At 45.4% G+C, this 57,671-nt stretch carries 58 protein-coding genes (1 of these 58 running past the window's edge); 12 read left to right on the top strand and 46 right to left on the bottom strand.

Translation table 11 applies throughout. The features are described from left to right. From rpsS to fkpA, 17 genes are all read right to left on the bottom strand, one after another. Window positions 1-162, bottom strand: partial view of a 30S ribosomal protein S19 gene (rpsS, locus tag A3712_RS07265; protein ID WP_004736729.1) — the 5' portion only. 117 nt of this gene lie to the left of the window's left edge; the window shows 162 of its 279 coding nt (coding positions 1-162); the start codon lies at window positions 160-162; the stop codon falls past the left edge of the window. Window positions 163-181: 19 nt separating this feature from the next. Next, window positions 182-1,006: a 50S ribosomal protein L2 gene (gene rplB, locus A3712_RS07260; protein WP_004738800.1), complete on the bottom strand. Its 825-nt coding sequence runs from the start codon at window positions 1,004-1,006 to the stop codon at window positions 182-184. Window positions 1,007-1,021: 15 nt separating this feature from the next. Continuing rightward, a complete protein-coding gene (rplW, locus tag A3712_RS07255) occupies window positions 1,022-1,324 on the bottom strand; it encodes a 50S ribosomal protein L23 (protein WP_004738802.1) in 303 nt (100 codons plus the stop codon). After that, window positions 1,321-1,923, bottom strand: a complete 603-nt coding sequence (gene rplD / locus A3712_RS07250) for a 50S ribosomal protein L4 (RefSeq protein WP_004738803.1) — start codon at window positions 1,921-1,923, stop codon at window positions 1,321-1,323. The genes rplW and rplD overlap by 4 nt, the downstream gene beginning before the upstream one ends. A gap of 16 nt (window positions 1,924-1,939) precedes the next feature. Next, window positions 1,940-2,569 carry a 50S ribosomal protein L3 gene (gene rplC / locus A3712_RS07245; RefSeq protein WP_063522890.1) on the bottom strand — a complete coding sequence of 210 codons (630 nt, stop codon included), beginning with the start codon at window positions 2,567-2,569 and terminating at the stop codon, window positions 1,940-1,942. A gap of 14 nt (window positions 2,570-2,583) precedes the next feature. Then, window positions 2,584-2,895: a 30S ribosomal protein S10 gene (rpsJ, locus tag A3712_RS07240; RefSeq protein ID WP_004736761.1), complete on the bottom strand. Its 312-nt coding sequence runs from the start codon at window positions 2,893-2,895 to the stop codon at window positions 2,584-2,586. A gap of 424 nt (window positions 2,896-3,319) precedes the next feature. Further along, window positions 3,320-3,802 carry a bacterioferritin gene (gene bfr, locus A3712_RS07235; RefSeq protein WP_063522889.1) on the bottom strand — a complete coding sequence of 161 codons (483 nt, stop codon included), beginning with the start codon at window positions 3,800-3,802 and terminating at the stop codon, window positions 3,320-3,322. 81 nt (window positions 3,803-3,883) lie between these two features. Beyond that, window positions 3,884-4,072 carry a (2Fe-2S)-binding protein gene (locus tag A3712_RS07230; RefSeq protein ID WP_063522893.1) on the bottom strand — a complete coding sequence of 63 codons (189 nt, stop codon included), beginning with the start codon at window positions 4,070-4,072 and terminating at the stop codon, window positions 3,884-3,886. Window positions 4,073-4,386: 314 nt separating this feature from the next. Continuing rightward, window positions 4,387-5,571: an elongation factor Tu gene (gene tuf, locus A3712_RS07225; protein ID WP_063522888.1), complete on the bottom strand. Its 1,185-nt coding sequence runs from the start codon at window positions 5,569-5,571 to the stop codon at window positions 4,387-4,389. A 147-nt stretch (window positions 5,572-5,718) separates the two neighbouring features. Continuing rightward, window positions 5,719-7,815 (bottom strand): elongation factor G, encoded by a 2,097-nt coding sequence (gene fusA, locus A3712_RS07220; protein WP_063522887.1) that lies wholly within the window; start codon window positions 7,813-7,815, stop codon window positions 5,719-5,721. A gap of 142 nt (window positions 7,816-7,957) precedes the next feature. Next, a complete protein-coding gene (rpsG, locus tag A3712_RS07215; RefSeq protein ID WP_004737195.1) occupies window positions 7,958-8,428 on the bottom strand; it encodes a 30S ribosomal protein S7 in 471 nt (156 codons plus the stop codon). A gap of 108 nt (window positions 8,429-8,536) precedes the next feature. Continuing rightward, a complete protein-coding gene (gene rpsL, locus A3712_RS07210) occupies window positions 8,537-8,911 on the bottom strand; it encodes a 30S ribosomal protein S12 (RefSeq protein WP_004737194.1) in 375 nt (124 codons plus the stop codon). Window positions 8,912-9,093: 182 nt separating this feature from the next. Beyond that, complete coding sequence (tusB, locus tag A3712_RS07205; protein WP_063522886.1) at window positions 9,094-9,369, bottom strand: sulfurtransferase complex subunit TusB; 276 nt, start codon at window positions 9,367-9,369, stop codon at window positions 9,094-9,096. 8 nt (window positions 9,370-9,377) lie between these two features. Further along, window positions 9,378-9,734 (bottom strand): sulfurtransferase complex subunit TusC, encoded by a 357-nt coding sequence (gene tusC, locus A3712_RS07200; RefSeq protein ID WP_063522885.1) that lies wholly within the window; start codon window positions 9,732-9,734, stop codon window positions 9,378-9,380. Continuing rightward, window positions 9,731-10,120: a sulfurtransferase complex subunit TusD gene (gene tusD / locus A3712_RS07195; protein ID WP_063522884.1), complete on the bottom strand. Its 390-nt coding sequence runs from the start codon at window positions 10,118-10,120 to the stop codon at window positions 9,731-9,733. The genes tusC and tusD overlap by 4 nt, the downstream gene beginning before the upstream one ends. Continuing rightward, window positions 10,114-10,839, bottom strand: coding sequence for a helix-turn-helix transcriptional regulator (locus tag A3712_RS07190; RefSeq protein ID WP_004737190.1), 726 nt, complete (start codon window positions 10,837-10,839; stop codon window positions 10,114-10,116). The genes tusD and A3712_RS07190 overlap by 7 nt, the downstream gene beginning before the upstream one ends. 205 nt (window positions 10,840-11,044) lie before the next feature. Continuing rightward, window positions 11,045-11,821 carry an FKBP-type peptidyl-prolyl cis-trans isomerase gene (gene fkpA / locus A3712_RS07185; RefSeq protein WP_063522883.1) on the bottom strand — a complete coding sequence of 259 codons (777 nt, stop codon included), beginning with the start codon at window positions 11,819-11,821 and terminating at the stop codon, window positions 11,045-11,047. 131 nt (window positions 11,822-11,952) lie between these two features. Here fkpA and A3712_RS07180 point away from each other — a divergent pair, with 131 nt between their 5' ends. Then, window positions 11,953-12,930, top strand: coding sequence for a WD40 repeat domain-containing protein (locus A3712_RS07180; protein ID WP_063522882.1), 978 nt, complete (start codon window positions 11,953-11,955; stop codon window positions 12,928-12,930). Between the two features lie 5 nt (window positions 12,931-12,935). After that, entirely contained in the window at window positions 12,936-13,163 is a 228-nt protein-coding gene (locus A3712_RS07175) for a SlyX family protein (protein WP_004737187.1), read from the top strand. A 103-nt stretch (window positions 13,164-13,266) separates the two neighbouring features. Here A3712_RS07175 and A3712_RS07170 read toward each other — a convergent pair whose 3' ends face one another. From A3712_RS07170 to kefG, 5 genes are all read right to left on the bottom strand, one after another. Continuing rightward, the gene (locus A3712_RS07170; protein ID WP_063522881.1) at window positions 13,267-14,232 is read right to left on the bottom strand and encodes an isoaspartyl peptidase/L-asparaginase family protein; all 966 of its coding nucleotides are present in this window, start codon (window positions 14,230-14,232) and stop codon (window positions 13,267-13,269) included. 187 nt (window positions 14,233-14,419) lie between these two features. Beyond that, the gene (slyD, locus tag A3712_RS07165; RefSeq protein ID WP_063522880.1) at window positions 14,420-14,968 is read right to left on the bottom strand and encodes a peptidylprolyl isomerase; all 549 of its coding nucleotides are present in this window, start codon (window positions 14,966-14,968) and stop codon (window positions 14,420-14,422) included. Between the two features lie 94 nt (window positions 14,969-15,062). Further along, a complete protein-coding gene (locus tag A3712_RS07160; protein ID WP_004737184.1) occupies window positions 15,063-15,263 on the bottom strand; it encodes a YheV family putative zinc ribbon protein in 201 nt (66 codons plus the stop codon). 148 nt (window positions 15,264-15,411) lie between these two features. Then, window positions 15,412-17,208, bottom strand: a complete 1,797-nt coding sequence (gene kefB, locus A3712_RS07155) for a glutathione-regulated potassium-efflux system protein KefB (protein WP_063522879.1) — start codon at window positions 17,206-17,208, stop codon at window positions 15,412-15,414. Then, window positions 17,195-17,779: a glutathione-regulated potassium-efflux system ancillary protein KefG gene (gene kefG, locus A3712_RS07150; RefSeq protein WP_063522892.1), complete on the bottom strand. Its 585-nt coding sequence runs from the start codon at window positions 17,777-17,779 to the stop codon at window positions 17,195-17,197. The genes kefB and kefG overlap by 14 nt, the downstream gene beginning before the upstream one ends. Before the next feature lie 171 nt (window positions 17,780-17,950). Between kefG and A3712_RS07145 the strand changes: the two genes are divergently transcribed. The 6 genes from A3712_RS07145 (at window position 17,951) to crp (ending at window position 23,753) form a co-directional block, all read left to right on the top strand. Further along, window positions 17,951-19,873 carry an ABC transporter ATP-binding protein gene (locus A3712_RS07145; RefSeq protein WP_063522878.1) on the top strand — a complete coding sequence of 641 codons (1,923 nt, stop codon included), beginning with the start codon at window positions 17,951-17,953 and terminating at the stop codon, window positions 19,871-19,873. Beyond that, window positions 19,870-20,340, top strand: coding sequence for a TIGR02444 family protein (locus tag A3712_RS07140; RefSeq protein ID WP_063522877.1), 471 nt, complete (start codon window positions 19,870-19,872; stop codon window positions 20,338-20,340). The genes A3712_RS07145 and A3712_RS07140 overlap by 4 nt, the downstream gene beginning before the upstream one ends. Window positions 20,341-20,610: 270 nt before the next feature. After that, window positions 20,611-21,591: a hydrolase gene (locus A3712_RS07135; protein WP_063522876.1), complete on the top strand. Its 981-nt coding sequence runs from the start codon at window positions 20,611-20,613 to the stop codon at window positions 21,589-21,591. A 129-nt stretch (window positions 21,592-21,720) separates the two neighbouring features. After that, window positions 21,721-21,933 carry a YheU family protein gene (locus tag A3712_RS07130; protein WP_004737179.1) on the top strand — a complete coding sequence of 71 codons (213 nt, stop codon included), beginning with the start codon at window positions 21,721-21,723 and terminating at the stop codon, window positions 21,931-21,933. A gap of 77 nt (window positions 21,934-22,010) precedes the next feature. Next, window positions 22,011-22,880: a phosphoribulokinase gene (locus A3712_RS07125; protein WP_063522875.1), complete on the top strand. Its 870-nt coding sequence runs from the start codon at window positions 22,011-22,013 to the stop codon at window positions 22,878-22,880. A gap of 240 nt (window positions 22,881-23,120) precedes the next feature. Continuing rightward, the gene (gene crp / locus A3712_RS07120; protein WP_004410522.1) at window positions 23,121-23,753 is read left to right on the top strand and encodes a cAMP-activated global transcriptional regulator CRP; all 633 of its coding nucleotides are present in this window, start codon (window positions 23,121-23,123) and stop codon (window positions 23,751-23,753) included. 175 nt (window positions 23,754-23,928) lie between these two features. Here the strand turns inward: crp and A3712_RS07115 are convergent, their stop codons facing one another. From A3712_RS07115 to pilM, 18 genes are all read right to left on the bottom strand, one after another. Next, window positions 23,929-24,720, bottom strand: a complete 792-nt coding sequence (locus A3712_RS07115) for a DUF1338 domain-containing protein (RefSeq protein ID WP_063522874.1) — start codon at window positions 24,718-24,720, stop codon at window positions 23,929-23,931. 215 nt (window positions 24,721-24,935) lie between these two features. Next, window positions 24,936-26,393, bottom strand: a complete 1,458-nt coding sequence (gene astD / locus A3712_RS07110) for a succinylglutamate-semialdehyde dehydrogenase (protein WP_063522873.1) — start codon at window positions 26,391-26,393, stop codon at window positions 24,936-24,938. A 39-nt stretch (window positions 26,394-26,432) separates the two neighbouring features. Next, window positions 26,433-27,452 carry an arginine N-succinyltransferase gene (gene astA, locus A3712_RS07105; RefSeq protein WP_063522872.1) on the bottom strand — a complete coding sequence of 340 codons (1,020 nt, stop codon included), beginning with the start codon at window positions 27,450-27,452 and terminating at the stop codon, window positions 26,433-26,435. A 107-nt stretch (window positions 27,453-27,559) separates the two neighbouring features. After that, on the bottom strand, window positions 27,560-28,771 hold the full coding sequence (locus A3712_RS07100; RefSeq protein ID WP_063522871.1) for an aspartate aminotransferase family protein: 1,212 nt from the start codon (window positions 28,769-28,771) through the stop codon (window positions 27,560-27,562). 464 nt (window positions 28,772-29,235) lie between these two features. Further along, on the bottom strand, window positions 29,236-29,814 hold the full coding sequence (locus A3712_RS07095) for an aminodeoxychorismate/anthranilate synthase component II (RefSeq protein WP_063522870.1): 579 nt from the start codon (window positions 29,812-29,814) through the stop codon (window positions 29,236-29,238). A 209-nt stretch (window positions 29,815-30,023) separates the two neighbouring features. After that, window positions 30,024-32,618 (bottom strand): ExeM/NucH family extracellular endonuclease, encoded by a 2,595-nt coding sequence (locus A3712_RS07090; RefSeq protein WP_063522869.1) that lies wholly within the window; start codon window positions 32,616-32,618, stop codon window positions 30,024-30,026. 384 nt (window positions 32,619-33,002) lie between these two features. Continuing rightward, window positions 33,003-34,019 carry a tryptophan--tRNA ligase gene (gene trpS, locus A3712_RS07085; protein WP_063522868.1) on the bottom strand — a complete coding sequence of 339 codons (1,017 nt, stop codon included), beginning with the start codon at window positions 34,017-34,019 and terminating at the stop codon, window positions 33,003-33,005. Window positions 34,020-34,170: 151 nt separating this feature from the next. Then, window positions 34,171-34,857 (bottom strand): phosphoglycolate phosphatase, encoded by a 687-nt coding sequence (locus A3712_RS07080; RefSeq protein ID WP_063522867.1) that lies wholly within the window; start codon window positions 34,855-34,857, stop codon window positions 34,171-34,173. A 121-nt stretch (window positions 34,858-34,978) separates the two neighbouring features. After that, entirely contained in the window at window positions 34,979-35,653 is a 675-nt protein-coding gene (gene rpe / locus A3712_RS07075) for a ribulose-phosphate 3-epimerase (protein ID WP_008222304.1), read from the bottom strand. Window positions 35,654-35,838: 185 nt separating this feature from the next. Continuing rightward, complete coding sequence (locus A3712_RS07070; protein ID WP_063522866.1) at window positions 35,839-36,684, bottom strand: Dam family site-specific DNA-(adenine-N6)-methyltransferase; 846 nt, start codon at window positions 36,682-36,684, stop codon at window positions 35,839-35,841. A gap of 69 nt (window positions 36,685-36,753) precedes the next feature. Then, the gene (locus A3712_RS07065; protein WP_063522865.1) at window positions 36,754-38,262 is read right to left on the bottom strand and encodes an SPOR domain-containing protein; all 1,509 of its coding nucleotides are present in this window, start codon (window positions 38,260-38,262) and stop codon (window positions 36,754-36,756) included. Window positions 38,263-38,341: 79 nt separating this feature from the next. After that, window positions 38,342-39,430 (bottom strand): 3-dehydroquinate synthase, encoded by a 1,089-nt coding sequence (gene aroB / locus A3712_RS07060; protein WP_063522864.1) that lies wholly within the window; start codon window positions 39,428-39,430, stop codon window positions 38,342-38,344. 25 nt (window positions 39,431-39,455) lie between these two features. After that, window positions 39,456-39,974 carry a shikimate kinase AroK gene (gene aroK / locus A3712_RS07055; protein WP_063522863.1) on the bottom strand — a complete coding sequence of 173 codons (519 nt, stop codon included), beginning with the start codon at window positions 39,972-39,974 and terminating at the stop codon, window positions 39,456-39,458. A 176-nt stretch (window positions 39,975-40,150) separates the two neighbouring features. Continuing rightward, window positions 40,151-41,866 carry a type IV pilus secretin PilQ gene (locus A3712_RS07050; protein ID WP_063522862.1) on the bottom strand — a complete coding sequence of 572 codons (1,716 nt, stop codon included), beginning with the start codon at window positions 41,864-41,866 and terminating at the stop codon, window positions 40,151-40,153. A 35-nt stretch (window positions 41,867-41,901) separates the two neighbouring features. Continuing rightward, a complete protein-coding gene (locus tag A3712_RS07045; RefSeq protein WP_063522861.1) occupies window positions 41,902-42,420 on the bottom strand; it encodes a pilus assembly protein PilP in 519 nt (172 codons plus the stop codon). After that, on the bottom strand, window positions 42,407-43,018 hold the full coding sequence (locus A3712_RS07040) for a type 4a pilus biogenesis protein PilO (protein ID WP_063522860.1): 612 nt from the start codon (window positions 43,016-43,018) through the stop codon (window positions 42,407-42,409). Before A3712_RS07040 ends, A3712_RS07045 begins: the two co-directional genes overlap by 14 nt. Further along, window positions 43,011-43,610: a PilN domain-containing protein gene (locus tag A3712_RS07035; protein ID WP_063522859.1), complete on the bottom strand. Its 600-nt coding sequence runs from the start codon at window positions 43,608-43,610 to the stop codon at window positions 43,011-43,013. Before A3712_RS07035 ends, A3712_RS07040 begins: the two co-directional genes overlap by 8 nt. After that, on the bottom strand, window positions 43,594-44,619 hold the full coding sequence (gene pilM, locus A3712_RS07030; RefSeq protein WP_063522858.1) for a type IV pilus assembly protein PilM: 1,026 nt from the start codon (window positions 44,617-44,619) through the stop codon (window positions 43,594-43,596). The genes A3712_RS07035 and pilM overlap by 17 nt, the downstream gene beginning before the upstream one ends. A gap of 150 nt (window positions 44,620-44,769) precedes the next feature. Here pilM and A3712_RS07025 point away from each other — a divergent pair, with 150 nt between their 5' ends. Next, the gene (locus A3712_RS07025; protein ID WP_063522857.1) at window positions 44,770-47,331 is read left to right on the top strand and encodes a penicillin-binding protein 1A; all 2,562 of its coding nucleotides are present in this window, start codon (window positions 44,770-44,772) and stop codon (window positions 47,329-47,331) included. A gap of 92 nt (window positions 47,332-47,423) precedes the next feature. On the opposite strand, the gene oxyR is transcribed toward A3712_RS07025, so the two are convergent. Beyond that, window positions 47,424-48,317 (bottom strand): DNA-binding transcriptional regulator OxyR, encoded by an 894-nt coding sequence (gene oxyR / locus A3712_RS07020; RefSeq protein ID WP_063522856.1) that lies wholly within the window; start codon window positions 48,315-48,317, stop codon window positions 47,424-47,426. A gap of 220 nt (window positions 48,318-48,537) precedes the next feature. On the opposite strand from oxyR, the gene A3712_RS07015 reads away from it, so the two are divergent. Continuing rightward, on the top strand, window positions 48,538-49,266 hold the full coding sequence (locus tag A3712_RS07015; RefSeq protein ID WP_063522855.1) for a glutathione peroxidase: 729 nt from the start codon (window positions 48,538-48,540) through the stop codon (window positions 49,264-49,266). A gap of 209 nt (window positions 49,267-49,475) precedes the next feature. Next, on the top strand, window positions 49,476-50,942 hold the full coding sequence (locus A3712_RS07010) for a dihydrolipoyl dehydrogenase (RefSeq protein WP_063522854.1): 1,467 nt from the start codon (window positions 49,476-49,478) through the stop codon (window positions 50,940-50,942). A gap of 255 nt (window positions 50,943-51,197) precedes the next feature. On the opposite strand, the gene A3712_RS07005 is transcribed toward A3712_RS07010, so the two are convergent. Beyond that, the gene (locus A3712_RS07005; protein ID WP_063522853.1) at window positions 51,198-51,545 is read right to left on the bottom strand and encodes a RidA family protein; all 348 of its coding nucleotides are present in this window, start codon (window positions 51,543-51,545) and stop codon (window positions 51,198-51,200) included. An 87-nt stretch (window positions 51,546-51,632) separates the two neighbouring features. On the opposite strand from A3712_RS07005, the gene A3712_RS26595 reads away from it, so the two are divergent. Continuing rightward, the gene (locus A3712_RS26595; protein ID WP_082856192.1) at window positions 51,633-51,881 is read left to right on the top strand and encodes a DUF3624 domain-containing protein; all 249 of its coding nucleotides are present in this window, start codon (window positions 51,633-51,635) and stop codon (window positions 51,879-51,881) included. Between the two features lie 218 nt (window positions 51,882-52,099). Here A3712_RS26595 and argH read toward each other — a convergent pair whose 3' ends face one another. The 4 genes from argH to argC form a co-directional block, all read right to left on the bottom strand. Beyond that, window positions 52,100-53,974 carry an argininosuccinate lyase gene (gene argH / locus A3712_RS06995; RefSeq protein ID WP_063522851.1) on the bottom strand — a complete coding sequence of 625 codons (1,875 nt, stop codon included), beginning with the start codon at window positions 53,972-53,974 and terminating at the stop codon, window positions 52,100-52,102. 348 nt (window positions 53,975-54,322) lie between these two features. Then, window positions 54,323-55,534, bottom strand: a complete 1,212-nt coding sequence (locus A3712_RS06990) for an argininosuccinate synthase (protein ID WP_063522850.1) — start codon at window positions 55,532-55,534, stop codon at window positions 54,323-54,325. Window positions 55,535-55,647: 113 nt separating this feature from the next. Further along, window positions 55,648-56,436 (bottom strand): acetylglutamate kinase, encoded by a 789-nt coding sequence (argB, locus tag A3712_RS06985; RefSeq protein ID WP_063522849.1) that lies wholly within the window; start codon window positions 56,434-56,436, stop codon window positions 55,648-55,650. A gap of 12 nt (window positions 56,437-56,448) precedes the next feature. After that, window positions 56,449-57,453 (bottom strand): N-acetyl-gamma-glutamyl-phosphate reductase, encoded by a 1,005-nt coding sequence (gene argC, locus A3712_RS06980; RefSeq protein WP_063522848.1) that lies wholly within the window; start codon window positions 57,451-57,453, stop codon window positions 56,449-56,451. Window positions 57,454-57,671: the final 218 nt, after the last annotated feature.

The following is a 57,671-nucleotide window of genomic DNA, read 5'->3' as shown; positions in this document are numbered from 1 at the left end:
ACCATTATGGACAGCGATGGTCAAACCAATCATTGTTGGGATGATCATTGAGCGACGGGACCAAGTCTTAATAGGCTTTTTGTCTCCGCTTTCCACCGCTTTCTCTACCTTCTTCAGCAAGTGTAGGTCAATAAAAGGACCTTTCTTGAGAGAACGTGGCATGGCGATTCCTCTTTATAAATTATTTAGTGCGACGACGTACGATGTACTTGTCAGTGCGCTTGTTCTTACGAGTCTTGAAGCCCTTAGTAGGAACGCCCCAAGGAGAAACTGGGTGACGACCACCAGATGTGCGGCCTTCACCACCACCGTGTGGGTGATCCACCGGGTTCATTACTACACCACGTACGGTTGGACGTACGCCGCGCCAGCGTGAAGCACCAGCTTTACCAAGTTCACGTAGCATATGCTCAGAGTTACCAACTTCACCGATCGTTGCACGACCTTCAGAAAGTACTTTGCGCATTTCACCAGAACGTAGACGGATAGTGATGTATGCACCGTCGCGAGCAACGATTTGAGCATAAGCACCAGCCGAACGAGCTAGTTGAGCACCCTTACCAGGCTTAAGTTCAACACAGTGTACAGTAGAACCTACTGGGATGTTGCGCATCGGCAGAGTGTTACCTGCTTTGATTGGCGCATCAACACCAGATTGGATCTGGTCACCGGCTTGAATGCCTTTTGGTGCAATGATGTAACGACGCTCACCGTCTGCGTACAGAACTAGAGCGATGTTAGCGCTACGGTTTGGATCGTATTCTAGACGCTCAACTTTCGCTGGGATGCCATCTTTAGTACGTTTGAAGTCAATTACACGGTAGTGGTGCTTGTGACCACCGCCGATGTGACGTACTGTGATACGACCGTTGTTGTTACGACCACCGTTCTTAGAGTTTTTCTCTAGAAGAGGTGCGTATGGCTTACCCTTGTGTAGGTCAGCGTTAACAACTTTAACGACGTGACGACGACCAGGGGAAGTCGGCTTACATTTAACAATAGCCATTTTTAACTACTCCTGTTATTCCGCGCCGCCAACGAAGTCAAGATCTTGACCTTCTTTCAAAGTAACGTAGGCTTTCTTAACGTCTGAACGACGGCCTTCACGCATACCTTGACGTTTGGTCTTACCCTTTTGAACAAGAGTATTTACAGACTTAACTTCAACTTCAAATAGCTTTTCTACAGCTGCTTTGATCTCTTTCTTAGTTGCATCTTTAGCTACTTTGAAAACGATAGTGTTCGCTTTCTCAGCTGCCATAGTTGCTTTTTCAGAGATGTGCGGAGCACGTAGAACTTTTAAGATACGCTCTTCAGTGATCATGCTAGCATCTCCTCAACTTGCTTAACTGCGTCAGCAGTCATTAGAACCTTGTCGAATGCAATTAGAGATACTGGATCAACACCAGCAACGTCACGTGCATCAACTTTGTATAGGTTACGAGCAGCTAAGAATAGATTTTCATCTACTTCGCCAGTAACAATCAGAACGTCGCTTAGCTCAAGCTCTTTAAGCTTAGCTACAAGTTCTTTTGTTTTTGGTGCTTCTACTGAGAAGTTATCAACAACGATTAGACGCTCTTGACGAACAAGCTCAGAAAGAATGCTCTTCATAGCACCGCGGTACATTTTCTTGTTTACTTTTTGGCTGTGATCTTGTGGTTTCGCAGCAAAAGTAACACCACCTGTACGCCAGATTGGGCTACGAATTGTACCAGCACGTGCGCGGCCAGTACCTTTTTGACGCCATGGCTTAGCGCCACCGCCAGATACTTCAGAACGAGTCTTTTGAGCACGAGTACCTTGACGAGCACCTGCTGCATATGCAACAACTACTTGGTGTACAAGAGCTTCGTTGAAGTCACGTCCGAAAGTAGTCTCGGAAACAGTTAGTGCATCAGCACCTTTAACCATCAATTCCATTACTTACTCCTAGACGTTATGCTTTAACAGCAGGTTTTACGATCACGTTGCCGCCTGTTGAGCCTGGTACTGCACCTTTAATAAGAAGCAGATTGCGCTCAGCGTCAACACGTACGATCTCTAGGTTTTGAGTCGTTACACGCTCAGCACCCATGTGACCTGCCATTTTCTTGCCTTTAAACACGCGACCTGGAGTTTGACATTGGCCAATTGAACCCGGTGCACGGTGAGACAAAGAGTTACCGTGAGTCATATCTTGAGTAGAGAAGTTCCAACGCTTAACAGCGCCTTGGAAGCCTTTACCTTTAGATGTACCAGTAACGTCTACTTTTTTAATTTCGTTGAAAAGTTCTACGTTTAGCTCAGCGCCAACTTCAAACTCTTCGCCGTTTTCTAAACGGAATTCCCAAAGACCGCGACCTGCTTCTACACCCGCTTTCGCGAAGTGACCAGCTTCAGGTTTAGTTACACGGTTAGCTTTCTTAGTACCAGTAGTTACTTGGATTGCAGCGTAGCCGTCGTTCTCTAGAGTTTTAACTTGAGAAATACGGTTCGCTTCAACCTCAACAACAGTTACTGGGATAGAAACGCCTTCTTCAGTAAATACGCGGGTCATACCCACTTTACGTCCGACTAGACCAATCATTATTCTTATCTCCCTTAACCTAGGCTGATTTGAACATCAACGCCAGCTGCAAGATCAAGACGCATTAGAGCATCAACAGTTTTGTCTGTTGGCTCAACGATGTCGATCAAACGCTTGTGAGTACGGATTTCGTACTGGTCACGTGCATCTTTGTTGACGTGTGGAGAGGTAAGAACAGTGAAACGCTCTTTACGAGTAGGTAGTGGAATAGGACCACGAACCTGTGCGCCAGTACGTTTTGCTGTTTCAACGATTTCCGCAGTTGAAGCATCGATTAGCTTGTAATCAAACGCTTTAAGGCGGATACGAATACGTTGGTTCTGCATGAGACAGAGCTCCAATTATTAAAAATTACACAAACAATATCGCCACTCAAACTCGATAAAACGAGAGAATGCCGATTGATTTATGTGAAACCGTAGCATCCAAAATTAGGACGCATTGTCAGTTAACTTTTGAAGTAAAGACAAGCCTTACTATTTTTATTAACCGCGAACATAAGCTGAGTATACATTACTAGGTAAGACCTACTCCTCAGTGCTCATTGGTTCACAACCAGCTTAAGCCAGTGCGAGGCATTATACAGATCACACTTTAACTTGCAAGCTGTGTTTGAAAAATAATCGCAGAATCTATTGAGAGGAGTAATTTGAGGTTTTTTAGTTCTTGGTAGTGCCCTATCGCCTGGAAAAGAAATGCAAGGTAGCCACTAAGATGCGCCTGAGAAGCTACCCCTGTTATCGATATATTTTAGCCTTCGTCTTCGTCGACATATTGAGCTTGTAGGTAATTCTGAATACCCGTCATTTTGATGAGGCCAAGTTGGGTTTCTAACCAATCAACATGTTCTTCTTCATCTTCCAAAATCTCAAGAAACAGATCTCGTGACACATAATCATGGATATCTTCTGCATAAGCAATGGCGTTTTTCAGATCATGAATGGCTTCCATCTCTAACGATAAGTCACACTCCAGCATTTCCTGAGTATCTTCGCCGATTTTAAGTTTGCCTAAATCTTGTAGATTGGGTAGCCCTTCGAGAAACAAGATTCGTTCAATCAGATGGTCGGCATGTTTCATTTCGTCGATGGATTCATGATACTCCTTGTCGGCTAGATGCTGTAAGCCCCAGTTTTTATACATGCGCGCATGCAGAAAGTACTGATTTGTTGCGACAAGTTCATTACCAAGAATTTTATTGAGATGTTGAATGATGATTGGATCGCCTTTCATGACATAGCCCTACACTTTGGCTCTTCTAACTGTAGAACCAAATTAAGAAGTGTCAAAAAAGCTACTGCTCTTTGAGCAGAATTAGCTTGCCTGCTTGAACAGGTCTTTGGCGGTGTCGTTAATGACTTCTTTTGCCGAACGTACACACTTTCCGCATTGACTGCCAAGTGCTGTACAATTTTTAATTCCTTTTATGTCAGTGATACCCTCTTCTAATACCAACTTGCGGATTTTCTTGTCCGAGACCCCATGGCATAAACAAACGTACATAGTAAAACCCACCCCCTTGACTTGAGTTAAATACAAAAAGGAATCATTCTTATTACCAATCAGAATGACCATATGTTTATATCGATTGGTTATAGTGTTTTGTCGAAAAGAGAGGTTAACGGGCTTTGAAGGGAAGAGAGTTTAGGTACGTGACTTAAGCACCTAAGTAAATAACTGTATTTAAATCGGAATATAGACTGCAGATATTACGTGCTGGGGATTTCCCTTATAATCAAAATAAAAAAGGGAAGCCGAAGCTCCCCTTTTTTGATGCGTGCTCTTCTAATGAAGAGAGTGCAAAAATCTAAATGCTATTAAGCGAAGATTTTAGCTACAACACCAGCACCTACAGTACGGCCACCTTCACGGATAGCGAAACGTAGGCCTTCGTCCATTGCGATTGGAGCGATTAGCTCAACAGTCATTTGAACGTTGTCACCTGGCATTACCATTTCTACGCCTTCTGGTAGAGTGATGTCGCCTGTTACGTCAGTTGTACGGAAGTAGAACTGTGGACGGTAACCTTTGAAGAAAGGAGTGTGACGGCCGCCTTCGTCTTTAGAAAGTACGTATACTTCAGACTCGAACTTAGTGTGTGGGTTGATAGAACCTTTAGCAGATAATACTTGGCCACGTTCAACTTCGTCACGCTTAGTACCACGTAGAAGTGCACCAACGTTCTCACCTGCACGACCTTCGTCAAGCAGCTTACGGAACATTTCAACACCAGTACAAGTAGTAAGAGTAGTCTCTTTGATACCAACGATTTCTACTTCGTCACCTACACGTAGGATACCACGCTCGATACGACCAGTTACAACAGTACCACGACCTTGGATCGAGAACACGTCTTCGATTGGTAGTAGGAACGGTTGGTCAACTGCACGCTCTGGCTCAGGGATGTAAGAATCTAGTGCTTCTGCAAGCTCAACGATCTTGTCTTCCCACTGCTTCTCGCCGTTTAGTGCGCCAAGTGCAGAACCTTGGATAACTGGTAGGTCATCACCTGGGAAGTCGTACTCAGAAAGAAGTTCACGAACTTCCATTTCTACTAGCTCAAGTAGCTCTTCGTCATCAACCATGTCACATTTGTTCATGAATACGATGATGTAAGGGATACCAACTTGACGACCAAGTAGGATGTGCTCACGAGTTTGAGGCATTGGGCCGTCAGTCGCAGCAACAACTAGGATACCACCGTCCATTTGCGCAGCACCAGTGATCATGTTTTTAACATAATCCGCGTGTCCTGGACAGTCTACGTGTGCGTAGTGACGAGTTGGAGTGTCGTACTCAACGTGAGAAGTTGCGATTGTGATACCGCGCTCACGCTCTTCTGGAGCGTTATCGATAGATGCGAAGTCTTTCGCTTCACCACCGTACACTTTAGAAAGTGTAGTACAGATAGCAGCAGTTAGAGTTGTTTTACCGTGGTCAACGTGGCCGATAGTACCAACGTTTACGTGCGGTTTCGTACGTTCAAATTTTTCTTTAGACACGATCGTGTTCCTTCCTAGTTATGATTCGCCACGACCATTATTGGTCGAGACGCGCCAGAAATTGCTATTTTATGCGCCAACTCTCGTTAGCGCAATATTTGGACGCATTAGATCTTTCAAAAAAATGAAAAAATGCAGCCCTATTGTTTAACCACGCTCTGCAATGATTGCTTTTGCAACATTGTTAGGCACTTCAGCGTACTCACTAAACTCCATAGAGTAAGAAGCACGACCTTGTGTCGCAGAACGTAAATCAGTTGAGTAACCGAACATGACAGACAACGGAACTTGTGCACGAATTATCTTCAGGCCAGCTGTACCCTCGTCCATACCTTCGATGATGCCGCGACGACGGTTAATATCGCCAACAACGTCACCCATCCAGTCTTCTGGAGTAGTTACTTCAACTTTCATCATAGGCTCAAGCAGAACTGGTTGCGCTTCAAGTGCACCTGTTCTGAAAGCCATAGAGGCAGCGATTGTAAACGCCATCTCACTTGAATCTGTTTCATGGTAAGAACCGTCGTATAGTGTAGCTTTGATATCCAGAACTGGATAGCCAGCAAGCACACCATTGTTCATCTGCTCTTCAACACCTTTAGCTACTGAAGTGATAAACTCTTTAGGTACCGTACCATCGGCAATTTCATCCACGAAGACAAAGCCTTCACCAAGCTCTGATGGTTCCAGTTTCAGCCAAACATGACCGTATTGACCTTTACCACCGTGTTCACGGATAAATTTACCTTCCGCTTTCGCTGTACCACGAATTGTTTCACGGTAAGCCACTTGCGGGTTACCAACGTTGCAGTTCACGCTAAATTCACGCTTCATACGGTCAACGATGATATCTAAGTGTAGTTCACCCATACCAGAAATCAGAGTCTGGCCTGTTTCGTCATCCATATCGACGCGGAACGATGGGTCTTCTGCTGCCAGCTTAGCTAGAGCGATTGTCATTTTGTCTTGATCGGCTTGTGAGCTTGGCTCTACAACGATCTGAATAACTGGGTCTGGGAATTCCATGCGCTCTAGAACGATCTTATGGTTCTGGTCACACAGAGTTTCACCAGTGGTCACATCTTTTAGACCGATAATAGCGGCGATGTCACCAGCTCGTACTTCTTTTACTTCTTCACGCTTGTTTGAGTGCATTTGTACAATGCGACCTAAACGTTCACGTTGTTTCTTCACAGAGTTGTAAGCTGTTTTACCGCTTTCAACAACACCAGAGTAAACACGAATGAAAGTTAGAGTACCAACGAATGGGTCTGTTGCGATCTTGAATGCTAGCGCTGAGAACGGTTCTTTGTCGTCCGCGTGACGCTCTGCTTCATTCTCATCTTCATCGATACCTTTAATTGCAGGTACATCAACTGGAGAAGGAAGGAAATCAACCACTGCATCTAGAACAGCTTGTACACCTTTGTTTTTAAATGCACTACCACAAGTTGCTAGTACGATTTCATTGTTAAGGGTACGAGTACGAAGACCTTGTTTGATTTCAGCTTCTGTCAGTTCACCTTCTTCAAGGTACTTATCCATTAGCTCTTCAGAGGCTTCTGCCGCTGCTTCAACAAGTTCTGTACGATATTCTTCAGCCATTTCTTGCATGTCTGCTGGAATGTCTTCGTACGTAAAAGTCATGCCCTGGTCAGCTTCGTTCCAGTTGATTGCCTTCATCTTGATAAGATCGACAACACCTTGGAAATTTTCTTCAGCGCCAATGTTCAGTTGAATCGGAACAGGAGTCGCACCAAGGCGGTCCTTGATCTGCTCGATAACGCGTAAGAAGTCTGCGCCAGTACGGTCCATTTTGTTAACGAAAACCATACGAGGAACTTGGTACTTATCAGCTTGACGCCAAACTGTCTCTGATTGAGGCTCAACACCAGAGGAACCACAGAACACAACAACCGCACCATCAAGTACACGTAGAGAACGTTCTACTTCGATAGTGAAGTCAACGTGTCCAGGAGTGTCGATGATGTTGATACGGTGATCTGGGAATTGCGCTTCCATACCACGCCAGAACGTAGTGGTTGCTGCTGAAGTGATCGTAATACCGCGCTCTTGCTCTTGCTCCATCCAGTCCATGGTTGCTGCACCATCGTGAACTTCGCCGATTTTGTGAGAAAGACCGGTATAGAACAGAATACGTTCACTTGTGGTTGTTTTACCTGCATCTACGTGAGCAACGATACCAATGTTACGGTACTGCTCAATAGGAGTTTTACGAGCCACGGTTGAATCCTCTTATTAGAGACTTAGGGACTATTGCTATACCTAGGATAAAAATTACCAGCCCTAGAAATAGCAATAGTTCCTAGCATAAGCATAGGAACTAAAGAAGTGCTGCAAGGAACCTTGCAGCACTAAAAAGGTATTACCAACGGTAATGTGCGAACGCTTTGTTTGCGTCAGCCATGCGGTGAACGTCTTCACGTTTCTTAACCGCAGTACCTTTGTTCTCAGACGCGTCTAGCATTTCAGCTGCTAGGCGTTGAGCCATAGATTTTTCACCACGCTTACGCGCAGCTTCAACTACCCAACGCATAGCAAGTGCGTTACGGCGAACCGGACGAACTTCTACAGGTACTTGGTAAGTTGAACCACCTACACGGCGAGATTTAACTTCTACCGCTGGGCGAACATTTTCAAGAGCTTCTTCAAATACAGCTAAGTGGTCTTTACCAGACTTCTCAGCCATTGCATCTAGTGCAGTGTAAACAATTTTTTCTGCAGTAGATTTCTTTCCGTCAACCATTAGGATGTTAACGAATTTTGCCAGCAGTTCAGATTTGAACTTTGGATCTGGAAGGATCTTACGCTGACCTATTACGCGACGACGTGGCATGGATATTCTCCGTTGTCTTCTTCAGGTTTTTTCCAAAACTTTTCAGAATAATAAATAAAATAGTGTTTGGCCTTACTTAACGATTTCTTTTTAAAAAAAGAGAATCAATTAAGACTTAGGACGTTTCACACCGTACTTAGAACGACCTTGTTTACGGTCATTAACGCCAGCACAGTCAAGTGCGCCGCGAACAGTGTGGTAACGTACACCCGGAAGGTCTTTTACACGACCGCCACGGATTAGTACAACACTGTGCTCTTGTAGGTTGTGGCCTTCACCGCCGATGTACGAAGTTACTTCGAAACCGTTGGTTAGACGTACACGACATACTTTACGTAGTGCCGAGTTAGGTTTTTTAGGTGTAGTAGTGTAAACACGAGTACATACACCACGTTTTTGTGGGCACGCTTCTAGTGCAGGCACGTTGCTTTTAACAACTTGCTTTACACGTGGTTTGCGAACCAACTGGTTAATAGTTGCCATTAACTAGCTCCTGAAATTTACTTGAAAGTAAGCTTTGTGAAAAATCTACCCCTAACTACATGTCGCAATTAGGGACGCAAAATTCTATTCAGCAGTGGGATGTGTGTCAAGAAATATACAGATCTTTTTTAGCCGTCTAGAGCTCAGGATGGTCTAGCTTTAACCAAACGGATAGAACATAACTACCAAGTGACTGATTTATCGTTTAAAACCGTCAATTCAACAAAGCCATCAAAGCCTATTTGTGGGATGGCTTCAGAGGCCAACTGTTGTAGGCCGCGACTCTCTAGATCGGGTTTTAATACCGACATGTGCTCGACTGCACTGATTTGAGTGAATAACTCATGATTTGGAAGGCAAACATACACTGCATCTTCAACTAACAAGAACCGATCTTGTGGTTGAGAGTAGACGAGTGCAAGCTTGAGTTTATCCGCTGTTTTAACAATATGAAGCATCGCGATTCCTAGAAAGTCAGTATCTGTTGGCACTGAGCTAACGTCTGCGCTAACTCATCAGCTTCAGCAACGGTGACATCAATCAACAAGTCGTCAGCTGAAAGACCAAACTGACTCAGGCTTCGCTGACACACGTACACCTGTTCGATGTCGTAGAGCTCCATCAATTTAAACGCCGAAATGTAGTCACGGGATAGTGTCTGTTCAGGCTGCTGTGCTTTGAGAAGTTGTGTCACACCATCACCAACAAAAAACACGGCGATATCTTCACTATATGCGGACGCAGCTAATAACGCGTCTAACCCTTCCCTGCCCGCAGCGGTAGTATGGGGAAAGCTATTAAATACAAAAGCTAATTTTCTCAAAACTGTACCACTCTGTCTTGCGTGAGTAGCGCTTCCGATAAGCTGCCTAAACCAGCCTGTGTAAATCCAGAGGCTAAGTTAGAGCCACTAAGTTGATGCTGCTCTGCTTCTTCAGAACTGATGATGCCACGTCTTAGTGCCGCCGCAACACAGGTCTCAAGACTCACATTGTGTTCATTTGCCAATTTCTGCCAAGCCGCAGCCAAATCAAACTCATCATTAGCTGGCACAGTAAGGTCAGAGCCGTTACTTACGCCGTCTTGATAAAAGAATACACTGTGGAGTTTGTAGCCCTGTTGAAGCAGAGCCACGGCAAACTGGTAAGCATTTCTTGCTGACTGTGAACCATAGAGAGGTCCATTAACTTGGAGTGTATAGCTTAACAACCCTCTTCATCCTCTGTTTTACGCTGACGGATATATAAGTACACAGTGTGCTTGGAAATATTCAATCGCTCAGCAACACGGTTAATCGCATCTTTGATATCAAAAATACCTTTGTCATACAGCTCCATCACGATTTGACGGTTCTTGGTATTGTTCGATACTGACTTGTCGGCATTGATCTCTTCAATGGTGCGCTCAACCGTTTGGTCGACAAGTTCTTCAACGTCGCTTGCAAAATTAACCGATGATGCAGCTTCGTCTGCGTCTTGTGTCGGCATGAAAGATTGTAGCACTTGTGAGAAAGGCGCATCTAAGTTCACGTTAATACACAGCAGGCCAATCACTCGGTCTTCACCATTGCGGATAGCCACAGTGATCGACTTCATCAACACGCCGCCTTTAGCACGGGTGAAATATGAGCGTGAGAAGTTACGTTTAGAACCTTCGATATCTTTTAGCATTTTCAGTGCAAGGTCAGTAATTGGTGAGCCAACCTGACGCCCGGTATTCTCACCGTTAGCAATTTTAATTGCAGAGGTGTTGAGGTCTTCTAAAGAGTGCAGAACGATCTCACAAAATGGGCCAATTAGACTCGCAATGCCGTCTACCACCGCTTCATAAGATCTTAGAATGATTTTATCGTGTTCACTGAATGGCATGACATTGACTGATTCCATTTCAAGTAACACATCTGCATTGACTGTTTCTGTAGTAGTCACTTATTCCTTACCTTCGTGTGAAAAATCAACAAATTTATGTAAGTTTATCAGAAAATTTTAATTGCACACCTAGCTAACATTGCAACTAGTGATTTAGAACAAGTTTAAAAATCAAATACTCATATTCGAATCATAAAAAAAGCCTAACGTGAAGTTAGGCTTTTTAGTCAATCAGCGCTTTTTACAGCAGGATTTCTTTCAGCTATTACTGAGCAGCAGGTGCTTCAGTGTTATCAATGCTTAGTAGTTCAACTTCGAACACTAGCGTTGAGTTAGCTGGGATAGTCGGTGTGTCTTGCTCACCGTATGCTAGTTCTGGCGGGATTACGAATTTGTACTTAGAACCAACTTGCATTAGTTGTACGCCTTCAGTCCATCCTGGGATTACGCGGTTTAGAGGGAATGTTGCTGGTTCGCCACGGTCGTAAGAGCTGTCGAACTGAGTACCGTCAGTCAATGTACCTTTGTAGTGTACTTGAACGGTATCTGTGTCTTTTGGAGAAGCACCTTCACCTTGTGTCATTACTTGGTAAAGTAGGCCAGATTCAGTTTGCTTAACGCCTTCAGTTTTAGCGAACTCAGCACGGAAGTCGTCACCTGCTTTCTTAGTTGCCGCTGATTTCTCTGCCGCTTGTGCTTGCATAGTTTCAGCAACACGCTTGTCTAGAGCTTCAAGCGCTGCACGAGTTTCTTCTTCGTTAAGTGCAGTTTTCTCTGCAAATACGTCTTCAATACCTTGAAGAACTATGTCTTTGTCTAGGTTAATACCTAGCTCGCTTGGCTTATCAATGCTTGTGCTCAGGTAGTTTGCGAAAGATACACCGATTGCGTATGCCGCTTTGTCATCTTCGGTTTTAAAGTTTACTGCTTCTACTTTAACTTCTTCTACTTGAGGTGCTTCTGCCTTTGGTTCTTCTTTCTGACAACCAACTGCTAGCATAACCGTTGCGGCAAGCAGTGATACTTTTAAAACTGATTTCATTGAATACTCCAATTAATGGCCAAGCCATTGGTTATTGTGCACAAATCTAATGATTAGATTGGTGTGAATACGTTAGTTATAACAATATACTAGTCATATGTCTTTCGACACAAACCGGATTATTAGAAGTGATGCAAATATTTTTCCATTCCTTGCTATGTGCAATTGTCATCACCTTGTTAAATGGATGCTTTTTCTTCCAAGACGATGAGCAGCGTTGGGAAGTAGAGCCCAGCGGCGCCACCAGCTTTGCTTTAAGCAGAGATGGACGCTTCGCCCTACTTTACTCTCAGCAGAAACAATTGCTGCTTTGGGACCTTGCCGAAAACAAAGAGTTGGCCCAGCTCGGCCCTCAAGATCAGTCCGAAAACCAAGTATCGCGCATTCGAATCTCTGACAGTGGCCGCTTTGCCATTACTGCCAGCCAAATGAACTTTGCCGTTTGGGACCTATCTTGGACCCAAGCTGAAGGACTATGGTCTATCTCTGACGGCTTGATTCGCGATGTTGACATCTCTAGCAATGGTGAAAAAGTACTGCTCGGTTTATCGAATGGTAAAGCCATCTATGTGGACTTAGTCACCGGACGCCGTCTGGAGTTCCTTGCTCATAGAGAAAAAGTTAATTCCGTCGCGCTTTCTTCGAACGGTCGTTATGCCCTTTCTGGCGGTAACGACTACAAAGCCTACCTGTGGGACACCGAAACCGGCTTGGTGTTACGTACCTTTGAACATGAACAAAGAGTTGTACGCGTGGCCTTACAACGGGATGGCGAATTAGCCTTTACCTCTGATGGTGGCAATCAAGCGATGATTTGGGATCTTAAAACGGGAGAGCCTCAAACTCAGCTACAGAGTTGGTCGAGACAGCTGATATTCTCCAGTGCCCGTTTTTCCGATGATGGCAGCCTGTTAGTGACAGGCACTCCATCCAGCCAAGTGAGCGTTTGGGATACTCAGGATGGCAAACGGCTTTCACGACACGATGCAGAGCCACTAAAAGATACTCGCCCTCCTCGTGCGGTAGTGTATGATGCAGCCTTTGATGATAAGAACCGTGTAATATCGGGCACCTCTGCGGGCATCGCCCAAGCTTGGAATGTGGATTAAGAACGATGACAGAAAAGCGAGTTGAACAGTTAGAAAGCCGCGTTAATGACTTAGAATGTCAGCTAGCTTTCCAAGAGCAAACCATTGAAGAACTCAATGAAGCGCTTAGCCAACAACAGATGTTGATCACTAAGATGCAAGACCAAATGAAATATGTAGTGGGTAAAGTGAAGAACATTGATGGTTCGAACTTAGCTGACGCATCTGAAGAGACGCCACCACCACATTACTAATGTGCGTTGCTAATAAACTGCGGCTTATTGGTTTGGTTGAAAAACAAAGGGCGACAGAGAATATCTGTCGCCCTTTGTGTACTTGAGTTACACCGAAGCTTGGCTAGTGATCAGTATAGATCTTAACTTCCACTCGCCCTTCTGTATCAACACTTGCGCGGTACATGCCGGAACTGTTCATGCCGAAGTGAATATCACCTTGACCGTCAATCGCAATCAAACCACCTTCGCCGCCCATGCTTTTCAGCTCTCCTTGAATGATGTGTTCACATGCGGTATGAACATCTTCTTTAAGATAACGCATGCGCGCAGCCACATCACTGGCGACCATTTTTCTTAAGAAGAACTCCCCCATGCCTGTGGTCGAAACCGCAACATTACCATTCTCAGCAATAGTGCCCGCTCCAATGATTGGCGAATCACCCACCCGGCCAAACTTCTTGTTTGTCACACCACCAGTACTGGTCGCTGCCGCCAAATTGCCCGCTTGGTCTAATGCCACAGCGCCAACCGTGCCGTACTTTTTGTCATCGAGGTACTTTTCAGCTTGCTGCTCATCGTATTTCGCTTCAGACAAAGCAAATATGCCTTTTTCTTTCATCGATTGAAGCTGGTCGTAACGGCGCTCAGTGAAAAAGTAGTCTTGCTCAGTAAAGGTATAGTCGTGTTCAAAGGCAAACTTCTCCGCCCCTTCTCCAATCAACAATACATGGTCGCTTTTTAGCATCACATCGCGAGCTAATTCGATCGGGTTTTTAATATGACGAACACCCGCAATAGCACCCGCATCCATTTCGCGACCGTGCATTACCGAAGCATCCATCTCCACAAACTCATCATGAGTAAGAACCGAGCCCTTACCAGCGTTAAAATGCGGGCTGTCTTCCATCACCTTTACCGATGCCACTACCGCATCCAAAGCATCACCGCCCGATTGCAGCACTTGGTAACCCGCCAATACTGACTTCTCTAAAGCCTCAGTAATGCCTGCTTTTAGCTCATCACTCATTTGCGCTCGCAAGATGGTGCCCGCACCACCATGAATGGCAATTGAAAAAGGTTGCGACATGTAAACTCTCCACTGACGTATTCTTGTTATCTGTCGCTATCAATATCATATCCAAAGCTCGATGTCTGATAGCAACAACAAATCTTTCGCTAGCGGCCATGCTCACGCCAGAAAGCACCCCCCCAATACGGAAAAAGCCTCCACTCGGGAGGCTTTCATATTCTCAAACTAATCCGTTAGGTCGGTATTAGTGAGAACCACAGCTACCGCCACCGCAGCAGCCGTCTTTTTTCTCTTCACCGTGGTCGTGACCTTCGCTGCCACAGCCACCAGCTTGGTGTACGTGACCGTGTTGAACTTCTTCTTCAGTCGCTTCACGAACCGCTACAACTTCAACGTCAAACGTTAGAGTTTGGCCAGCTAGCATGTGGTTGCCATCCACAACAACTTCGTCGCCGTCTACTTCAGTTACTTCTACTGGGATTGGACCTTGGTCAGTATCCGCTAGGAAACGCATGCCAACTTCGATTTGTTCAACACCTTGGAATACGTCAGCAGGAACACGTTGCACTAGTGCGTCGTTGTGCTCACCGTAAGCGTCTTCTGGAGTAACAGTTGCAGAGAACTTGTCGCCAGCTACTTTGCCTTCAAGCTCTTTTTCAAGACCTGTAATTAGATTGTTATGACCGTGAAGGTAATCTAGTGGAGCTTCTGCAGTTGATTGGTCAACTACTACGCCATCTTCAAGTTTCACTTGATATGCAACACTAACTACTACGTTCTTTTCAATTTTCATGAGAGCTCCAAGGAGGTTTGGACTAAGCTCCAACAGTTGAGCTTAGGAAAAATTCTGTATCCGGATATTATGGGGATCAATTATCGAAACTCAATCATTCAGGCTTAAAAATACCGATCATTTCTTGATTCGCGTGTTCAGATTTCTCTACAGTTTTCGGTTTACGTTGCTCTGAGAAGTCACAATCGACACATTCCACCAGCTCGATATTATTCTCAATCCACCAACGTAGCGTGTCTTGAGTATTGCAGCTTGGGCAGCTCGCCCCTGCGATAAAGCGTTTTTTCTGTTTCACGTTAATATCCTTTACTACTCTGGATTCGCGGTTCTCTATGCTTGATGTGAAAGCGAATAGGACCGCGTTTATTATTAGGTTTCTCTGGGAAATGACTTTAGGCTCAAAGCATGCATCACATACTCGAGCCGTTCACTCTAAACAGATGCTACTGCCAATAGTTACGAGATTGGTGGTCATTCTCCATCTCGTGTCCAAAGATCTCTTCGAGCTCTTTACGAGCCTCTTTCGCTCTTTGGGCTAACTCTGCGTCTTCATTATGCTGAGGCAGTAATTCTTTCAGCATACCATTATCCAACTTCCTAAAATGTGCTTCTGCTCGCTTCGCTTTGTATGGATGCATGCCAAGTTCAGTCAGAGTTTGACGGCCAAGGTCTAGTGCTCCAAGGAAGGTTTCACGCGAATAATTGTTTACCCCGTGATTAAGCAATTGGTACGCTTCAACACGGCTTCGTGCACGCGCCAAAATTTTAAGACTTGGGAAGTGCTGCTTGCATAAGTCGACGGTTTTCATGATTTCGTCTGGAGAATCAGTACACAACACAATCGCTTCGGCCTTATCCGCCCCCGCTGCTCGTAACAACTCTAAGTGAGTGGAATCACCGTAAAATACCTTGTAGCCAAACTTTCTCAAGATATGGATTTGGCTAGCGTCACTTTCCAAGATCGTAATGCGGATCTTATTGGCGTACATCAGGCGACCGATGATCTGACCAAACCGACCAAAGCCAGCAATAATCACTCGAGGGCTGCGGTCAACCACATCCGAAGACATCGCATTTTCGCTGATTTGATTCAATTGGCGAGCAAAGAACTTATCTTGCAGCTTAAGCATTAATGGCGTGGTCACCATTGATAGACTCACTACAACTAGCAAAAATGACACTTGCTCACCACTCAAGATGCCTTGTGCACTTGCCGCTGTGAAGATAACGAAAGCGAACTCACCGCCTTGGCTAAGAATCATCGCCATGCGGCTGCGCGCTTTAGCCTGAGTACCAAACATTCGAGCAAGGGCATACAAAACCAAACCCTTTAGTACGACTAACGCTAGAACAGCGATCAGTATTGCAAATGGGCTTTCGGCCAATAACCCTAAGTTAACGGCCATACCGACAGAGATAAAGAACAGACCAAGTAACAATCCTTTAAATGGATCAATCGCGATTTCCAACTCATGTCGGTATTCACTCTCAGCCAGAAGTACGCCCGCTAAGAAAGTACCCAGAGCCATCGACAAGCCAATCTGCTGCATGATAACGGCGATACCAATCACCAACAGCAGAGCTGCAACGGTGAACAACTCACGCACACCACTCATGACTACATAGCGGAAAAGAGGCCTCAACAAAAAGTGACCGCCTACCAGCAAACCAACCACGCCACCTAACATCCACAACATGTCTGCCCAGCTGCCGCCGGTGTTACCTGCAAGTAAAGGCAGCATAGCCAACATAGGGATCACGGCAATATCTTGGAAAAGTAGTACTGCAAAACCTGACTGGCCTGCTTCTTTGCCACCAAGCTCTCGTTCTTCAATAACCCTTAAAGCGATCGCGGTCGAAGATAGAGCTAAGCCCATACCTATTACTAAGCTCGTTTGCCACGTTAAACCAAACATACAGGCAATGGCGGTGATGATCAGAGTGGTAATCAGCACTTGCGCGCCACCGAGTCCGAGAATAGGCGCTCGCATCTGCCACAGTTTTTTAGGGTTAAGCTCTAAACCAATCAGGAAGAGCAGCAGCACCACCCCGAATTCGGAGAAATGCAGAATCGCTTCGACATCGCTGATTAAACCGAGCCCCCATGGGCCAATTGCCACACCAGCTAATAAATAGCCCAATACCGAGCCTAAACCGGCGCGCTGCGCGATAGGTACCGCAACCACCGCTGCAGCTAGGAATATAACGCTACTTTGCAAAAAATCATTAGTCAGAGCCATCGTTCGCTCCTATATCTTGTAGCGGGTCTCGTAACCAGTTTCGATAAGCCTCTGCGTGTTGATAACGAGTCATGTCTGAGACATTTCGTGCCCAGTGTAAAACCAAAGGTGGAATCCAGCTCATCTGACACAAAGCGGCTGTAAGTTCGAAAGGCTGTAAAATCTCTTGTAATGGATATTTATTATAGCCTGCTGCTCCAAACGCCTCTTCTTTACCACCCGTAGTGATAACGCTACGCCAATATTTACCTTTCAGTGCACTTTGCTCACCAAACGCAAAGCCTTTACCCAAGACTCGGTCAAACCACTCTTTTAGCAATGAAGGACAGGAATACATAAACAGAGGGTGTTGGAACACAATCACATCATATTCAAGGAGCAGAGAATGCTCATACGGCACATCGATAAAAAAATCAGGATAGATGGCATAGAGATCGTGAATTTTGACATGTCCGAGCGACTCTATTTTCTTAACCATCATCTGATTGGCAATAGAGGTTTCTGGCTCTGGGTGCGCGTAGATAACCAATACTTTGGGTACTACTTTGTCTGTCGAGGGAGTATTACTCATTCCTTTGAAGCTTTCCTTTTAAGGCTAAACTGTGGCAAGGCCACAAGCATTTAAGCAAAAGTTATTAATATGTTATTGGCATCATAACGCAAATTGCATTGTGATCGACTTTTATCTGGTTTCAGCCTACTATGCAGGCGTCTGTTCACCTCTAATTTCTATTCTATTTCTATGATTACTTTCTCTGATATTCAATTGCTACGCGGCGGTAAGCCCCTCCTCGACCAAGCATCTGCGACTCTTCACCCAGGCGACAAGATTGGCTTGGTAGGTAAAAACGGCTGTGGTAAATCGACGCTGTTCGCTTTAATTAAAGACGAACTATCGGTTGATGCAGGTTCATTCAGCAAACCTGCTCATTGGGAGATGGCGTGGGTTGCTCAAGAAACCCCAGCATTAGAAAGAACAGCAATTGAATACGTGATTGATGGTGACCGTGAATATCGTGGCCTTGAAGATCAGCTGCAAAAAGCGGAAGTAGCCGACAACGGCACACTCGTCGCAGAGATTCACGGCAAGGTAGAAACCATTGGTGGTTACAGCATTAAGGCTCGCGCAGCCGAATTGCTAGACGGCCTAGGCTTTAGCCAAGAACAAATGACGTGGAACCTGACTCAATTCTCAGGTGGTTGGCGTATGCGTTTGAACCTAGCGCAAGCCCTACTGTGCCGCAGTGACTTACTGCTGCTCGATGAGCCAACCAACCACTTGGACTTAGATGCGGTAATGTGGCTAGAACGTTGGCTACAAAGCTACCCTGGTACACTGATTCTTATCTCGCACGATAGAGACTTCTTAGACCCTATCGTAAACCGCATCGTTCACGTAGAAAACCAAAAGTTAAATGAGTACACAGGTAACTACTCATCGTTTGAGAATCAACGAGCGCAAAAGCTGATTCTGCAACAGGCGATGTACCAGAAGCAGCAAAAACAGATGGCTCACATGCAGAGCTACATCGACCGTTTCCGTTATAAAGCTTCAAAAGCTCGCCAAGCGCAAAGCCGTATTAAAGCGCTAGAGAAAATGGAACAAGTACTGCCAGCTCAGTTTGATAACCCATTCAGCTTTGAGTTCAGAGAACCAGACGCGCTACCAAACCCAATCATGATGATGGATGAGGTCTCTGCAGGCTACGATGACAAATTAATCCTAGAGAAGATTCGCCTTAACCTTGTTCCGGGTAGCCGTATCGGTCTACTGGGTCGTAACGGCGCAGGTAAATCGACACTTATCAAGCTGCTTTCTGGCGAACTGAAACAGCAAGGTGGCGAGCTGAGCTACTCACAAGGCGTTAAGATTGGTTACTTCGCACAGCATCAACTAGAAACGCTGCACCCAGAAGAGACACCACTGCAACACATGATGCAGATTGCACCTAAGCACACCGAACAACAGTTGCGTGATTATCTAGGTAGCTTCGGCTTCCAAGGCGAGAAGGCACTGGATAAAGTGGCTCCTTTCTCAGGTGGTGAGAAAGCACGTTTAGTATTGGCGCTGCTGGTATGGCAAAAGCCGAACCTGTTGCTACTCGATGAACCAACCAACCACTTGGATCTCGACATGCGTCAGGCGCTGACATTTGCTCTACAGACGTTTGAAGGCGCGATGGTTATCGTATCGCACGACCGTTACCTGCTTCGTGCAACCACTGATGACCTGTACCTTGTACACGACCGCCAAGTTGCGCCGTTTGACGGTGACCTGAACGATTATTACAAGTGGCTAACCGAACAGCAAAAAGTGGAACGCAAAGAAGCACAAGCGCAGGCTCCAGCGAAAGATGGTGCTAACAGTGCTGCGGCGAAAAAAGAGCAAAAACGTAAAGAAGCCGAGTTCCGTAAGTTAACCGCACCAATCCGTAAAAAGCTGACTCAATTTGAAAAGCAGATGGATAAACTGACGCTTGCTCTTGAAGAAGCCGAGCAACAATTATCCGACACTTCACTGTATGAAGCTGAAAATAAGGCTAAACTGAATGAAGTACTCGCCCTACAAGCGAGCAGTAAATCACAACTTGAAGAAGTTGAAATGGATTGGATGTCCACTCAAGAAGAGCTTGAGCAGATGGAACAGGATATGGATAGCTTATGAGCCCAAAGCACGCCCCAATATCACTAACACTGGAACGACTATGGCAATTTAGCCTTCAGTACTACAGTGTGCGCGGTGTTAAAGATGCGTGCTTAGCTTTGCAAAACCAGTTCCACGGCAACGTCAATCTACTGCTGCTCCTTAAATGGCTCGATGAGCAGCAAGTGTCTTTTGCAGAAGAAGAGTGGCACAAAGTGCAGCAGTGCTTAAGCCGCTCAGAAACCCTACTTCATAGTTATCGAGAGTTACGCAAACACCTTAAAGAGCATGTTGTCGACTCTCTCTACCGTGAAGCCTTACAGTTTGAACTGCAACTTGAGAAGCAGCAGCAATCCGACCTTGTCGACTGTATTAACTCACTGCAACTGTTCACTAATCAACAAGCACCACTGGCTCTGCAATATTGTCGTCTACTAGGAGCAGAAAGCCTCTATGACGCATTTTCTGAACCCGCCCCTCAGCCTTAACTCGTTTTCTTTCTCTTTTGAGTTGTCCCGGTACAAGCTTACTCTCGTATTGATATCTCGATGCTCATAACAAAATGAGTGCTCATAGCGAGCAGAGGCTAGCTCGTACAAGTTTGATAATACTCAATCAGTTACTCATAATCTATTTTTACATTGAGTCTCAGAGAGAGGCTTGCGCTTGCACCGAGAATTAACCAAGTTCAAATAAAAACGTGGGTGCATCGCAATACTTAATACTTTTCAAAGCCCATAAAAAGCACGGACTGTTTTATGACCATATTTACCGCAGCTGCTGGTTTATCTAACCCACACTTACAAACTTTAGTGCCAAGGTTTATCAGAAATCAGGTGTTGTTCCACCCTACGTGGCAAACCTTAGAAACGCCTGATGGGGACTTCCTAGACCTTGCTTGGAGTGAATCACCAGATAACGATGAACTAACAAGCAACAAACCTATCTTCATTCTCTTCCACGGATTAGAAGGCAGTTTTGAAAGCCCTTATGCAAACGGACTGATGAATGCATTTGCCAAGGATGAGTGGTTATCCGTGATGATGCACTTTAGAGGCTGCAGCGGTAAACCGAACCGCTTGGCTCGTGCTTACCATTCTGGCGAAGTCGAAGATGCTCGCTTTTTCCTAAGGCACCTGCATGCACAGTTTCCCAACAACCCTAAGGTGGCGGTCGGAATCTCTTTAGGTGGAAACATGTTGGCGAATTATCTGGCTGAATATTCAGACGATCCCCTGCTATCAGCAGCAACCATAGTATCAGCTCCGTTTGATCTGGCTTGTTGCGCGAGTCGCATTGAGAAAGGCTTTTCTAAGCTCTACAAGAAGTACCTGCTCAGCTCTCTCAAATCAAACGCCTTAAGAAAGATCAACCTGCTGCAAGAGAAGCTCGATATCACCGCTGAGACAATCAAGAAGATTGATAAGTTGTATGAGTTTGATGAACGAATCACCGCGCCTCTGCATGGATTCAAGAACGCTCAAGACTATTACGCACAGTGCTCAGCTCTTCCTAAGCTCAATAAGATAAAGCTACCAACTCAGATCATCCATGCTAAAGACGATCCTTTCATGACTGATGATGTAATTCCTAAATTCGTTCTGCCGGATAACATCGATTATCGCTTGTTCCAGAAGGGGGGTCATGTTGGGTTTATTACTGGTAGTACGCTAAAACCAAGGTTTTGGTTAGAAGAAGCGCTGCCTGCCTACTATGAAAGTATTCAAGATTCAGCATAACGACTAAGCCGACTAAATATATAAGAGAAACCTTGATAAGATAGCGCACCTACTATTAGAGAGTTGTGTTCAAAAAGTCACGGAGCACACATCACAACCTATTAATGAACATAAAAGAGAGAAGTATTTATGATCATCCCATGGAAAGACATTGAACCTGACACTCTGGAAAACCTCATCAAAGAATTCGTACTGCGTGAGGGTACAGACTACGGCGACGTGGAGATCTCTCTACAAAACAAGATTGACCAAGTGAAACATCAATTAGCTTCTGGTGAGGCTAACATCGTGTTTTCCGAACTGCACGAGACCGTTGATATCCAGCTCACAAAACGCTTCTAAGCTGCGCTTAACACAGAGCCGTGTTATAGTGGAAAACGATTGCTAACAAGTAAGTTACTCATAAGACAAGGGTTGTCATGTCCGCTAAACATCCAATTATTGCGGTGACGGGTTCTTCAGGAGCCGGCACCACCACTACCTCAGAAGCCTTCCGAAAAATGTTCAACATGATGGACGTGAAGGCTGCTTGGGTTGAAGGGGATAGTTTTCACCGCTTCACTCGACCAGAAATGGACGTCGAGATCCGCAAGGCACGTGAGCAAGGTAAGCACATCAGCTACTTCGGCCCACAAGCCAACGACTTCGCAGCATTAGAAGAGTTTTTCCGTAAGTACGGTAATGAAGGTACTGGTAAAGTACGTAGTTACCTACATACGTTCGATGAAGCTGTGCCTTATAATCAAATGCCAGGCACCTTCACGCCATGGCAAGATATCCCAGAAAATTCAGACGTGATGTTTTACGAAGGCCTACACGGCGGCGTGGTTGATGGCGACATTAATGTCTCTCAACACGTCGACCTGCTGATTGGCATGGTTCCTATCGTAAACCTAGAGTGGATTCAAAAGTTCGTTCGTGACACACGCGATCGTGGCCACTCACGCGAAGCAGTAATGGACTCCATTGTTCGTTCAATGGATGACTACCTTAACTATATTACCCCGCAATTTTCGCGTACTCATATCAACTTTCAGCGTGTTCCAACCGTAGATACATCGAATCCACTTAACGCCAAAGAGATTCCAAGTTTAGATGAAAGCTTCGTTGTTATACGTTTGCGCGGCATCAAAAACGTCGATTTCCCGTATCTTTTGGCCATGATTGATGGCTCATTCATGTCTCGTCATAACACCCTAGTGGTGCCAGGTGGCAAGATGAGTTTTGCTATGGAGCTCATTGTGAGGCCAATCCTACAACAACTCATCGAAACCGGGAAAATAGGTTAACAAAACGACATTCTGGCTGATTACTTTTCATACCGTGATCATGTGCACAATTTTGCGTAAAAAATCGTAGCTTGGTCACGATTAAAATCAAGAAATAGTACCTGAAAAAGGATACTATTCTTAAACGAAACACAAGATAGCTTGCAGTGCTCATCGAGTGCTCTTATCCTAAGAAGTCAATTCAGGCTTAGCTAAAATACGGAAAGCGGCAAGCATACCCTGCAGAGGAAGTGAGATATTATGGTTCTAGGTAAACCTCAAACCGATCCAACATTAGAGTGGTTCCTTTCACACTGTCATATTCATAAGTACCCTTCAAAAAGTACTTTGATCCATGCTGGTGAAAAGGCAGAGACCTTGTACTACATCGTTAAAGGTTCTGTGGCAGTTCTTATTAAAGACGAAGAAGGTAAGGAAATGATTCTTTCTTACCTAAACCAAGGCGACTTCATCGGTGAGCTAGGCTTGTTCGAAGAAGACCAAGAGCGTACAGCTTGGGTTCGTGCTAAATCTCCTTGTGAAGTAGCTGAAATTTCTTTCAAGAAGTTCCGTCAACTTATCCAAGTGAACCCAGACATCCTAATGCGTCTTTCAGCGCAAATGGCAAGCCGCCTACAAGTAACTAGCCAAAAGGTTGGTGACTTAGCGTTCCTTGACGTAACAGGCCGTATCGCTCAAACGCTACTAAACCTAGCGAAACAGCCAGATGCAATGACTCACCCTGACGGCATGCAAATCAAGATCACTCGTCAAGAGATTGGCCAAATCGTTGGTTGTTCTCGTGAAACAGTAGGTCGTATCTTGAAGATGCTAGAAGAGCAGAACCTAATTTCTGCACACGGTAAGACTATCGTGGTATACGGCACTCGTTAATTTCGATTAACTGAGTCAAAAATATGAAAGCCACCAAATGCGAATTTGGTGGCTTTTTCTTTATTGAGAGAAGGTACGAGATACTAATGGAACACATGAGGCTCTCGCCTCGTAAACATTCTCGAAGCGAAGCGTACCCGCCTCTCTAGGGCAAAGCCCGTGCTCGTATCTTTCGTTACCCGTTGGTGCTTTCGAAGATCTTATCCGCCGATGCAGCAACAAAACCGGTATAAAGCTCACCATTAGCCATCGCATAACGCTTAGCGAACTCATAGAAGCCACCAGGAATCATCTCATTGCCTTCAACGAATGCCACTGGCACTTTATCTGCCATGGTTGATGATTGCTCTAACAGCACCTCTGGAGAGCCTTTCACTTCACCACCAGATGCATTAATCGTAAAGCCAGCATCACTCAGATAATCATTCACAGCTTGTACTTCATCGAACTTGTTCAGTTGATTGACACTAACCGTGAAGTGGTTGGCACCGTAACCGTGAGCGGCTAACCAAGAGGCGTATTCACTCTCCGTGACTAGCAGTTGGAAATCAGCGAAGCTCAAATCCCAAAGGCGACCACCAAATAGGAATTCATGTCCCTCTAACTTACTTGCATCAACCTGCTCAACCAATTTGGCAACGATCTGCTGTAATTCACTAGAACACTCTTCTACCTTCAACTCACTAATGAACACTTTCGGTTGTTTTGGATCTGGGTGTTCGTAGTGTTTAGCCACTAGCTTCTTACTTTCAAACAAGTAATCGCCACATGCTTTATAACCCAGCTCAAGGAATGGCTTAGCTAATGTTTCAATACCTAAAGGGGCAACATTAAAGGTACGCAATGCAATGTGATCGTTGATCAGCGCTTCATCTTCTTTTAGCAAGTGATGCACTTTCTCTGCCGACGGGCAAAGTCTATGAATGTAATCGTCCCATAGAGATTTAAAGAGTAGATCGGGCGTCATGGTGACTCCTTGTCAGAGGTTCTAGCAAGCTAGTGATTTGGATTAGAAAGGGAGAGACTGAGACAAAAAGTCAGCAGCCATCAGCCTGTGACATACTTGTTCTATTATTATCTGCCGCCCAATCTTGATGCTGAGCGTGGTTAAAATAAGGAAGCGATACACCGCTTCCTTATCTCATAACTATCAACTAAGCATTAGCTTAATATCAATCTAAACTACAGCTCGATGCCTGGGCTAAATGTGGCTGGCAGTTGAGTTTCACCACCTTCCATTGAAGCCATTGGGTAAGCACAGTAGTCTGCCGCATAGTAAGCACTTGGACGTAGGTTACCTGACGCACCCGGGCCACCAAATGGGGCATCACCACTTGCGCCTGTTAGCTGGCGGTTACGGTTAACAATACCCGCACGGATATGGTCAACGAAGTATTCCCACTCAGCATCGTCGGTTGATACCAGGCCAGCAGACAGACCGAAGCGAGTGTCGTTAGCTAACTCAACCGCTTGCTCTAGCGATTGGTAACGAACCACTTGCAGCAATGGCCCGAAGTACTCTTCATCTGGTAGCTCAGCAATGTTGGTTGCATCGATAATGCCTGGAGAAACAAACGCCGCTTCGCCCGCTTTTGCTTCCACTAGGCTGATACCACCTAGAGATTGCAGATTAGCTTGTGCCTCTAGAATAAACTTAGCTGCAGCTTCAGAGATTTGCGGCCCCATGAAAGGAGCTGGTTCAGCGAATGGCTGATCAACACGAATCTTTTGCGTCGCTGCGACCAGTTTATCAAGTAGCAGATCACCCTTCTCGCCAACAGGAACATACAGGCGACGAGCACATGTACAACGTTGACCGGCACTGATGAACGCTGATTGAATAATGGTGTATACCGTTGCGTCTGCATCACCGTATTGGTCACTGATCACCATAGGGTTATTACCCCCCATCTCTAGTGCCAACATCTTACCCGGTTGACCCGCAAATTGACGGTGAAGGATGTGACCAGTATTGGCACTACCTGTGAACAGCACACCATCAAGGCCTTTAGCATCCGCCAGTGCGATACCTGTCTCTTTAGCACCTTGCACTAGATTGATTACGCCAGCAGGAAGACCGGCTTCTTGCCATAGCTTCATCGCAAACTCACCTGTCCAAGGTGTCTGCTCTGATGGTTTGAATACCACAGTATTACCCGCTAACAATGCAGGCACAATATGGCCATTAGGTAGGTGACCAGGGAAGTTGTAAGGGCCAAACACCGCCATCACGCCCAACGGACGGTGACGAAGTACAATTTGGTTACCCGCTGCTTCACGTGATGCTTCACCAGTACGGTCGTGGTAAGCACGAATAGAGATAGCGATCTTGCCCGCCATTGCGCCTGCTTCAGTACGAGTTTCCCAAATAGGTTTGCCCGTCTCTTTTGCGATAATTTGCGCGATCTCTTCGCTGTTCTCTTTTACCTTTTCCGCGAACTTCAACACGATCGCTTCACGCTTAGCAAAGCTCAGTTTTTTCCAAACTAGAAACGCTTCGCGAGCCGCTGTCACTGCAGATTCAACCTGTGCCGGTGTTGCACTATCACCCTGCCACACTACTTCGTTGTTGTATGGGCTTACTGATGTCATGGCGTTACCTTGACCTGCCACCCATTGTCCTGCTATCCACTGAGTCATACTTATATCCTTACAATCTTCGACAGATAATCGCCGCTCTTATTGAGCCAGCATGCGAACGAAATCGCCTTCTTTTACTTCAAGAGCGCTTGCTACTTCAGATGATAAAATCACTGTGTCGCTTGCCTGGTCATATGCACCTTTCGCGGCAACTGCGCGGAAGTTCTCAAACGAGGTATTACCAATTAGGAAGTCTTTAGAGCTAGAGTGCTCTGCAATTTGAACCTGTGCTCGAATAGAGTGACGTACAGATTCGATGTTTCTTAAATCACACTCAACCGTTGGTCCCGCATCAAAGATGTCGACGTAACCACGATTAGTGAAACCCTCACGTTCCAGCAGTTTCAATGCTGGGCGGGTGTTGTCGTGCACTTGACCAATCACCGCCTGAGCTTCTTCACTCAATAGGTTTACATAGATTGGCAGCTTCGGCATAAGGTCAGCGATGAAGCCTTTCTTACCAATACCTGTTAGGTAATCAGCTAGTGTGAAATCAATCGAGAAGAAGTGTTCTTGCAACCATTTCCAGAATGGCGAGTTGCCTTCTGCATCTGATACACCACGCATCTCAGCAAAGATCGTTTTCGAGAAACGCTCTGGGTGCTCAGCCATCATTAGAAAACGACACTTAGACATCAATCGACCGTTCAAGCCTTTGCGGTAATCAGGACGTAAGAACAGCGTACAAATTTCGCTGCAACCTGTATAGTTATTACCAAACGTCAGCAGCTTAACCACGTTATTCACTTTAAGGCGCTGTGAAGAGTGAACCACTTTACTGATGTGGTACGAGTAAAAAGGCACATCCCAGCCAATCGAAGCTTCGATACCTGTTGTACCAGCGACTTCACCAGTTTCAGAGTCGAAACCCACCATTAGGTAGCCTTCATCACCAGGTTCAGTCACGTCTGCTTTCGCAAAGCTGTATTCAGAGTGGGTAATTCGGTTAGTTAACAATTCTTCGTTAACCGGAAGAGATGTGAATCCATGACCTGATTCAACTGCACAGGTGTGCAGCGCATCGTAATCAGACAGTTTTATTGGGCGAACAACTAGCATCAATATTCCCTCCAGATGCAAAATAGGCCCAAAACCAGAAGCTTGGGCCTTTAGCAGAACGTCATGGGATCGCTCTAGTGGCGATCATTCCTATGACGCCGCTCAGGCTAAACTAGCGTAGCGATTGCTTTGTCTAGTTTTGATAAGCCTTCTTCAATTTCTTGTTTAGTGATAACCAATGATGGAGTGAAACGAACCACGTTTGCACCCGCAACCAGTACCATCAGGCCTTGCTCGCCTGCTGCTACCAATACGTCGCGCGCACGTCCTTGCCATTCGTCATTCAGTGCAGCACCTAACAATAGGCCTTTACCGCGAATCTCACTGAAAATTTGGTATTTATCGTTAATCTTAGTTAGACCATCACGGAATAGTGCTTCACGCTCTTTCACGCCAGCCAGAGTTTCAGGTTGGCTAACTACGTCAACAACAGCTTCTGCTACCGCACACGCAAGTGGGTTACCACCGTAAGTAGAACCATGAGTACCAACCTTGAGGTGTGTTGCTAGTTCAGATGTCGTTAGCATTGCGCCGATAGGGAAACCGCCACCTAGTGACTTCGCAGTGCTTAGGATATCTGGTGTTACACCTAGACCTTGGTAAGCATAGAAATCACCAGTACGGCCATTACCTGTTTGTACTTCATCAAAAATCAGCAGTGCATTGTGTTTGTCACATAGTTCACGAACCGTATTCACGAACTCAGCCGTTGGAGGAATAATACCGCCCTCACCCTGCAGAGGTTCCATCATGATGGCACAAGTGCGGTCAGAAATATGCGCTTCTAGAGCTGCAATATCATTGTAAGGTAGGTGAGTTACATCACCAGGCTTTGGACCGAAGCCATCAGAGTAAGCCTCTTGACCACCAACGGTTACAGTAAAGAAAGTACGACCATGGAAACCTTGTTTGAATGCAATGATTTCAGATTTCTCAGGACCGTGAACATCTGCCGCCCAACGACGAGCTAGCTTAAGTGCTGCTTCATTCGCTTCTGCGCCAGAGTTCGCAAAGAATACTTTGTCTGCAAAACATACGTCAGTTAGCTTCTTCGCTAGACGCAGTGCAGGTTCGTTGGTCATTACATTACTTAGGTGCCAAATCTTGTTTGCTTGCTCAGTAACGGCATTCACCATTGCTGGGTGACAGTGACCCAAACAGCTCACAGCAATACCACCAGCAAAGTCGATATACTCTCGGCCTTGTTGGTCCCATACGCGTGCACCTTCCCCTTTTACCGGGATCATTTCCATTGGGTTATAACAAGGCACCATCACCTCATTAAACAGACTACGTTCTACATTATTTTCCACTGTCATCGTACATTCCTTCTCGATACCGCAAGCTTCGCAAATAAGCGTAATGATTCATAAGTGAGACGAAAAAATTTTGTCTCGCTACAATCCCGCCGCAGCATTATATTTACATTTAATTAACGTTTTCAATAGTAGATTATTCTTTAGCCATACCTCACAACCAGCTAAACCTCACAACCCATGACTATTTATGCATCAATCAACTTGTTTTATGAAGCTTTTTTTACATATACGCCTATCCTGCAAAAGCAAAGCCTTACTGGCACAGCGGTATATTGGGTTCAAAAGGAAATACGGCGAATAACTTTGCAAAGACTAAAAACTTAGCCTGATGAGGAAGAAATGTTATAAAAAGTGATCGGCGTCAGAAGGATCGAGCTCGGTAAAACCCGAATTAAAACGTATAACGAAGGAGTTCGCAGGTTAAGCTCTCCTATTTAGGAGAATAAAACGCCCGCTTTAAACATTTAACGTGCTAAAAAGTTAGCCAGAAGTTGGTGCCCTTGCTCTGTTTTAATCGATTCAGGGTGGAACTGAACCGCATCAATTGGCAAGGTTTTGTGCTGATAACCCATGATCTCATCCATACTGCCATCTTCAAGCTCTGTCCAAGAAGTCAGTTCAAAGCAATCTGGTAGTGTGCCGTTTTTCACCACAAGGGAGTGGTAACGCGTGACGATTAGTGGGTTATTCAGCCCTTGGAAAACGCTCTTACCATTGTGGCGTATCGGTGAGGTTTTACCGTGCATCACTTGTCTTGCTCTCACCACTTTACCGCCAAATACCTGAGCAATGGCTTGATGGCCAAGACACACACCTAAGATCGGCAACTTGCCAACGAAGTGTTCTATGACTTGTAGAGAGATACCCGCGTCATCCGGCGTACAAGGCCCCGGGGAGATCACAAGATGACTAGGATTCAGCGCTTCAATACCCGCAATATCGATTTCATCGTTGCGTACAACTTTTACAGTGACACCTAACTCACAGAAATACTGATATAAGTTATAGGTAAAAGAGTCGTAGTTATCAATGATAAGTAACATGGGTGAAATCGTTTGCTAAATACTAAATGATTGGAAGATATAGGGGCGGTATTGTGCAATACCCATAGCGAAAGGCAAGTGGAAACTGCATTTCACCAATAATTAAGGCCAACCTAAGTTGACCTTAATTGTTTACAGATAACTGTCAATTACCCGCATTCGGTGACGTGTACTCACTTTCACCGTTAGCAGTAAAGCTGATTTGCTTACTACTTACGACGGCGCCACATCGCTAGGCCAAACAGTGTCATTAACGCGCCAAAGCCAAACGAACCACCAACTTTTAGCTCAAGAACCGCAGGGTCATGATCCGATGAGCGGAAGTGGTCTTGGTACTTAGGTAGGTCGCCTTTGTACTCTTCGTTGTAATCAAACAACGTCGACTCACCACCATTGATATGCCAATCGGTCGCATCCACCACCATGTCTTTTAAGCTCTCGCTCACCAATAAGTGGTCTAAGGCGCCAACTTCATCATTGTATGAGTAGCTCCAGCTGTCTGGGTGCTTCTGCGCGACCGCATTTACATAGCCGTAGTTCTTAGTTATCACAGCACCGTTATCACCAAACTGCTCAACGCCATTAATGTAAGTGTTTCGCGCCGCTTTGATCTGCTTGCCGTACTTCTCTTCAGAGTAATCTGTCAGCACCAGCATTGGATCTTCCATGCCATACGAGTTCATATCACCCAGAATCACTTTGTGGCCTTTGATGCCATCAAGTGCTTCACCCAGTGCAACTGCCGCTGCTACACGGAAGTTCTCACATGAACCTTGCTTATCAGCATCTACACCACCTTGACCGCCTTGCTCAACAGGAGCTGCATCTTCCCAACACTTAGAACCTTTCGATTTAAAATGGTTAATCGCGACAGTCAGTTTCTCTTTGGTGCCCTTCACCTTAAAGGTTGGCGCCAATGAGTCACGTTGGTAGTTCTTACCATCTTCAATCACCTTACCTGAGTCGTCTAACACCTCTGGTGCTTGCTGGCTTGGCATCGCGATAACACGGCTGTCTTTAAGCTTAACCACCTTCTTACGGTAGATAACACCCGTAGTAATCACATCAGTGCCGATCGAGTCCATTTCGTCGGTAACGCCATCTTCATTTGAGTCGACGGCAACAAAGGTGTAACGGTCTTTCTTATGCTCAATACGATCGTTCAGTTGATTCACAAGCTGTTGAATTGCCGAACCTTCACCAAAACCGTTGTTCTCAATTTCCATCAAGCCGATGATGTCAGCATCCAAGCGAAGAATCGCGTTTACAATCTTCTCTTGTTGTACTTCAAACTCAGTGATGGTGTTTGCACCACGGTTATTACCATGCTGGTTCGCATCACCGCCAAATGGAGAGTTGAAGTAGTTCAGTACATTAAAGGTCGCAATACGTAAGTCGCCTTCATCCATATCAGGTTTGTCGGTACGCGGGTCGTTGCGAACGAAGTTTTCAGCGGTGATCTGGTTAGTCGTGATCAGGCGGTACTCGCCGTAGCTGTAGGTCAACACACCTTCTAGACCAACAATAGTGTCATCAATACGGATATAGTCTTCCGTTGAGCCATCTTGGTCGATGTCGGTACGACCAAAATCTGGGTAGAAAGGAACTTGTCCATCACCCGCTTTTTGGTCAGTCTCTACGAAAAGACGACGGTCAGCATTGTCTTCTGTTTGCTGTTTCGCTTCATCAGAACCCGCTGCGAAAAGTTGGTTTGGTTGCATGTTGATACGCTCATGCGCCAAAACCATATTATTACGACGACCTGCGTAGTCATAACCGAAGGTACGCGTCACACGCATATCAAGCGCTTCGGTTGTTTTCACCAACATGCCTTCGTAACGCTCAAGTGCCGCCGCGAAGTTCTCGTCGGTGTCTAATGCTTCAATGGCTGTCGCTTCAGGCGCGTCCTGCTCGCCTTCCTTTAACCATTGATTGTTTTCAACTTTAAGCTGAGTGTGGCTGTAGTATTCTTGAACTTTACCTTTCACACACACCACATCGCCTGCAGCTAATTCAGAACTAGATTGATTGGTATGAACAAATAGACCTTCAGAAGTACTTGAGTTGAAATCATCCTCAAGGGCTTGCAGGTAGAAACCTTTAGTTAGGCCGGTAGTGACTGCGCTTACCACTCCTTTTACGAAATACTCATCGTCGGTGATGTACGGGTAGCCATCGATGAACGGCGATGTCGCACCCTCGCCTTGAATTTCTTGAATGGTGGTGAATACTGGAGCAGCGCCGTCTTGCGTACAAGCAAAGGCGTCTGGCAACTCAACATTGTCTAAAGAACCTAGACCTTCAATGCTGTCTTTCGGTAGCGATACCCATTGTGAAGCATCAAACGTCGCCGATGGGGTTTGTTCAGCACGAACCAAGGTAACATCTTTACCCCAGTCGACATCGCCCATCACGCCAACCATGTCCAACACGCTTGAGTCTGCATTCAGGATAGCCAACGGGTCATCACCATTATGATTAGCCAATGAGGCATTAAGAATGTCAGCGACCGCTTTAATCTCATCGCTTGCACTGCTATGCGCAACAACCAGTACCTCACCAGGCGCTAAAACGTGGCCATCTAAAGGTAAAGTGGCGCCCCATGATCCGTTGCCATTCGCTGATTTAGCCAGTGAATAACCATCTAAATTAATGCTGCTGTCGCCGTTATTGGCGATCTCAACCGCTTTGTTATAGCTGCCGCCTTCCACGTATTGTGAAATAAACAAATCAGCGTGTGCACTTGTCGTTAACAAGCTACCAATTGCCACTGCTAGCAATGAAGGTTTGTGTAAAAGAGTCATCCGTTTCACCTGAGTTCATCGATTTATAATTACTGCCATCTATGGGCAGTCATGTATTTTGTGGTAACTATCAGGTTTATTTATGAAAGGAATAAGACAGTTGGCAAGAAAATGAGAAACTTATCACTTTGGAATCATCAATTGTTTGGCATGCAATATATTTCCAACACAAATAGAAATGAGTAAGAATTTATAAGAACAAAACTTATTTAATAAGATGTTCTGCACAATATAAACATTAAAGATGTGTTATTAGTTAAATGGGTAAATCATCAATTAAAACAGCTCGATTATTGGGAAGCCTTAGCTAGCAGGCACTAAAAAGCCCAAAGTAAACGCAGTCACTTTGGGCTTAGATTTTACAGCGGAAGGTGTTGAGTCACCCTATGGGCGAGTTACAAAACCAACTGCTTCGTATGCTTTCTTCAGCGTTACTGCTGCGCGCTCAGAGGCTTTTTCTGCACCCGCTTTCATTACTGCGTCCATGTAGGCACGATCAGCACGGATACGGTGGTATTCCGTTTGAATTGGCTCTAGCATTTCAACGATTGCTGCACCCACATCTTTCTTGAACGGACCGTACATTTCAACGCCTTGGTACTGCGCTTCAATCTCTTCGAATGTTTTCCCTGTTGCTGCTGAGTAAAGACCCATCAGGTTAGAGATACCCGCTTTGTTTTCCCAATCATGGGCTATGCGTGGTGGTGTTTCTGCATCCGTTTGCGCTTTGTTGATCTTTTTGATGATCGACTTAGGCTCTTCTAGCAGAGTAATCACATTCTTGCGATTGTCGTCTGACTTAGACATCTTCTTCGCTGCATCTTGTAGGCTCATTACACGTGCATTCACTGTTGGGATGTACGGTTCTGGCACTTCGAAGATTGGCTGTTCTGGCGAGTAGATGTTGTTGAAGCGAGTTGCGATATCACGCGCTAACTCTAGGTGTTGTTTCTGGTCGCTACCTACTGGTACTTGGTGAGCACCGTAAAGCAGGATGTCCGCAGCCATCAAAACAGGGTAATCAAACAGACCTACGTTCACGTCATTTGAGTGACGCGCAGACTTGTCTTTAAACTGAGTCATACGGCTCAGTTCACCCATTTGTGTGTAACAGTTAAGAAGCCAACCAAGTTGAGCATGCTCTGGTACGTGAGACTGAACAAATAGCGTGCTCTTCTTTGGATCAACACCGACAGCAAGACAGATAGCTAGTGCGTCTAGAGTCGCTTCATGCAGTGCTTTCGGATCTTGGCGAACCGTAATTGCGTGAAGGTCTACCACACAGTACTGGCAATCGTAGTCATCTTGCATCTGTTGCCATTGACGTAGAGCACCCAAGTAGTTACCGATACTTAGTTCACCAGATGGTTGAACACCACTCAATACGATGGGCTTGCTCATGGTTTTAATTCCTTTGCTTATTCGCTAAGTCAATTGATGGCTTAGCTTCTTAACTTAAATATAGAAAAGCCGCACAGCTCTTTCTGCGCAGCTAATCCAGTGTACTCATTGATAAGTATTTTGCTAGTGGGTTAGCTAACTTTTGTCCGCTTTATGCAGAAACTAGAACGACATCGAGCAATTGCGCGACATTATCTGCCACATAGTCAGGGTTTGATGCTGAAATAGGCTCACCGTGGTTGTAGCCGTAAGTCAGGCCAAACGAATGACAACCCGCGTTCTTTGCCGCTTTGATGTCGTTGCTTGAATCACCAACCATCAGCATCTCTTCTGCTTTCACATTGTGCTTTTCTAGCAACCAGTTTAGCGCTACTGGGTTCGGTTTTTTCTCTGGGAAAGAATCACCGCCAAGTACATCTACAAAGTACTTATCGATACCGTGTTGCGCTAGCACGTCTGGCACAAACTTTGATGGCTTGTTAGTTACCAATGCCATAATAAAGCCCGCTTGGTGCAGCTCTGCCAGAGTCTCTTTTACTGATGGGTAAAGGTGGCTCAGCTTATGGCCGCCCTGCTCATAGAAATCATCAAACAAGATACGTGCTTTTTTCAGTAGCTCTGGCTCTAAACTTGGGTCCACAATTAGGTCGCGGCTTAATGAACGACCGATAAGCACGTCAGCACCATTGCCTACATAATCACGAACTTGCTCTTCACTCACTGAAGGGAAGCCTAGCTCTTGACAAGCTTGGTCAGCAGCTACTGCCAAATCAGGCACGCTGTCTAATAAGGTCCCATCCAAATCAAAGGCGATCAGTTTTATTGAGCTTAATGACATCTTACTTTCCTATTAATTATATTCGTCTCATGTGTTGAGCAATAAGACGTAAAAAAGGGGCCAATCAGCCCCCTTAATCTAAATTTTTTGATTTTTAGGTCAACTGACCCTAGTTCTACTTTTATGCGTTTACTTTTGCAAGCTCTGCACGCATCTCATCAATCACTTCTTTGTAATCAGGTTGATTAAAGATAGCTGAGCCCGCAACAAACATATCTGCGCCCGCTTCTGCGATCTCACGAATGTTATCCACCTTTACGCCACCGTCGATCTCTAGGCGAATATCACGTCCAGACTCGTCAATCAGCTTGCGAACCGCACGTAGCTTATCTAGCGTGTGAGGAATGAAAGATTGACCGCCGAAACCTGGGTTCACAGACATCAATAGGATCATGTCTACTTTGTCCATGATGTAATCTAGGCAAGATAGTGGTGTCGCTGGGTTAAGAACCACACCCGCTTTACAGCCGTGCTCTTTGATCAGTTGTAGAGTGCGATCGATGTGCTCTGATGCTTCTACGTGGAAGGTAATCATCGATGCGCCAGCCTTTGCAAACTCAGGCACGATGTTATCAACCGGCTTCACCATTAAGTGAACATCGATTGGAGCAGTAATACCGTAGTCACGGAGTGCTTTACAGATAGGCGCGCCAAAAGTCAGATTAGGTACGTAGTGGTTATCCATCACATCAAAGTGCACAACATCGGCACCGGCTGCCAGTACTTTTTCAACGTCTTCACCAAGACGAGCAAAATCTGCAGACAAAATTGATGGAGCGATTAGAAAATCTTTCATACCAAACCTCTTAAGAGTAAGTAAATTGCGAGTTCACCGCCTTGGTGGCACCTCGTATATGTACAAGATTCAACCCCAAGACTATTTGGTGTGCAATTCTACCTAAGCACCTAGACAGATCCTAGCAGTTAGAAAGATTAGTTTAAGAAAGTACCTTTTGGTCACTCAATTTGAGGGGTTCGAGGTTATTCTGCTGCAGCGTGTTGCTGGCTTTTATCTTGATGGAACAGCGCGAGTAGCTCATCCACTTTATTACGACCAGCGCCATTACGACTGATGGTGCGCTTCACCTTCACCACATTCAATTCTGCACCATGATACAAGCGACGCGTTAATGTCGTGTCGTGGTTAGAAATCAACACAGGAATACCGCGTTCTGTCGCCGCTTTTTCAGCAACATCAGCCAGTGCTGCTTGATCATCTAAGCTGAAGCCATTACCTGCGTAAGAGGTAAAGTTAGCGGTATTTGACAGCGGTGCGTACGGAGGATCGCAGTAAACCACGCAACCTTTACGGGCGCGGCTAAAGGTTTCATGGTATCCCTCACACACGAAAGTGGCCTTTTTCGCTTTTTCAGCAAAAAACTCCAGCTCGGCTTCTGGAAAGTAAGGCTTTTTGTAAGAACCAAACGGAACGTTAAAACCGCCTTTCTTGTTGTAGCGACATAGGCCATTGAAGCCAAATCGGTTCATGTACAAGAAAGCAAGTGAGCGATACATAACATTGTCAGTATCGTTGAACTGAGCTCGAATATCTAAGTAGGCTTCTTTGCGGTTGTTCTCAGGGCAGAACCAACGCTTTGCTTCCGCAATGTAGGTCTCAGGATCCGTTTTAAGTAGGTTGTACAGGTTGATAAGATCGGGATTGATATCAGCCAGCAAGTACTGTTCGTAGTCCGTGTTCAAAAACACAGAACCAGCACCAAAAAATGGTTCTACCAATTTACGAGCAGGTGGCAGGTGACGTTGGATGTCTTCAACTAGGCCATATTTACCACCAGCCCATTTTAGAAAGGCACGCTGCTTTTTCATTTACTGCTCTATCTATCAACACAAAAATACGGCTGCGGAATGTAACATATTTTGAGACGAAGCTCAGGGTTATTTCTCACGTTCTATCTCTCGATGCACTTGATTCATCGATTTTGCCCAAGGTTCTAACTGTTGAAGTGGTTTTGAGAGTGTACTTACCGCATCTCGCGCCACCTGAATCGTTGGGTAATCTTGGTAAGTGATGATAAACCACTTGGTATCGCTACGCAGAGTTGGGTAAATACGAACCTTTTTCTCTAGATCGTATTCTTCGATGAAAGATTGCACGTCCTCCAGTGAAGTCATCGCACTCAACTGTAAGGTGTACGCTCGCGGTGAGATAGCTTGTAGCTCCTCACGAGAAAACGAGAAGGTGATCTTCTTAGTCGGAGGCGTTGATTCGGTTAAGTTAGACTCTTCATCAGCTGGAACAACCGCTTCCGCGTCAGCCTGTGAATTAGCCTCTACTTGAGTGTTATCTTCAACCGCAGCATCAATGGCACTGGTATCGCCACCCTGAGCCTTATCATCCAGCAGAGCATCAACCACATCCGAAGTAATCACGACACGCTGTTGGTCTTGCTCAACCTCACCAACACTAGCTGTCTCTTCTACTACAACCGGTGGCAAAGATGAACTGTCATCATCAGCGCCTTGATAACTGACTTCAGTTGATGTTTCAGAGTCTACCACTCCCTCAACACCAGCTTGTTCTGAGCCACTGCCCACTTCAAACGTTGGTATAGCAGTCTGCTCGATTGGTGCGATCAGAGATTGCGCTTTGTCATCAGGGGTTGGTTGACTGAACATCCACCAATAGCCACCACCTATTAACAATAGCAACAGGGCCACCACAATCGCGATATTGATTGGTGAACCAATGATTGAGCGAATAATAATCCTTTTTTCCACTTTCAATTCTCCTAAAGCCATTAACTCGCCAGGCAGAGGTTGCGCTTTGTTAAACGCACGTCGCACATGAGTTTCAGACTCATCATCCACATATCGAATCACCAGTGATTCAAAGAAATGTTCAGCTTCTGGTTGCGAAAGGTCATCGATCTCAAGATCGATAGGCTTGTGTTGTTGGCCGTAACTTAGACGTGTGAGTATGGTGTCTAGGTGACCAATTTCTGAGAAAAGAACGATATTGATCGTCCATTGGGGATTAGCTTGAGCTTCCAGTATCAACATCCATAGCTCGGATACCAATAGCTCAGAGAGTCGGTGGGCATCATCGACAACGATAACCACACTACACGGCTCACCATCAAGCAACCTTACCAGGCTATCAGATAAGGAGTCATGTTGATTAAATAGCGGATCAGAAACAATTTGGCTAAGAATAAGCGCGCGGCGTTGTTGGTCGTCTTGGCTTGGATGACAAAGCAGTAAACACTGATTTTTTTCTGTCGCCCACGCTTCGAGATAACGCTGTGCTAACCAAGAACGGCCAGAGCCAGGTTTACCAGCCACCGTTACTAGGCTTGAACCAAAGTTAGTCAAAAGCTGCAAGCGCTCTAGCAGCTCAACTTGAGACTCTAACTCTAATACTCTTAATTCATGAGCCAAACTCATCGCGGATCCCTACTGATTAGATCGATCAGTAAAACGCTTCAGTTGCCTAGAATTTAACTAGGCAACCTCACAACCAAATTTAAAGAGTACGGCAGAAATCAATCGCTTGTTTAATGATGTCCTGAGGCACATCAGCAACCACTTCAGCAGTACCAATACTTGTTGGCAATACCAGACGTAATTGACCAGACAGCACTTTCTTATCACGCATCATGTGCGTCATAAAGTCTTCAAAAGACATGCTTTCTGGCGTATGGACTGGCAGTTTCGCATTCTTGAGTATAGAAATAATTCGCTCAAGCTGCTGCTGAGTGATCAGTCCCTGTAACTGAGCAGTTTTTGCTGCCATTACAGTACCCGAAGACACAGCTTCACCATGTAGCCAATTACCATAGCCTAGTTCTGCTTCGATCGCATGACCAAATGTATGACCTAGGTTCAATAACGCTCTGATTCCTGACTCTTTTTCATCTAGAGCAACCACTTCAGCCTTAATTGCACAACAACGAGCAATTGCAGTAATCAGTGCTTTTTCATCAAGTTGATAAAGTTTCTCTAGATTCTGCTCCAACCAATCAAAGAAGGCTTCATCGTAAATGATGCCGTATTTGATGACTTCAGCAATGCCCGCTGCAAACTCACGCTCAGGAAGCGTTGATAAACAGTTGGTATCGATGATCACAGATTTTGGTTGGTAGAATGCACCGATCATGTTCTTACCAAGAGGATGGTTTACTGCGGTTTTACCACCAACAGAAGAGTCCACTTGAGAAAGAAGCGTTGTCGGGATTTGAATGAAATCAATACCACGCTGGTAACAAGATGCAGCAAAGCCGACCAAATCACCGATAACACCACCACCTAAAGCAATCACCACCACATCGCGGCTGTAATTTCCTTCAAGCATGTAGCTCATCACTGAATTGAACGTTTCAAGCGTTTTGTATTGCTCACCATCAGGTAACTCTAGAAGAGATGCCTGACAGCCAACTTGATCCAGTAAAGATAGAATTTTATCAGCATAAAGAGGCGATACTGTCACATTACTGATAACAACGACTTTCTGCTTGCCTGATAAAAAAGAAAGGTACGCCGGGTCGTCAAATAACCCGGCACCAATAGAGATAGGGTAGCTACGCTCAGCTAGATTGACCGTAATCCGTTCCATGGGTTTGCTCTCCGAAAAAATGAACTTAACGTTCTTCTAGCATTTTTACGATCTGGTTGGCTACCACTTTTGCACTTTGGTCGTCAGTACGAACTGTGTAGTCCGCCACTTCTTCGTATAGTGCATTGCGAGATATAGCTAGATCTTCTAGCACATCACGCGGGTTGTCTGTTTGAAGTAGAGGGCGTTTCTTGTCGCGATTTGTGCGAGCAAGTTGCTTTTCAATTGTTGTCTCTAGGTATACAACAATGCCTCGTGCAGATAGACGGTTACGGTTTTCTTTGCTCATCACTGAACCACCACCTGTCGCTAGAACAATACCTTGCTCTTCAGTCAGATCGTTAATTACAGATTCTTCGCGCTTACGGAAACCTTCTTCGCCCTCAACATCAAAAACCCATGCGATGTCTGCGCCAGTGCGCTCTTCAATCACAGTGTCAGAGTCTAGAAACTCCATATGAAGTTGGGAAGCTAGGTGTCTACCAATTGTACTTTTGCCGGCGCCCATTGGGCCAACAAGAAAAATATTGCGTTTCTCAGCCATGTTTTTAGCAGTAATTTACAACGTTAATTCAATGACATCGCCACAAGGTAGGTCAGTACAAGTACTGAAATTAAAAGGCCCGTGGCACCGATTCCTCACAGATAATTCGTGATAAGACCCGAAATTATCAAGGTTAGGTGCCACTAATGCAACTTTATTTTTAATCTAATTGTACGTTACTGAATCACAACTTTAGGTGTAACAAAGATAAGCAGTTCACTTTTACCCACATTTTCGTAGCTGCGACGGAACAATGCACCCAATAAAGGAAGGTCTCCCAACAGAGGAACTTTATCGACTGTACTACTGACACTGTGTTGAAATATTCCACCAAGAACAACGGTTTCACCATTATTAACAAGCACTTGCGTACCTATTCTTTGGGTATCTATCGCGACAGCTTCCCCCGTTCCAGTTTTCACTACTTGCCCAGGCCTATCTTGAGTCACACTCAAATCCAGAACCAAGCGATTGTCTGGTGTGATTTGAGGGGTAACTTTCAAACTCAACACAGCTTTCTTAAATGCGACGGACGTTGCACCACTCGAAGAGGACTCTAAGTAAGGAATTTCAGTACCTTGCTCAATGTAAGCCGGCTTTTTGTTGGTGGTGATTAAACGTGGGCTAGAGATGATCTCCGCCTTAGACTCTTGCTGCAATGCAGATAACTCAAGATCGAGCAGCGTATCTGAGCCTAGCTTGGCCACCTGAAACGCAATACTAGAGGCATTTGGCGATGTCGCCGCCAAATTCACATTAAGGTAATCATCTATCACGCTGCTACCACCATCGTCATAAGGTGTAATGGCTGGTGGGTGGTTGCCTTCAATTGAACCACCAACAGTGAAGCTTCCGTTGGTCGATGAAACGCCCCAACGCACACCGAGTTCATCAAGGTTACCTTCGGTGACGGTAACTATGCGCGCCTCTATCTGTACTTGCTTCACCGGGATATCTAACGACTCAATAATGCCGCGTATCACCGCAATGTTCTCTTCCAACTCACGAATCAGCAAAGAGTTCGTACGTTCATCTATGGTAATCGAGCCGCGATCAGACAGCATACTCACCGCCCCTTCACCACCAATCATGTCAGCTATATCTGTAGCTTTGGCAAAGTTAATCTTGATGATTTCTGATTTAAGTTCTCCAAGCTCTTTTTCTAGGCGAGATTTTTCGAGCGCTTGCTGTTCTCTAAGGTCCAGTTCAGCTTTGGGTGCGACCAAGATAACGTTGCCGTCGACGCGCTTATCCAAACCCTTAACTTGCAAGATAATATCAAGAACTTTCTGCCAAGGAACACCATCCAAACGTAGCGTCAGGTTACCCGTAACCGAGTCTGATACCACCAAGTTGAACTCATTGAAGTCAGCAATCAACTGAAGGACATTTCGAACTGGGATATCTTGGAAGTTAATCGATATCAGCTTACCCTCTTTCTCAAGTACGCTTTTCTCCGTAGCAACTTCTTCAATTGTAGGCTTACTGATCACCACCTCGATAAAGCGCCCCTTGAGGTCATATTCGTATTGATAGTCACTGTTAATAGTTGCCAATAACCGAGTGCTTGGCGTCTCTTTGTATACTTCAATACCCTCAACCAGAGTCGCGAAGTCTTTGACGTCCAAAAGGTAGAGTTTGTCATCATCTACTTCTGTATTGATAAGTTCGATGCTCAAGCCTTCTTGTGCTCGCTGAACATCGACGACCGCGCTGCTGGTTGCTAGCTCAATGATAATGACAGCGTCTTTATCCTTGTTCACTCTAAAATCAATGTTCTCTAATTTATTAGGCGAGCTCTCTGCGTAACCAAATACGCTAAAAACCAACATCATAGACACAGCAAAACCTTGTAGAACTTTGCTCACTAATCCACTTATTCCTTTATTCATATTTACATCTCATATTCACATCATGTGACATTGGTTTATTTCAGAGCCAGCCTAATGTTGCGCTTATGCCAACAACCTAAACCATCTGGAAGAGTTTCATTAATCAGAACGTACTGGCTCGTCACCTTAGTAACTCGACCGTTGTTTAAACCGATAAACTGGCCTTTTTTCACATTGACGACATTGCCCTTAGGCGTTTGTACAAGCCCAAATACACTCTTTCCACTGCCCATCACACCTTTCAAGCGCAATTTACTCAGTGGGTATTTCTCCAACTTGCCACTGCGAGCACGAGCGCTGGGTTGCCAGCAATCTTTCTTCACCAAGGGCTGGTTTTGCACGATCGCTTCTTTGGGTAGTTCAAAGGGAGGACGAAAAGCGCGTCGTTGGTAGGTTGCGGCTGAGAACTCAGTCGCAGGAACAAGCTGCTCAACCTCTTTTTTCGCTTTGAGCTCAACCTGCACCACAAAATCTTCTAATGAGTCTTGATTGGCTTTGCAGCCTGACAACATCAGCAGTAATAAAGTTGAATAGAGCACGCTATTGAGCCTCATCGTTGACCTCCGACTTAAACTGGTAGGTATAAGCTCGAACTCTAAAGTGAAGTGTGCTGCTTTCTTGGCTCACTCTCTGCCAACTCACATCATCAAAGCTGATGATTCGCGGGAGCTTGGCGATAGCTGCAGAGAAGTCACCTATCTCGTGGTAATAGCCAGTCAGCTCGATATTAAGAGGTAAGCGGTATAAGAAGGCTTTATTTTGTTTTTCACCCCAGTCGATTCGGGTAAAGGTGAGTGAGTTATCTAAGCCAAGCTCATTGACTGATGCCAACATGCTCGCCAACTCCTTTTGCACAGGCAGCTGTTCTAACAGGTAATCGTAGCGACTGGTTAGTTCATCCAGTTGATCTTGAAGCTTAGGTAAAGCAGCAACCTTATTGGCTTTGATACGCAGTGTTGCTTTCAAGGTCTGCTCTTGCTGCTTCATTTGTTGTAGCTCATCATCCAAGGGCAGAATATAGAACCAGGTTCCCAGCCCTTGAATGAGCGCCACCAGCAATAGAATCACCAATAACTGAGGCAACAGTGGCCACTCGGTGATCTCATCGATATCAAGCTCTTGCAGGCTCATCATGTTTTGAAAGCTAGCCATGGTTAGCCCCCTTAGCCTTTCGATATGCAGTTGTGCTCTCTAATGACACAGGGCTGAACACGAAAGAAACCTTGAAGGTCTGAAATGCTTTATTGAAGCGCTTACGGTTATGCACAATAGAGTGCATTTCGACCCTTTTCAGGGATTCAGAGCGTTCTAAGTTATCCAGCATGGTGGCAAGACGAGCAGTACTGTCACTGATGCCGGCCATTTCAATCTCTTGGCCGTTCATCTTTATCTTGTCGACATAAACGCCCTCAGGAATCAGCTCCAGCATCAAGTTCATAAAGTCGGTGGTTTTATTGCGACCGAGCTGCAAAGATTCCACGACATCAAGTCGAGTCAAAATGGCTTTGTGCTCTTGCTCCGCGACTTTTAATGACTGAATCTGTCGGTCAAGCCCTGCAATGTATTGGTTGAGATAATTAAGACGAGCTTGTTGTTTAGCCTGTTGATCATGGAAATAGTTTCCGACTGCACATTGCCCAGCCCCAACCACAATCACGCCAAGGATAACTAAATGGATAAAACGCTTTCGGTGTTGAGCACGAATCTCATCTCGCCAAGGTAGTAGGTTAATTTGATGCAACATGCTTCTCTCCCTGCCATTTAAGTCCGCTCATCGCCATACCCGCAGCAATACCAAAATGTTGCCAATCCATTTGCAGGCGGCACTTCCTCGCGACTTGATTCTCAAACAGGAATAAAGGATTCAATGATTCACAGCTCAGCTGAAAATGGCGTTCGAGCTCGTCGGTCACCATTGGCGTACTGGCGCCCTCGCCCATTAACCAAATACCAGAGATAGGTTGGTGAGCATTCATCGAAGAATAGAGCTGCAACTGACGTTTGAGCTTTTCAATCAAGTTAACGATAAATTGATGAGTGTCCTGAGCACTGCCAAACTCAGCCTTGATATCATTGGGGTTTTCGATATTGCAAAGGTCTTGCGTACCAAAGGCGATGTCTTTATAGAAAGGGGAAGCTCCCTGAGGAATGATGCCCAGCGAGGTTTGATCAACGCCAATGTCCACCAACAGCCAATTGCTTTTCTCTGGGTACAAGCGTGAAGCAAGCTGCCACACATGAAGCAAACCATGCGCCTGCGTATCAACGACAAGAGGTTTAAAGCCAGCCTTAATTAATGCCTCTGTTCGGCTATCGACCACTTCTTTACGAGTAGCATAAACCTGATAACGGCTCGTCGAACCTTTACCAAATCGTTTGTCTTCCAGCTTCACAAAATCTAAACTCAGCTCCTCGATGGGAAAAGGAGATTGATGGGCGAAGGTTTGATAAATCGAAAACTCTTTCTCTCTGTCTTCGAGTTCAGTCTCAATTTGCAATACCTTGCTGATCACCGTGTTATCAGGTACCGAAATGGCGACATTACGACAGCCGAAAGGCAGCCCTTTCCTAAGTTCTTTGAGTTTCTTAACAGTTTTCTGATACTCCAAAGTATGGTTAGCTGTAAAAATGTCGTCCGAAATCGGCAGCTCTTTGTATCCCACTAGGGCATACAATTCCCCCACGGGTTTTAGCACCACAGCTTTGATGCTGTGGTGATTTATATCTATACCTGTAATTAATGATGAACCCATGTGACCTAGCTCCTGAAGTGCCAAGCATTTCGTTGATTATCTAGGGGTTGTGATTATTAGTTAAATAAGCGTTAATAAACGAAAGCTATTTTTTAGCCTAGAGTACAAGGGTTTGCTGCTTATCAGCCTTAACTAATCAGGGATTATCCGGTGAAGTTCATAAAGCGATTATTCATATTTACATTGATTTGCATGATTCTTGGAGTCAGTACAATTTTTGGGTTTTATTACTACGTAAAACCAGAGTTGCCTGATGTTGCCACTTTGCGCGACGTAGAACTCCAAACTCCAATGCAGGTCTTCAGCCAAGACGGTAAGTTGATCTCCCAATTTGGTGAAAAACGTCGTATTCCAGTGACTTATGATGAGATCCCTCGCCACTTAGTTGAGGCTTTAATTGCTACCGAGGATAGCCGCTTCTACGAACACCCAGGTATTGACCCAATCGGCATTACTCGTGCAGCTATCGTAGTAGCGATGTCAGGTTCGGCAAAACAAGGGGCGAGTACCATTACTCAGCAGCTTGCGCGTAACTTCTTTTTATCTAATGAGAAAAAGATCATGCGTAAGATTAAAGAGATCTTCATTGCGATCCATATTGAGCAACTGCTGAGCAAAGAGGAGATCATGGAGCTTTACGTTAATAAGATCTTCCTTGGTCACCGTTCGTATGGTTTTGGCGCAGCAGCACGCGTTTACTTTGGTAAAGATCTTCCAGATCTTACACTGAGTGAGATCGCGACTCTGGCTGGTATGCCGAAAGCACCATCAACCATGAACCCTATCTACTCTATTGAACGTGCGACTAACCGTCGTAACGTTGTATTGCGTCGTATGCTCGACGAGAAGTACATCACTCAAGCTGAGTTTGATGAAGCAAGCAATGAACTGCTTGTATCAAAGTACCACGGTGCAGAGATCGAACTGAGTGCACCATACGTGGCAGAAGTAGCCCGTGCTTGGATGGTTGAACGCTACGGTGAAGACGCATATACCTCAGGTATGAAGGTCTACACAACCGTTGATTCGAAGCTGCAAAAAGCGGCAAACCAAGCTGCGATTAAGAACCTACTTAACTACGATGAGCGTCACGGCTACCGCGGTGCTGAAAAGGTACTATGGCAAACCGCTCAATCTGTTTGGGGCCACGACAAGATCGTTAAACACCTTAAGTCTCAACCAACCTATGGTGACCTAGTCCCTGCTATTGTGACTGCTGTTGATTCGAAAAGCGCTCAAGTATGGGTTAAGAATCAAGGCGAAGGCACGATCGAATGGCAAGGTATGAACTGGGCGCGTAAATTCCTAACAGACGATCGCCAAGGTCCAGCACCTTCTCAAGCCAAAGAGATTCTTGCCGTTGGTGAGCAAGTTTGGGTACGTCATGAGGCGATCACAGGTGACGAAGTCTCTGAAGAAGCAACTGAAGAGTCAGTAACAGCAGAATCTGACACTCCAGTAGTTTGGCGTCTAAGCCAAGTGCCGAATGCCAACACTGCATTCGTGGCAATGAATCCAAACAACGGTGCTGTACTGTCGATGGTTGGTGGCTTTAACTTCGTTCACAACAAATTCAACCGTGCGACGCAATCTATTCGTCAAGTGGGTTCTGGTATCAAGCCTTTCATTTACTCAGCAGCAATTGAGAAAGGTTTAACGCTAGCTTCCCTTATCAACGATGCACCAATCAACCAATGGGATAAGAGCCAAGGCACAGCATGGCGGCCAAAGAACTCACCACCAACTTACTTTGGGCCAACTCGCTTGCGTATAGGCCTCGCAACTTCTAAAAACGTGATGGCGGTACGTGTACTACGTGAGGTTGGCCTCAATGAAACACGCAACTATCTCACTCGATTTGGTTTTGATATTGACGAAGTACCCCGCTCTGAAACTATTGCACTTGGTGCGGGAAGCTTAACACCAATGAAAGTAGCGCAAGGTTACTCAGTATTCGCTAACGGTGGTTACTACGTGGAACCTTTCTACATCAGCCACGTTGATACACCATTTGGCGAGACTGAATTTGAAGCAACGCCCAAAGTCGTCTGTAAAGAAGGTTGCAAACAGACCATCACAACCGATCCAATGGCAGATGAGTTTTCCGAGCAAGATGTAGATGCTAAAGATCAATACGCACCTCAGGTTATCTCTGAGCAGAATGCATTCCTTGTTCGTGAAATGATGTACAGTAACATCTGGGGCGGCGGTGACTGGAGAAAAGGGACAGGGTGGAACGGTACGGGTTGGCGTGCTCAACCACTGAAGCGTCGTGATATTGGTGGCAAAACAGGCACGACTAACGACGCAAAAGATACTTGGTACAACGGTTATGGCCCGGGGATAGTTGCAACGGTATGGGTTGGCTTTGATAATCATAACCGTAAGCTAGGACGAACAACAACAAACACTAATCTTGGAAAACGTCAAGTTTCTGGAGGTGAGTTTGGGGGCTCAACAGCACAACCCGCTTGGATTGAATTTATGGGTACTGCGCTGGCTGGTGTTCCAGCGCAACGCAAAAAGGTTCCAGAAAATATCGTTCGCGTTCGTATTGACCGTGATACCGGCTTACTGACCAACAAGTCCGATAGCTCGTCAATATTCGAATACTTCGTGAAAGGCACTGAGCCGACTGAATACGTCGCTGAAAGATTCAATGATGACATCTACTCCACCTCTCCAGGTGAAACGGTAGAAGAGCTGTTCTAAGCAGTTTTTTGCCCCTAGCAACATTAACAAGTAAAAAGGGTTGATATGAATTCATATCAACCCTTTTTTATATCTGCTATGTGGAGATGAAGCTAAACGACCTTTTCCAACTGAGTACGAATCGTCTCCGCCAGTTGCTCAAAGCGCCCTTTCAATGGAGAGCCCGGACGGTACGCAACCACAATACGACGTGAAGGCGTTGGGTTTACCGCAGGCACGTAACACACACCATCTTTCTGCTTTTCTTTTGGTACTGATAATTGAGGCAGCAAGGTAATCCCCGCGCCTGCCGCAACCATGTTACGCAGCGTCTCTAAGCTGGTTGCTTTAAAGCGCTCATCATCTTTTGCACCTGCAGCAAAACAGAACCCTAAGGCTTGGTCTCTTAAACAGTGACCATCACCAAGTGCTAGGACTGTCTGTCCATTGAGTTGAAGCATATCTACCGTGTCCTGCTGAGCCCATTCATGGTCACATGGAACCGCAACACTTAATGGCTCTTCATACACATCAATCTCTTTGAATACCGCCGTTTCATCAACCGCTGCTAGTACTAGGCAGTCAAGCTTACCATCTTCCAATTGGCTCACTAATTGATGAGTTTGCGCTTCATGCAGGTATAGCTCTAACTCAGGAAAACTCTCTTTCAGGTGAGGGACAATCTTAGGCAGAATGTAAGGACCCACAGTTGGAATGAAACCAATATGCATTGGTCCGGTCATCGCTTCACCGTGTCCACTCGCCATATCCTTAAAAGTCTTCACTTCGTTGAGAATACGCTTGGCTTGTTCAACAAGTTGTAACCCTGATTCTGTAAATATGACCTTCCTTGGACTACGCTCGGTTAACTGAAGTCCGATTTCATCTTCTAGTTTGCGTATTTGACCGCTTAGTGTTGGCTGACTGACAAAGCACGCTTCTGCCGCTTTTCGGAAGTGTTTGTGCTCTGCGAGCGCCACCAAGTATTCAAAGTCACGAATGTTCATGATCAGTCTCTTACCTCAGGTTTAATAAGAACAAGGGTTTTGATAGCAACATTTAAAAGAAAAATGCTCTTGATAGAATTTACCTATTAAAACCATAACATCAAACGATTAGAGCTATCAAAGGATTTATCTAATAATGGGCTCAACAAAACGAAACAGAGCAGCGAAAAGCGTTAAGCTCTACTAGAACAAAATTAAAATATCATTTAAGGAAATCAATATGTTTGCATCTAGAGAAGGTCAATCAATCCCTCAAGTAACATTCCCAACTCGCCAAGGTGACGCATGGGTTAACTTAACGACTGAAGAGCTATTCAAAGACAAAACAGTTATCGTATTCAGCCTACCAGGCGCGTTTACGCCAACTTGTTCGTCAAGCCACCTTCCTCGTTACAACGAACTACATTCAGTGTTCAAAGAGAACGGTGTTGATGACATCCTTTGTGTTTCTGTAAACGATACGTTCGTAATGAACGCATGGAAAGCAGACCAAGAAGCAGAAAACATCACATTCATCCCAGATGGTAACGGTGATTTCACAGATGGCATGGGTATGCTAGTTGAGAAAAACGACATCGGCTTCGGCAAACGTTCATGGCGCTACAGCATGCTGGTTAAGAACGGCGTGGTAGAGAAAATGTTCATCGAAGAAGACGTACCAGGCGACCCATTCAAGGTTTCTGATGCAGACACTATGCTGAACTACATTGCTCCAGAGCACAAAGAGCAAGAGTCGATCACAGTATTCACTAAGCCAGGCTGTCCTTTCTGTATGAAAGCGAAACAGAACCTAATCGACAAAGGTCTAAACTACGAAGAAGTAGTACTAGGTAAAGACGCGACGACTGTAAGCCTACGTGCAATATCTGGTCGCACAACGGTTCCTCAAGTATTCATCGGTGGTAAACACATCGGTGGTAGCGAAGAGCTAGAAGCTTTCCTAGGCTAATCACTGCCAAATGGCTAACCCACCCACTTGTGTGGGTTGGCTATCCCTATCGGGTTGAATAAAGCTTGTGGCTCGTATTAACCACAGTCACAAGCTAAACCTAATAAAACAGAACCACAAAACTGACCCGCTATCCTGACTCACTAAAAACATCACATGAGTTGGAGGGGTTCATTCAAACTAAATTTAGCCATTGCGAGAAAATTATTATGAAACAAGTCAATGTAGATGTAGCAGTTATCGGGGGCGGTACGGCAGGTCTAGGATCATACCGCGCTGCAAAAGCACACACTGACAGTGTCGTGATGATTGAAGGCGGCCCTTACGGTACAACCTGTGCTCGTGTTGGTTGTATGCCATCTAAACTGCTTATTGCAGCCGCAGAAAGCGTACACCAAATCGAGAAAGCTCCGGCTTTTGGCGTTCACCCACAAGGCGATATCGTAATTAACGGCCGTGAAGTAATGGACCGAGTGAAGTTTGAACGTGACCGTTTTGTTGGTTTTGTTTTAGAAGGCGTCGATGAAATCCCAGAGCAAGATAAAATCTCTGGCTACGCAAAATTCTTAGACGACAACACACTTCAAGTTGATGACCACACAGTGATCACAGCAAAGCGTATTGTTATCGCAACCGGCTCTCGCCCTGCATACCCTGCTGTTTGGAATGAGCTTGGCGACCGCCTAATCATCAACGATGACGTATTCAGCTGGGATGACTTACCAGAATCAGTGGCCGTGTTTGGCCCAGGTGTAATTGGCCTTGAACTTGGTCAGTCGCTACATCGCTTAGGTGTGAAGACCAAACTGTTCGGTTTGGGTGGTCAAGTGGGCCCAGTAACTGACCCAGAGATCATGGCTTACGCAGATAAAGCCTTCAATGAAGAGCTCTACTTAGATGCCGACGTGAAAATCGAAAACATGAAGCGTATTACCACTGAATCGGGTGAACCACGTGTCGAAATCCAGTTCATCAATAAGCAAGGTGAGCTAGAAACCAACATCGTTGAGTATGTGCTGGCAGCAACAGGTCGTCGCCCTAACACGGATAAACTTGGTCTAGAGAATACCTCTCTTGAGCTTGATGAGCGTGGTGTGCCAGTTGCAGACCACTACACACTGCAAACATCGCTACCATCAATATTTATTGCGGGCGATGCTAGCAACCAACTACCTCTGTTACATGAAGCAGCAGACCAAGCGCGCATTGCCGGCGACAACGCAGGTCGCTTCCCTGAGATTCGTGCAGGCCTTCGCCGCTCTAAAATCTCAGCGGTTTTCTCTGACCCGCAAATCGCGATGGTTGGTGAAACTTACAAGGAGATCACTACCCGCTTAGGTACATGTGGCTGTTTCGCAACGGGTGAAGTGTCTTTCGAGAACCAAGGTCGCTCACGAGTGATGCTACGCAACAAAGGTATTCTGCACGTTTACGGCGAGCAAGGTACAGGTCGCTTCCTTGGTGCTGAAATGATGGGACCAAACGCAGAACACTTGGCGCACTTGTTAGCATGGGCACACCAGAACAAGATGACGGTTTCTGAAATGCTAGATATGCCGTTCTATCACCCAGTAATCGAAGAGGGAGTACGAACTGCACTACGTGACCTCAACGCGAAACTGCACTTAGGTCCAGAAATGGTGAAACACTGTCTAGACTGTGGTCCTGGCTGTTAATCTCGGCGGATTGAGACAGGTCAACACTCGCTCTACTAACATAGATTAGATATTAAAAAGGAAAGCCACTGGCTTTCCTTTTTGTTTTTGGCAACGAGCAAATCAGAGATTCCCGACTGCGCTCCTTCATCACTATCGGGAATGACGTTGATTTATTTAAACAACTAAACCAAGACTTAACCCTTCATTCAAGAACCTAGGGACGAGGTATCTGGAATCTCTAAAAACCGTTACTTATCGCTAAATGCGAGAGAATTACTTCTCAGCTGCAATCACAGAGATCTCAACCAGTAGTGCTTCACGAGCCATGTCACCAGTCACACATGCGCGAGCTGGAGCGTGACCTTCTGAAACCCATGCATCCCATACTGCGTTCATCTCTTGGAAGTCTTTCATGTCTTTCAAGTAAATCGTTGCTGACAGCATGTGCTCTTTGTCGCTGCCTGCTTGCTCAAGTAACGCCTCTACTTTATCCAGCATCGTCTGTGTTTGCTCTGTAATGCCTTTTGTAGCATCCGCACAAACTTGGCCACATAGGTAGATAGTACCGTTGTGTTTAACAATACGGCTCATGCGTTGCTTGGTTTCTTGGCGCTCAATCATCGATCTTCTCTCTCTATGTCACCGTGATCCAATATCTTGTGACGTGTTATTATCAGGGCAATAAGCATAACGTGAATCAAGCCCAAGATGACATGTCTTCATTGCAATAAAAATGAAAAAATCTTCAACAAACTCGGTCGTTGCCAACGTTGTATGAATCAACTCACGGTGTTGTCGATATTGAGTTGGGGCGTATGGTGGCTGTTTTTCAGGGAAGCCCCAAAAACCATCAATGCCATCGCTTTGATGATGGCAGCTTTCGCATTCAGTGGCTTATTGTCGCTGCATTGGATAATGAAATTTTTGGTACTGCCTTTGAGAAGCAAAAAGCGTTAGCTGAGGTATTTGTAGGACAGGAGATCATATCAATTATCGAGCTCTCACCTTTCGCCAAACGGCAGATAGAAAAAAGCCCCAAAACCAATCGATTTTGGGGCTTTCTTAGAAAATTCTAAGAAAAAGCAGTGGTACTTTAATAGACCAGACTTTTCTTAGTTTGTTCCCAAAAAAGATCAGATTTTTGATCTTTTTTTAGGGACCATAAAATCAATAGCTTATGCAACATTCACCTTAGCAATAATCTTCTCGACCAAGTTCACTTCCAACGCGACCTCATCACATGCATGTTGGCGAGGACACTGATCACAATCTTTCAGTACCTTCTCAGGCAGCAGAGATTTCGATGTTGGCAAGAAGTCATGCTTCATAAAGAACTCAGGTGTACGAGTCAGTACAAACACTTTCTTAATCGCCATTTGTCGTGCTTTCTCAACTAGGTGCTGAACAATCGCAGTGCCCTGCCCTTGACCTTGCCAGCCAGCCTCAACACCCAATGAACGAATTTCCGCTAAGCCAGAGTCATATACATAGAGCGATGCACAACCAGTCACTTCACCATGATGTTCTGCAACGGCGAATGAGCCAATGTCACGCACCAGTTCGTTACGAGAGCGAGGCAGGTTTTCACCCATATTCGCCCAGTAAGCGACCATGCCTTCCAACGCTTCAATGTCAGTCAAACGAGCAGGACGAACCTTAACGATGGAAGTATCACGCTGCGCCAAACGCTTCTCAGCTTGGTCAACCGCGTAAGCCACTTGCTTCGGAGATACACCACCTAGCGCACTACGTTTTTCAAGACACGACTCAATGGTCAGGATGTCGTACACATCCTCTTCTATCACCTCAGAGAACTCTTTCATCTCTGCGATGGTTAATTCTTCTAGCGCGCAGCCTTTCGCAATCGCCGTAACGACAGTTACACCGACAATATGGTGAGCTTCGCGGAAAGGAATGCCTTTCGCTACTAGGTAATCAGCCAACTCAGTAGAGTTTGCATAACCTTGCTTCGCCGCTTCAAGTGTACGCTCGCCGTTCACTTTGATGCCATCAAAACACAGCGCCGCCATTTCCATACAGTCATTCCAAGTGTCTAAAGCGTCGAATAGACCTTCTTTATCTTCTTGCATGTCTTTGTTATAAGCCAAAGGCAGTGCTTTCACTGTCATCATCATGCCAGCAAGTGAACCGTATACACGGCCTGTTTTACCACGGATAAGCTCTAGCGCATCCGGGTTTTTCTTCTGTGGCATCAGAGATGAACCTGATGTCACGGTATCTGCTAACTCGATGAAGTTTGATTCACCAGAGTTGTAGAAAATCATATCTTCCGCAAGACGCGAAAGGTGAAGCATAGAGATAGAAGCGATCGACATCAGCTCCATCACATGGTCACGGTCAGATACTGAATCTAGAGAGTTTCGCGTTGCACGACAAAAACCTAAGTTGTGAGCTAACTCTTCACGGTCCATCGGGTAAGCGGTTCCAGCAAGGGCACCAGAACCCAACGGACATGTATCTAAACGCTTAATCGCATCATTCAAACGCGAGTAATCACGCTCAAACATTTCAACGTAAGCCAAACACCAGTGAGCAAACGTTACTGGCTGAGCACGTTGTAAGTGAGTGTATCCAGGAAGCACAGTGCCTTGATGATGAGAAGCAACATTGACCATTTGGCTCTGCAGGCGATCAAGCGCTAGCAGCAGTTGGTTACCTTGCTGACGACACCATAGTTTCAGGTCTGTCGCCACTTGGTCATTACGAGAACGGCCAGTGTGAAGTTTTTTGCCCAAATCACCGACTTTGCCGATAAGTTGTTGTTCAACCCAGCTGTGAATGTCTTCTGAATCAGAACGTAGAATCTGTTCAGGATCTTCCATCACCTCAAGTTTTAGCTCATTCAGCGCTAACTCAAGCTTCTGTTGCTCTTCTTCTGTTAACACGTTGACCGACAGTAGAGCTTTAGACCAGGCAATTGAGCCCACAATGTCTTGCTCAGCCAATCGGTAATCAAAACGAAGAGAATCGTTAAAATCTTTAAACCGCGTGTCTGCTGCTTGGGTAAATCTACCGCCCCATAATGCCATTGTGTATCTCCTAATTGCACAGTGCTCACTGTTTTTGCAAATGATAATTCTGATTAAGATTCAGTATTTTTCTGATGGTTTAAACTTACGGCAATTCAAAATGAAAATAAAGTATTAATTCATTTTTTTCACATATTTATTCACAAGAAAGATTCATCCATTGATTCTTTACAGCGTAGAGCGCGAATTATATGCCATCCCATAGTAAAAACCGAAGCTGATTTATTAGGCGATTAGAAAGTAAAAAGCCCACTCACTAATCAATAGTGAGTGGGCTTTGCATAATCATGTCTGTTTGCTGACCTTCAATATTTCAGTGAAGGCTAGCTCACTAACTCATTGTTAGCATTACTTTTGGCTATTCAGAGCACGGATACGGCTTGATAGCGAATAAAGACGAATGAAGCCTTCAGCATGGCTTTGGTCGTAAACTTCATCTTCACCAAAGGTTGCAAACTCTTCTGAGTATAGGCTGTTGTCAGAACGCTTCTGAGTTACCGTTGCGTGGCCTTTGTAAAGCTTAACAACTACCTCACCGTTAACGTCTTGCGCTAGCTCTTCTGTCGCAGCAAGAATTGACTTACATAGTGGAGTGAACCAACGGCCATCGTATACAAGGTGAGAAGCTTTAACGCCTAGCTCTTCACGGAATTCAAATGCTGCTTTGTCTAGCACAAGTTGCTCTACTGCACGCAGTGCTTCCATCATGATGGTGCCACCCGGAGTTTCGTAACAACCACGCGACTTCATACCAACAAGACGGTTCTCTACGATATCGATACGACCAACACCGTGCTTAGCACCCTTCTCGTTCAGATAAACCAGTGCGTTGTATGGCGTCATTGTTTCACCATCAACGGCTACCACTTCACCTTTTTCAACTTTAAGCGTCACTGTTTCAGATTCGTTTGGTGCTTGCTCAGGATCTACCGTCCAAGCCCAGCAATCTTCGTTTGGCGCGTTCCATGTATCTTCAAGTACGCCACCTTCTGTCGAGATGTGCCATGCGTTTGCGTCACGAGAGTAGATCTTAGTCAGAGAAGCAGTACAAGGAATGTTACGCTCAGCTAGGTAATCCAGACACTCTTCACGGCTCACTAGATCCCACTCACGCCACGGTGCAATTACGTGTAGGTCTGGTGCTAGTGCAGCGAATGCACCTTCAAAACGAACTTGGTCATTACCTTTACCCGTACAACCGTGACACAGTGCATCTGCACCTACTTTACGCGCAACTTCAACCTGTGCTTTAGCAATGATTGGACGAGCCATTGAAGTACCTAGTAGGTATTTACCTTCGTAGTAAGCACCAGTTTTTAGCGTTGGGAAGATGTAATCAGCAACCATCTCTTCTTTAAGATCAGCGATGTAACACTCAGAAGCACCTGAAGCTTTTGCTTTTTCTTCAATACCTTCAAGCTCTTCAGCACCTTGGCCAACATCCGCGACAAACGCCACTACTTCACAGTCATAGTTCTCTTTCAACCATGGAATGATTACTGATGTGTCTAGACCGCCAGAGTAGGCTACTACAACTTTCTTTACGTTAACTTTGCTCATTTTCTTTCTCCTAGTTTCCATACTGCACATGGCGGTCAGCGTTGGAAATGACTTCATAATTATATGTTTATTTAATTTGTCAAAATTCTTTAAGTAGTGACTCGCAGTGAGGCCTACTGAGGTAAAAACTGTGTTCCTATGCTTTTACCTGAAAACAGTTGTGTTAGCTTTTCTGGGTATCGCCACGTAGCGACTTCGATTGGTCGTCCAAGGTCGTTAGCTGCTTCTAGTGCGGCTTGAACCTTCACGATCATGCCATCAGTAATCACTTTACCTTCGATAAGGTCATCAGCTTGCTGCTGGTTAAGGCTTGGAATTAGGTGGCCTTTGCCATCTAGTACGCCACTGACATCAGAAAGCAGTACCAGCTCAGCATCAAGTGCACCAGCAACCGCAACCGCAGCTTGGTCAGCATTCACATTCATCAGTTGTCCTTGCTCAGTAAGACCAATTGAACTGATGATTGGCAGTGCACCCGCATTGAAAATGGCTTGTAGAACGGTTGAATCACCTGGCTCAGCTTTGCCAACTGCGCCCAATTCAGGGTTCAATTCGCTCACTTTGCATAAACCACCATCTGCTAGGCTCAAACCAACAGCATTAATACCGTCTTTAATCGCCTGACCTTGCAGTAATTTGTTCGCCGTGCCCGCTAGCGCGCCAGCAATAACAGGAATCTGATCATAAGGAGTAACGCGTAGACCTTCTTTCTTAACGGTCTCAAGGTTCAAATTATTCATCAAATTATCAACAAGGTAACCACCGCCGTGAACAATCACGATAGGTCGTTGTGCTTGTTGTTGGTAAGCTGAGATAGCACCAAATAACTTGCTAAGTGTTTCACCACAAGATAGCGCAGCGCCACCTAACTTCATGATTAATGGTTGATTATTAAGGCTCATACCTAGATTCCTTTACACTAACGCAGTTAATGGTGCAAAACCATAACGTAAATTTAAACACTGCATCGCTTGGCTGGATGCGCCCTTCAATAAGTTATCAATCGCTGAAACAACTATGATGTGTTGACCTTGTACCTTCCAACCTAAATCGCAGAAAGGCGTCTGTTCTACATCTTGGATTCTTGGCAATGTCTCTTCGAGCAACCTTACGGCTGGCTTGCCTTGGTAAGCTTGTTCAAAGGCATCTTGTATCTGTTGTTCTGTCACGCCCTGAGCCAGCTTCATAGTAATAGTCGCTAAAATGCCACGCTTAAAGCTTCCTAGATGCGGAGTAAAAATTACATCACATCCTAAATGTGCAGCCATTTCAGGTTGATGACGGTGGTTAAATACACCATAAGCTTGCAAGCTCACTTCACAGAAGCTGTTGACCATCGTCGCCTTACGCCCTGCTCCGCTTACGCCACTGGTCGCGTTAATCACTGGCCACTGGTTCTCGTCCAATAACTTAGCTTCAACTAGAGGCTTAATCGCCAGTTGCGATGCCGTTGGGTAACAGCCTGCGACTGCAACAAGCTGAGCTTCTTTTATTTCTTGTTCGTTCCATTCAGCTAAGCCGTAAGCCGCTTTATCTAGCCACTGTTCGTATTGGTGTTCAAAGCCGTAAAACTCTTGGTAGAAGTTTTCACCTTTAACTCTAAAAGCACCCGATAGGTCGAATACTTGGCAATCATTCTCTAGAAAGATTGGAGCTAGGTCATGACTCACTTCATGTGCTGTCGCTAGGAAAATCACATCAGACTGTTTTGCCACTTCTTCTGGATTAGTCAGCGGCTGAACTGGCATATCAATCAAGCCCGCTAGCTTACCGTGTAGCGATGCAATAGGTTTACCTGCGTCTACACTATTGGCTGAGACATACAAACCTGATAGCGTGAGCTCAGGGTGTCTGTTTATCATTAGAGCCAGTTCTGCTCCTGTGTAGCCGCTTGCGCCAATGACCGTGGTTTTCAACATCTCAACACATCCATTCCTGAGGTAAGTTACATTTCAAAATTTGACTATTAATACTTAATTTTTAGCTCTATTTGATTCTTTATGCATTAAATATGATTTAATATGTGTTTTACCGACTTATGGTTTTCCTGTCAATAGTAGAAGTGAAGATATTATGCAATTACCGAGTTTCCTTGAGGTCTATAAAGGCCTAATTTCCACCGACTCAATTAGCTCTA

The sequence above is a fragment of the Vibrio sp. HI00D65 genome (assembly GCF_001635455.1).
Taxonomy (GTDB): Bacteria; Pseudomonadota; Gammaproteobacteria; order Enterobacterales; family Vibrionaceae; genus Vibrio.
Note: the sequence above shows the minus strand (reverse complement) of the source record. Positions and strands in the feature narration are given on the sequence as shown.

Excerpts from the sequence above, each read along its gene's own strand:
- rplB (WP_004738800.1), bottom strand. The coding sequence starts at position 1,006 with ATGGCTATTGTTAAATGTAAGCCGACTTCCCCTGGTCGTCGTCACGTC.
- rplW (WP_004738802.1), bottom strand. The coding sequence starts at position 1,324 with ATGATCACTGAAGAGCGTATCTTAAAAGTTCTACGTGCTCCGCACATC.
- rplD (WP_004738803.1), bottom strand. The coding sequence starts at position 1,923 with ATGGAATTGATGGTTAAAGGTGCTGATGCACTAACTGTTTCCGAGACT.
- rplC (WP_063522890.1), bottom strand. The coding sequence starts at position 2,569 with ATGATTGGTCTAGTCGGACGTAAAGTGGGTATGACCCGCGTATTTACT.
- rpsJ (WP_004736761.1), bottom strand. The coding sequence starts at position 2,895 with ATGCAGAACCAACGTATTCGTATCCGCCTTAAAGCGTTTGATTACAAG.
- bfr (WP_063522889.1), bottom strand. The coding sequence starts at position 3,802 with ATGAAAGGCGATCCAATCATCATTCAACATCTCAATAAAATTCTTGGT.
- A3712_RS07230 (WP_063522893.1), bottom strand. The coding sequence starts at position 4,072 with ATGTACGTTTGTTTATGCCATGGGGTCTCGGACAAGAAAATCCGCAAG.
- rpsG (WP_004737195.1), bottom strand. The coding sequence starts at position 8,428 with ATGCCACGTCGTCGCGTAATAGGTCAGCGTAAGATCCTTCCAGATCCA.
- rpsL (WP_004737194.1), bottom strand. The coding sequence starts at position 8,911 with ATGGCAACTATTAACCAGTTGGTTCGCAAACCACGTGTAAAGCAAGTT.
- tusB (WP_063522886.1), bottom strand. The coding sequence starts at position 9,369 with ATGCTTCATATTGTTAAAACAGCGGATAAACTCAAGCTTGCACTCGTC.
- fkpA (WP_063522883.1), bottom strand. The coding sequence starts at position 11,821 with ATGAAATCAGTTTTAAAAGTATCACTGCTTGCCGCAACGGTTATGCTA.
- A3712_RS07180 (WP_063522882.1), top strand. The coding sequence starts at position 11,953 with ATGCAAATATTTTTCCATTCCTTGCTATGTGCAATTGTCATCACCTTG.
- A3712_RS07175 (WP_004737187.1), top strand. The coding sequence starts at position 12,936 with ATGACAGAAAAGCGAGTTGAACAGTTAGAAAGCCGCGTTAATGACTTA.
- A3712_RS07170 (WP_063522881.1), bottom strand. The coding sequence starts at position 14,232 with ATGTCGCAACCTTTTTCAATTGCCATTCATGGTGGTGCGGGCACCATC.
- slyD (WP_063522880.1), bottom strand. The coding sequence starts at position 14,968 with ATGAAAATTGAAAAGAACGTAGTAGTTAGTGTTGCATATCAAGTGAAA.
- kefB (WP_063522879.1), bottom strand. The coding sequence starts at position 17,208 with ATGGCTCTGACTAATGATTTTTTGCAAAGTAGCGTTATATTCCTAGCT.
- kefG (WP_063522892.1), bottom strand. The coding sequence starts at position 17,779 with ATGAGTAATACTCCCTCGACAGACAAAGTAGTACCCAAAGTATTGGTT.
- A3712_RS07145 (WP_063522878.1), top strand. The coding sequence starts at position 17,951 with ATGATTACTTTCTCTGATATTCAATTGCTACGCGGCGGTAAGCCCCTC.
- A3712_RS07140 (WP_063522877.1), top strand. The coding sequence starts at position 19,870 with ATGAGCCCAAAGCACGCCCCAATATCACTAACACTGGAACGACTATGG.
- A3712_RS07135 (WP_063522876.1), top strand. The coding sequence starts at position 20,611 with ATGACCATATTTACCGCAGCTGCTGGTTTATCTAACCCACACTTACAA.
- A3712_RS07130 (WP_004737179.1), top strand. The coding sequence starts at position 21,721 with ATGATCATCCCATGGAAAGACATTGAACCTGACACTCTGGAAAACCTC.
- A3712_RS07125 (WP_063522875.1), top strand. The coding sequence starts at position 22,011 with ATGTCCGCTAAACATCCAATTATTGCGGTGACGGGTTCTTCAGGAGCC.
- crp (WP_004410522.1), top strand. The coding sequence starts at position 23,121 with ATGGTTCTAGGTAAACCTCAAACCGATCCAACATTAGAGTGGTTCCTT.
- A3712_RS07115 (WP_063522874.1), bottom strand. The coding sequence starts at position 24,720 with ATGACGCCCGATCTACTCTTTAAATCTCTATGGGACGATTACATTCAT.
- astD (WP_063522873.1), bottom strand. The coding sequence starts at position 26,393 with ATGACTCAGTGGATAGCAGGACAATGGGTGGCAGGTCAAGGTAACGCC.
- astA (WP_063522872.1), bottom strand. The coding sequence starts at position 27,452 with ATGCTAGTTGTTCGCCCAATAAAACTGTCTGATTACGATGCGCTGCAC.
- A3712_RS07100 (WP_063522871.1), bottom strand. The coding sequence starts at position 28,771 with ATGACAGTGGAAAATAATGTAGAACGTAGTCTGTTTAATGAGGTGATG.
- A3712_RS07095 (WP_063522870.1), bottom strand. The coding sequence starts at position 29,814 with ATGTTACTTATCATTGATAACTACGACTCTTTTACCTATAACTTATAT.
- A3712_RS07090 (WP_063522869.1), bottom strand. The coding sequence starts at position 32,618 with ATGACTCTTTTACACAAACCTTCATTGCTAGCAGTGGCAATTGGTAGC.
- trpS (WP_063522868.1), bottom strand. The coding sequence starts at position 34,019 with ATGAGCAAGCCCATCGTATTGAGTGGTGTTCAACCATCTGGTGAACTA.
- A3712_RS07080 (WP_063522867.1), bottom strand. The coding sequence starts at position 34,857 with ATGTCATTAAGCTCAATAAAACTGATCGCCTTTGATTTGGATGGGACC.
- rpe (WP_008222304.1), bottom strand. The coding sequence starts at position 35,653 with ATGAAAGATTTTCTAATCGCTCCATCAATTTTGTCTGCAGATTTTGCT.
- A3712_RS07070 (WP_063522866.1), bottom strand. The coding sequence starts at position 36,684 with ATGAAAAAGCAGCGTGCCTTTCTAAAATGGGCTGGTGGTAAATATGGC.
- A3712_RS07065 (WP_063522865.1), bottom strand. The coding sequence starts at position 38,262 with ATGAGTTTGGCTCATGAATTAAGAGTATTAGAGTTAGAGTCTCAAGTT.
- aroB (WP_063522864.1), bottom strand. The coding sequence starts at position 39,430 with ATGGAACGGATTACGGTCAATCTAGCTGAGCGTAGCTACCCTATCTCT.
- aroK (WP_063522863.1), bottom strand. The coding sequence starts at position 39,974 with ATGGCTGAGAAACGCAATATTTTTCTTGTTGGCCCAATGGGCGCCGGC.
- A3712_RS07050 (WP_063522862.1), bottom strand. The coding sequence starts at position 41,866 with ATGAATAAAGGAATAAGTGGATTAGTGAGCAAAGTTCTACAAGGTTTT.
- A3712_RS07045 (WP_063522861.1), bottom strand. The coding sequence starts at position 42,420 with ATGAGGCTCAATAGCGTGCTCTATTCAACTTTATTACTGCTGATGTTG.
- A3712_RS07040 (WP_063522860.1), bottom strand. The coding sequence starts at position 43,018 with ATGGCTAGCTTTCAAAACATGATGAGCCTGCAAGAGCTTGATATCGAT.
- A3712_RS07035 (WP_063522859.1), bottom strand. The coding sequence starts at position 43,610 with ATGTTGCATCAAATTAACCTACTACCTTGGCGAGATGAGATTCGTGCT.
- pilM (WP_063522858.1), bottom strand. The coding sequence starts at position 44,619 with ATGGGTTCATCATTAATTACAGGTATAGATATAAATCACCACAGCATC.
- oxyR (WP_063522856.1), bottom strand. The coding sequence starts at position 48,317 with ATGAACATTCGTGACTTTGAATACTTGGTGGCGCTCGCAGAGCACAAA.
- A3712_RS07015 (WP_063522855.1), top strand. The coding sequence starts at position 48,538 with ATGTTTGCATCTAGAGAAGGTCAATCAATCCCTCAAGTAACATTCCCA.
- A3712_RS07010 (WP_063522854.1), top strand. The coding sequence starts at position 49,476 with ATGAAACAAGTCAATGTAGATGTAGCAGTTATCGGGGGCGGTACGGCA.
- A3712_RS07005 (WP_063522853.1), bottom strand. The coding sequence starts at position 51,545 with ATGATTGAGCGCCAAGAAACCAAGCAACGCATGAGCCGTATTGTTAAA.
- A3712_RS26595 (WP_082856192.1), top strand. The coding sequence starts at position 51,633 with ATGACATGTCTTCATTGCAATAAAAATGAAAAAATCTTCAACAAACTC.
- argH (WP_063522851.1), bottom strand. The coding sequence starts at position 53,974 with ATGGCATTATGGGGCGGTAGATTTACCCAAGCAGCAGACACGCGGTTT.
- A3712_RS06990 (WP_063522850.1), bottom strand. The coding sequence starts at position 55,534 with ATGAGCAAAGTTAACGTAAAGAAAGTTGTAGTAGCCTACTCTGGCGGT.
- argB (WP_063522849.1), bottom strand. The coding sequence starts at position 56,436 with ATGAGCCTTAATAATCAACCATTAATCATGAAGTTAGGTGGCGCTGCG.
- argC (WP_063522848.1), bottom strand. The coding sequence starts at position 57,453 with ATGTTGAAAACCACGGTCATTGGCGCAAGCGGCTACACAGGAGCAGAA.